This window comes from Chromatiales bacterium, assembly GCA_024234935.1.
Lineage (GTDB): Bacteria > Pseudomonadota > Gammaproteobacteria > Steroidobacterales.
Genome location: JACKNI010000002.1, coordinates 114858 through 172093, shown reverse-complemented (window position 1 = coordinate 172093; position 57236 = coordinate 114858). Strand labels below are relative to the sequence as shown.

The window sequence follows — 57236 nt, the reverse complement described above, 5'->3', positions numbered from 1 at the left end:
AGAGCCGGTATCGCTAGACAATGCCGCCAGCGCCCATACCGAGGCGCATGCAGAAGGTGTTTGGCGCGTGATCAGCAAGATCACCGATATCAGCTACCGGCTGGGCCGACAGATCGTCATCGCGGTCATCGGCGGTACTCTTCTACTCGGTGGCGTCATCATGCTGGTGACGCCCGGCCCGGGCCTCGCGGCCATGCTGGCCGGACTGGCAGTCCTTGCCATTGAGTTTGCCTGGGCACGGATCTGGCTGAAGAAGCTCCGCGAAAGCGTCGGGCCGGTCGGCCAGGCTGCAGAGCGCTCGTGGATGCGCTGGCGGCAGCGCTTTTTCGGCCCGCGCGACAGCGGCAGCGATACAGGAAAAAAATAAAGGGCCCGCGTGGACTCGGCTGATGCCGTAGCCAGGGGCCCTTCAGGGCAGGGCTCCGAGGGGGAGTCGGAGTCCCGTCATACCAAGGCTCCAGTAATCTGCAAGTGGCGCCGCCAGGGGAAGACGGGGGTCGCGACGCCGAGACTAAAGCACTTGATGTATATGTCCTAGCAGGATTCGTGCCAAGTCCGCTGTCAATCAAATCAGGGGCTTGGCCATGCCGTCCTTCGCGATATTCCGTGACTTACGGAATATCGTTCAAAATCATCACGGAATTCCGTTTATACTGACCCGCATGGACGTCACGCAACGCTATCTGGCCCTGTTCAGGCAGGCACCGGTCATGGCCACGATCCTGGACGACGATGGCCAGATCCTCGACGTCAGCGATGTGTGGGCGGCGCGTATGGGTTATTCGCGGGAAGAGCTGCTGGGGCGTCGGCCCCGCGAACTGGCCAGTGCACCCAGTGCGCGCCGGATCCGTGAGCAATACATACCCCGGTTCCGTGAAACCGGTCGCCTGACCGGACTGGCCGTTGAGTTCGTGACTCGCGACGGCTCGACCTTCGAGGTATTCGCTACTACGACAGCGGAGTACGACGACGGCGGCGAGTTCCTGCATACCCTCTGTGTTTTTGCCGAAGTCTCCGATCGGGCGCTCCTGGAGCGGCGCTACCAGGACCACTACCAGTCTACGCCGGCGATGCTGCACACCATCGACCCGGATGGTCATATCACCGAAGTCAGCAACCACTGGCTCGACAAGCTGGGTTATGACCGCGATGAAGTGCTGGGCCGCTCGATCCTCGATTTCATGACTGATGAGTCCCGCCGGCCGCTGGAAGGGCGCATGCGGGAGATCATCAGCGAAGGTGAACGTCAGAACGTTTCCCGCCAGATGGTGACGAAGAGCGGGGAAGTGATCGATGTGCTGATGTCTTCAAAGACCGAGCGCGATGTCCGGGATGAGATCATCCGCACCTTTGTTGCCAGCAAGGACGTCACGGACCGTAATCGTGCCGAGGCGAACCTCAAGGTGGCCTATCAGGAAATCGCACGTCTCAAGGAGGAACTTGAGCGCGAGCGCGACTATCTTCGCGAGGAAGTCAGGGTGTCGATGAATTTCGGCCGCCTGGTAGGTGGCAGTCCGGCTCTGGGCGCGATGCTCGCGCGCATCGAGGCCGTTGCCGATACGCCGGCCAATGTGCTGATCATTGGCGAGACTGGCACGGGCAAGGAACTCGTTGCCCACGCGATCCACGCCCGCAGCGGCCGCGCCGATGCTCCGCTGGTAAAGGTCAACTGTGCATCGATTCCGCACGAGCTGTTCGAGAGCGAGTTCTTTGGCCATGTGCGTGGCGCGTTCACCGGTGCCCACCGTGACCGGGTTGGCCGGTTCCAGCTCGCGGACGGTGGCACGATCTTTCTCGATGAAGTTGGCGAGATCCCGATCGAGCTGCAGGGCAAGCTGCTCCGGGTCATTCAGGAGCGCCAGTTCGAGCGCGTGGGCGACGATACGACGCGCAGCGTCGATGTACGGGTGATTGCGGCGACCAACAAGGATCTGGAAAAAGCGGTTGAAGCCGGTGAGTTTCGCGAAGACCTCTACTATCGTCTCAGCGTATTTCCCGTTCAGGTGCCGCCGCTGCGGCGTCGTGCTGACGACGTCATACAGCTCGCCGTGCATTTTCTGGAGCAGGTCTGTCGCGAGTTTGGCCGGTCTGCGCCCATGCTTACGCAGGGGCAGGTCGAGGCGCTGCGCCGTTACGACTGGCCCGGCAACGTCCGTGAGCTCAAGAACGTGATAGAGCGCGCGGTGATCCTCTCCCGGGGCGGGGCCTTGCGTCTGGATCTGTCGCTGCCCGAAACTGGCGTTGTATCGCCAGCCAGTGTACCGGCGCCTGCAAACAACGCATTGGCAAGCACCGGTGCAGGGCAGGCTTCAGCAACCTTCCTGACGGAGGCAGAGATGAAGGAGCAGCAGCGGGCCAACCTGATCGCCGCCCTGAATGCCGCCAACTGGAAGATTTCCGGCAAAGGTGGTGCGGCAGACCGGCTGGGCATGCGGCCGACCACCCTGACCGACCGGATACGTGCACTGCGCATCAAACGTCCAGCGCCCGGCTGATCTTGCAGTGGCCAGCGACGGCATTGAACAGCAGCGCTGACGCCAGCGTCGCATTCCGGCACAATCCCGGAACCGCGCGGACGGGCCACGCGTGATTCCGGGAGACTACACAGACATGTTCCGTACGGAACCGGTGCGTGTTATTGCGGCTGTACTGTTGCTCTGGTTCGCGTATCCGGTGCACGCGCAGACCACCGAGCTGCCAGAGCCGGTAAGCAAGGCGCTCGTGCGGTACAAGCTCCCGCCTGCTTCATTCAGTGCTTTCGTGCAGAAGGTCGGGGCTGCCACACCGCTGCTGGCCTTCAATGAGAATGTGCCGCGCAATCCGGCTTCCACCATGAAGCTGCTGACTACTTTCGTGGCGCTGGAAGAACTCGGGCCCACCTATCAGTGGCGCACCGAGGTCTATGCCGACGGGCAGATCAAGGATGGCGTTCTCGACGGCGATCTGCTGGTCAAGGGGTACGGTGACCCCCTGCTGCTGACTGAACGCCTCTGGCTGTTGCAGCGGGAGTTGCGCAGCAACGGCGTGCAGCAGATCAATGGCGATCTGGTCATCGACAACAGCTGGTTTGCCCGCGAGGAACTCGATCCCGGTGCATTCGACGGCCAGGAATACCGCGTGTACAACGTCCTTCCTGATGCCCTGCTGGTCAACTTCCAGTCGGTGAATTTCATTTTTCGTCCGGATCCTGCCCGGCGGACGATCGGGATACTGAGCGATCCCGTACTCGCTGAGGTCCGGATTGAGAACAACATGCGGCTGTTCAACGGCGAGTGCAGCTCTGGTCGAAGCAGCATCAACATGGCCGTCAGTGGCGAGCCCGGTCACCCACGGGTGACATTTACCGGGCAGCTGGCCAATAACTGTTCCGAGTATCAGCTGGTTCGTTCACTGCTGGATGGCCCGGGCTACGCCTATGCCGCCTTCCGCGGTCTGTGGGAGGAGCAGGGAGGCAGCATCAAGGGGCAGATGCGGCTCGGTCAGGTGCCGGCGAGCAAGAAGCCCCTGCTGACGTTCGAGTCACCCCCGCTCGCCGAGGTGATCAGGCCGGTCAACAAGTTCAGCAACAACGTCATGACCCGGCAGATCTTCCTTACGCTCGCTGCTGAAAAGCTCGGGGCGCCCGGCACACTCGAGAAAGGGCGGCAGGTGATGGCGGATGCACTGGCCAGGCGAGGGCTCGACTTTCCTGAACTCCGGATCGGTAATGGTGCCGGCCTGTCGCGCGACAATCGTATCTCGGCGCGCAGTCTGGGTCGCCTGCTGCTTGCCGCCCGCAACAGCCCCTTCGGTGCCGAATTCCAGGCCTCGCTGTCGCTGGCGGGGCTGGATGGCACGACTCGTCGGCGGTTCCAGAAGGATTCGCTGGCCGGCCAGATGCACCTGAAGACCGGCACCCTGGACGGGGTAAGTGCCATTGCCGGCTATGTGCGTGACCAGTCCGGTGCGGAGTATGTGGTCGTTGCGATCGCCAATCAGCCCAAGGCGACCTGGGGTGGCGGCCAGGAGGCGCAAAATGCCCTGCTGCGCTGGGTAAACCGGCTATAGGTGGAGTTCAGATGGCCGACGGCCGCTGCAATTCGGGCTAGAATCTGCATACGGCGTTCAAGGCCAACCGATTCAGAAACGAGAGTCACAGCATGAAACTGGTCACCGCGATCATCAAACCCTTCCGTCTCGACGATGTGCGCAATGCGCTCTCCGAGGTCGGCGTCAACGGCATGACAGTTACCGAGGTTAAGGGGTTTGGCCGCCAGCGCGGGCATACCGAACTCTATCGGGGTGCCGAGTACGTGGTGGATTTCCTGCCCAAGTCGAAAATCGAGGTGGCGGTCGCCGATGATCTCGTTGAGCGCGTGGTCGAGGCGATTACGGCTGCGGCCCGCACCGGCAAGGTCGGCGATGGCAAGATCTTCGTCACCGACCTGCAGCACGTGTTGCGTATCCGTACCGGCGAGAGTGGCGACAACGCGCTCTGAGCCAGGGACCGGTCAGTTCCGCGCTCCTGCACCGCGGGCCCACCAGACGCGGGCCATCAGCAGGATCGCCAGCAGCCCGCAATAGATGAGCGGTTCGCGCACATCTTTTTTCACCAGCCAGTAGTAGTGCCAGCAGCCGAGCATGGCAATCGGGTAGATGAGCCTGTGCAGCTGTAACCAGCGCGTGCCCAGCCGTCGTTGCCATCCGGCAGTCGAGGTTGCCGCCAATGGCACCATCAGCAGGAATGCGGCCAGGCCCAGGGTGATATAGGGTCGTTTCAGAATGTCCTCGACGATCACGTCGATATCCAGCGAACGGTCGAGGAAGAAGTAGGTCAGGAAATGCAGGGCCAGATAGGCGAATGCCCACAGGCCAAGCAGGCGCCGGAAGCGCAGCGGCCAGGGCTTGCCGGTGAGCCGTCTCAGGGGCGTCATGGCGAGGGTCAGCAGCAAGAGCCGCAATCCCCATGTGCCGAGCACGTCGCGTATGTAGAGCTGCGGATTCGGGCCGGTCCGCAGGCCGCCAATCTCTGCGAGTGACAGGATCAACACGATCAGCGGCAAGCTGCATGCCAGATGCGCCAGTGGTTTTCCGACCAGCCGGATCTGCCGCGCGCTGACCACCGCTCAGAAATTCTTGACCAGATCGAGGCCTGTGTAGAGCGAAGCTACCTGCTCCGCATAGCCATTGAACATCAGCGTCTCCTGGCGGGCAGCAAACAGGCTGCCGAGACCCGAGGACACGCGCCGCTCGGTCGCCTGGCTCCAGCGCGGATGATCGACCTTCGGGTTCACATTGGCGTAAAAGCCGTATTCAGATGGCCCCGCGAGCGACCAGGTGGTGGGCGGACGCTTCTCGGTAAAGCTGATCCGGACGATGGACTTGATGCCCTTGAAGCCGTATTTCCACGGCACGATGAGGCGCAGCGGCGCACCGTTCTGCGCCGGCAGTTCGACGCCGTAGACGCCCACCACGAGCAGGGTCAGGGGATGCATGGCTTCCGCGATTGTGAGCCCCTCGACGTAGGGCCAGTCGAGCACGCGGCTTCGTTGCCCGGGCATCTCTTCTGGCCGGACGACCGTTTCGAAGGCCACGAATTTTGCTTTTGAGGTCGGTTTGTAGCGCTTCAGAACCGAGGCCAGTGGAATACCGACCCACGGCACGACCATCGACCAGGCTTCCACGCAGCGCATGCGATAGATCCGTTCCTCCAGCGCCTGTGCCTTGACGATGGTGTCGAAGTCGTACGTGCCCGGGGCTTCGGTTTCGCCGTCGATCCGCACTTTCCAGGGCTTTGGCTTGAAGCGGCCCGAGTTTTCTGCAGGATCGCCCTTGTCCGTACCGAATTCGTAGAAATTGTTGTAGCTGGTGATCTCGTCGAAGGTGTTTGGTGTGTCTTTCAGGCTGCCTGGCCAGCGCTGGACGCCGGTCAGCCGCCGGAAGCCTGCCGGGATCTCGCTGGCCGCAGCGGTTCCGGCCAGCAGCGCGCCGGCCCCGATGAAGCCGGCCGAGCGGAGCAGTTCGCGACGATTGAAGTAGTGCTGCGCCGGCGTGATTTCAGATGAATTGATGTCAGGGGGTTTGCGGATCAGCATGCGGGGTCCTCGTCATGGCCCTGTTTGACGTCGCCAGGTGCCATTCAGTTCCCAGTCCCAGGGGATGAAGCGCAGTTCAAAGCCGTCAGTGGCGAGCAGCGCAGCAGTTGCCGGGTCGCTGGCATAAGCCGAGAGGTACTTCTGTACCGAGCCTGCCGCCCTGCTGAAATCTTCTCCGTACCAGTCGAAGATCCTCGAGACAAAAGCGATCTTTCGCTGCACATCGTAGCGATTGCGGGTGCTGTCGTTGATGAATGCACGTGCCGCAACGTCCAGTTGTTCCTCGAGTTTTTCCGGAACATAGGCCCGGCTGGCGAGTCGTGGACAGGAGATCGAGGCGCAGACGATGGCGAAGTGGATGCGCGGGTCGCCTTCCGGAATCAGTTGCCCGGTTTCAAGATCCTGGAGGCTGACCGGCCGACCCATCAAGGCGTATTTCCGGCGTTTGAAGTAGGTGTAACGGGCGAGCCAGGAAGAGGGCGCGTAGCCATCGAGGATGCCGCGAATCGCAAAGGCATTGTAGGCATTGATGAAGAAGGCGCGGCGGGCATGACCGTCTTCCAGATCTTCGGCGCGGGTGTCGTCAAGACTGGTCAGAAAGCGTGCAAAGGCCGGATCGGCATTGATACCCGCGTAGTCGACAAAGCCCTGTTGCACATTGCGCAGCAGTACCCCGTCGAATGCACTGTGGTCAGGCGCTGCAGCCTGACCGGCGGCCCAGATGAGGCTGAGCCCCGTCAGGAGCACGATCATGCACAGGCAGCGTGCAGGAATCTGGCGCCCGCGGAACAGGCCGCCGTCGGATTGAAGGTACAACATCGGATGCATTCTAAGCGCAGTTGCGGGAGTCCGTTCCACAGGCATTGCCGAATACGCGGCCGGGTCAGTTGCGGCTGTCGGAGTCGGGCTGGCTGAGGGGCCTGCCGCTATCGGGTACATCGGGTGGCGGAGCGGCTTCGGGCTCGATCCGGTAGGAGAATTCGTGACGCAGACTGAGCCCCTCGGCAGGTGCCGCTGCCCCGTCCACATAGCGCGGCCGGTAGAGCGAACGGCGCACCGCATTGAGAACGCTTTGGTCGATCAGTCCGGCCGGGTCTGATTCCATTACCTCTGCCGAGCTCACCCGACCCATCGCATCGACCGAGTACCTGACGACCACGTAGCCTGACTCAAGCTTGCTGCCGGGGGGCAGGTTGCGCGCAGACGCGGGGTATATCCGCGGCGGCGGGTTCCAGAACAGCCGCATCGGCCGGGCGAAAAACCCGTCGCGCTGCACGGCATATTTCTCGTCGCCGGACAGCGTCTGCCAGGCCTCGTCATAGGCTTCGCCGGACGAGTTGCGCTTCCCCCAGATCCGGTACAGATCCCCGAACTCGACCAGTACACGGGCCCGTTGCACGGGGTCTGGTTCGGGTTGCTGATCGACGATGTTCAGCGCCTTGCGCAGTACCACGCTGCTCATCGGAAACAGGGTTTCCGGTTCCTGCATCGGGTCTGCCACCGGCGACTGCAGGGCCTGCTGCCGGTAACTGCTGGCGATGGCGATCAGCGGCTCAACCATCGCCGGGTCATTCTCGCCCCCGGTGGCAGCGATCCGCCGCACCATGTCCTGGCGCACCAGCCGTGCCGACAACACCTGGCCCGTCTGCTCGTACCAGTCGCCCAGCCTGGACAAGGCCGGCAGCAGTTCCGGACTCTCCTTGCCCAGCCGGTGCGCCATGATCTGCAGCTGCGATTCCTGGTGGAAATTCGCCTTTTCGAAATCCTTCTGGCCGAGGTAGCTTTCCGTGAGGGCATCATGGACCGGCAGCTGATCGAGATTGTAGAAGCCCTGGTTGACATGATTGACATGCAGTGCTCGCTCAAAGCTCTCCGTGGCCTGAACGAACTGTCCTGCCTGCATGTAGGTCCGGCCGAGCCCCATCAGCGGCGTGACCAGTTGTGGCGAGACGATGCCTTCGTGCTTTTCCACCAGCGTGACAGCTGCGCTGTAATTGTTCCCGGCAGCCAGCAGGTCGCCGGCGCGCAACTGCGCGGTGGCAAGATTGGTCAGCGGAGTCAGCAGTGCTGCATTGTCGTCGCCTTCCAGTTCGCGGGTCAGCTCCACGACTTCGAAGGCTGCCGGTACGGCATCGGCTGGCCGGTCTTCGTCCAGCAGGCGCAGCATTCTCTGGTAAGCAGCAGAGCGCCGTTCCGCAGCTGTTGCCGACACCGGTGCTGACGGGATGGTGCCGGTTTCCCCGGCATATGCCGCATGGCTCCAAAGACCCGCACCCGCGCAGCTCATGGCGACGATGAGGCCGACCATGCTCTGCGTCACGGGAAGCCGACAGGACTGGTACATGGCGGCAAATTACCAATTCCCGCCGGCCGTGCATATCGGGTAGGGTGTGCCGGTATGCAGTCCGACAACAGGCATTTCGTCAACGGCAACCCGCTGCGGCCGCCGTTCCCCGATCACCTCAGGCTGGCGATGTTCGGGATGGGCTGCTTCTGGGGCGCCGAGCGCCGCTTCTGGCAGTTGCCGGGGGTGTGGACCACGGCTGTCGGCTATTCGGCTGGCTCGACACCGGATCCCGACTACAAGCAGGTGTGTTCCGGGCGCACCGGACACAGTGAGGTCGTGCGCGTGGTCTATGACCCGGCGCTGATCACCTACCCGCAACTGCTGACGGTTTTCTGGGAATCACACGATCCGACCCAGGGCATGCGCCAGGGTAACGACGTGGGAACGCAGTACCGCTCCGGAATTTACTGGTATGACGACGAGCAGCGCGAGGCCGCCCGGCACTCGGCCCAGCGATTCGGCGAGCGTCTGGCTGCCGGCGGCTTCGGCCCGGTAACCACCGAAATCGAGGCAGCCGGTGAGTTCTGGTATGCGGAGGACTATCATCAGCAATACCTGGCCAAAAACCCCGGCGGTTACTGCGGACTTGGCGGTACCGGGATCAAATGCACTGACTGACCAGAAACGGGCACCAAAAGTGTGACCGTTTCCATGCGGCGCCGCGGTGCACTGCATACCATGCCGGATATAGATGCCGGCATGTCGCCGGACGCCGGAATCATTTGTGCAGCCCAAGCGACTCAAGATCGACACTGCCAACCTCCAGTGCGGCATGTACGTGGCCCAGCTCGACCGCCCCTGGCTGGAGACGCCGTTCCTTTTCAAGGGCTTCGAGATCCGCGAGGCGAAGGAGCTGCAGCTGCTCCGCCAGTTCTGCAAGCACGTTTATGTAGACGCCAGCCAGGGCTCATTGCCTGAAGAAATAGTGCTCGGCGCGCGGCGCAAGGAAGAACATTACGCCAGTGTGCTGGCGGCTCCGGCGACGCGCCGGGCGCATGCGCCGCCGGCAGGACTGGCGCGGCGACTCGTCGATTCGCTGGCCCGGCTCGACCGGAATGGCGTGCTGACCAGATTGCTGCCCACGCCACACTACAGAAACGCGGTGCCGACACATCTGGAGGCGCCGAGAGCGGCAGAAGCCTACGACAATGCAACGCGTGTACTCAGCGAGATGCTCGAGCAGTTTCCGCAGGTCAAGAAGATCGATGCCGGGCGCCTGCAACAGGCCATCAGGCCGCTGGTCGACAGCATCCTGCGCAATCAGGATGCAATGGCCTGGCTGGTATGTCTGCGCAAACGTGACCTGAACAGCCCGCTCCGGCAAACAGGCAGCGCCGTGTGGGCGGCGATCCTCGGCCGGCATCTGGGTTTTGAGCGCAGTGCGATCGAAACGCTCGCGCTCGGCGGCCTGCTGCTCGATATGGGCAATGCGCGGCTTCCCCAGAGCATCATTCTCAAGCAAGGCCCGCTCGAAGAAACCGAGCAGAAAATCATCCGCAAGCATGTGGCCCTGGGGCTGGAGATGGTGCGTACAACACCTGGCCTGAACGCTGACGTCATCGCAATGCTGCAGCACCATCATGAGCGGAACGACGGTTCCGGCTATCCCGGAGGTCTGTCTGGTGCTGATATACCGGTTTTCGGCCGCATTGCCGGCCTGGTCGACTGTTTCGACGCAATGACGACCAAGCGTCCCTATGCGCCGGCGCGGTCCGCATACGATGCGGTGAGGGAACTCAACAGTCTGTCCGGCACCCTGTTCCAGAAAGAACTCGTCGAGCAGTTCGTGCAGGCTGTCGGCATGTTCCCGACCGGATCGCTGGTCGAGCTGAATACCGGCGAGATTGCAGTCGTGACCGCACAAAACCGGGTGCAGCGACTGCGTCCGATGCTGAGGCTGCTCAGCAATGCCGACAAGACCCCGCTGGCTGCACCGAAGCCGCTCGATCTCCGCAGTTCGCGCCGAACAAGCGGTGAAAGTGATTCGCGCTGGATCGTCCGCGGCCTTGATCCCGGCGCTTTCGGGCTGGATCCCAAAGACTTTTTCCGCTGATCGCTGGTGCCCGCTGCGCTCCCCGTATAATCGGCCGGTCCTGGTGCCGGTATCGAGGAGCGAAAGCCGCGTGAGCAGTCGTCGTCTGCGACAGATCCTGATCGTGTTGTTCCTGCTGGCAGCTGTTGCACTGCTGGTCTGGTATCTCGGTCGCCCGAAGCCGGTACCCGTTACGGTCGCAACGGTTGAAAGCGGTTCCGTGCTCGCCACCGTCTCCAATACCCGCGCCGGCACCGTCGAGGCATGCCAGCGCGCGCGCCTTGCGCCGCCGATGGGCGGGCAGATCGCCCGTCTGCCCTTCAAGGAGGGCGATCGCGTCAAGGCGAATGACGTACTGGTGGAACTCTGGAACCAGGACCTGCGTGCCCAGGTTCTGCAGGCGGAGCGCGACGCGGTGGCAACCCGGAGCCTGGCGCAGGAAGCCTGTGTCACGGCTGAGGTGGCGAGGAAGAATGCGGCCCGTATCAGGCAGCTGCGTCCCCAGGGGCTGGTCTCCGAAGGCGACCTCGAAAAAGCGATCGGTGAAGCAGATGCGCGTGCCGCCGCCTGTAATGCAGCGGTCGACCAGGAAAAAGTCAGCCAGGCGCGCGTCGACGTGTCCCGAGCCAGTCTCGAGCGCACGTTCCTGCGTGCCCCATTTGCCGGTGTGGTTGCAGAGATCAATGGCGAAGTCGGCGAATTCGTGACGCCATCGCCGGTCGGCATTCCTACACCGCCGACCGTGGATCTCGTTGATGGCAGCTGCCTCTATATCTCCGCGCCCATCGATGAGGTCGATGCTCCGGCAGTCCGCGCCGGTCAGCGCGCCCTGATCACGCTGGATGCCTTCCCGAACCAGCGTTTCCCGGGCTTTGTTCGTCGCGTGGCGCCATACGTGCTGGAAGCCGAGAAACAGGCGCGCACCGTCGGCGTGGAAGCCGAGATCGAGGATCCGGAGAAATACAGTTTGCTGCCCGGTTACAGCGCTGATGTCGAGATCATCATCGAGAAGCGCGAGAAGGTGCTGCGGATTCCGACGCAGGCCTTGCTCGAGGGCAAGCGCGTGCTGGTCCTTGATCCCGTCACCGGTATCCTGCATTCCCGCGAGGTAGAGCGCGGCGTATCGAACTGGGAGTACACCGAGATAAAGTCCGGCCTCAAGGCCGGCGATCAGGTGGTGACATCGATTGATCGTGAAGGTGTGGCCGACGGTGTCGCCGCAGTCCAGGAGTAGTCCGACGCCGGACGCGGCCGCGATTCTGCGTCTGGAGCAGCTGACCCGGATCTTTGCTGTCGGCGACCAGTTCGTGCGTGCGCTCGACGGCGTGGATCTCGGCATCGGTGCGGGCGAGTACATCTCTCTGATGGGGCCTTCGGGTTCCGGCAAGTCCACCCTGCTGAATATCCTCGGTCTGCTCGACAGGCCGACCTCGGGTGAATACTGGCTGGCTGGCGAGCAGACCTCGACGATGAACGATGATCGGCTGGCCGATACCCGGCAGCGTGAGATCGGCTTCGTGTTCCAGTTCTTCCATCTGATTCACCGCATGACCGCCGTGGAGAATGTGGAGCTGCCGTTGATGCTGGCCGGCGTGCCGCAGGCCGAACGCCGCGCCCGCGCTATGGAGGTGTTGCGGCGCATGGGGCTCGAGGCGCGCGTCGACCATCGCTCGAACCAGCTTTCCGGTGGCGAGCGACAGCGGGTTGCGATAGCCCGTGCGGTGGTGATGCAGCCAAAAATCCTGCTGGCGGATGAACCCACCGGCAATCTGGACAGCGTCTCCGGCGGCGAAGTCGTGAAGATCGTCGAAGCCCTGCATGACGAGGGCCTGACGCTGGTGGTGGTCACGCACGATCAGGCGATCGGCAGCCGGGCACACCGTCGACTGCTGATGCGTGACGGCAAGGTTGTGCAGGACGTCAGCGGATGAAGCTGGCCGACCGTCACCGCGTGGCCTTTGGTGCGCTGGCGCGCGCTCCGTTGCGTACGGCGATGCTGCTGCTGGCCACGGCTATCGGTGTCGCAGCCGTGCTGGTCCTGACGGCATTGGGTGAGGCTGCACGCCTGTACATTGCCGACGAGTTCCAGTCACTCGGTACGGATCTGCTGGTGGTCATGCCGGGGCGCACCGAAACCAGCGGCGGTGCGGGCATGATGTCGGGCGCCACGCCGCGCGACATCACGCTCGATGATGCGCGCGCCTTGCTGCGCAGCTCTGCGATCGCGACCATCGCGCCGCTGGTGGTCGGCGAAAGTTCGGTCTCGGTCGGCTCGCTCGAGCGGGACGTCACGATCATGGGCACGACGGCCAGTTACGCAACCATTCGTCACTGGACCATGGCCAGCGGCGAGTTTCTGCCGGACGTCGACATGGACCGGGAGTCGCCGGTCTGCGTGGTCGGGAGCACCATCGGGAGTGAACTGTTCCGTGGTGAGCCGCCAGTCGGCCGCTGGCTGCGGGTCGGCGACCGTCGCTGTCGTGTTGCCGGTGTGCTCGCCCGGCAGGGCATCTCGGTGATGGTCGATGTCGATACGGTGGTGATGATTCCGGTGGCGATGGCCCAGAGCCTGTTCAATTCCGCCGGACTGTTCCGGGTGCTGATACAGGCGCGCGGCCGGGATGTCATGCCGGCTGCAAAGCGCTTCGTTCTCGCCACTTTCAAACAGCGACATCACGGTGAGGAAGATGTAACCGTGATCACGCAGGATGCGGTGTTGCAAACCTTTGACGGCATACTCGGCGCGCTGACCCTCGCGCTCGCCGGCATCGCTGCCATCAGCCTGCTCGTTGCGGGCGTGCTGATCATGAATGTCATGCTGGTTGCGGTCAGTCAGCGTACGGAGGAGATCGGCCTGCTCAAGGCACTGGGCGCACGCCGCAGCCAGGTGCTCGCGCTGTTTCTCACCGAGGCGCTGTATCTCGCGCTGCTCGGCGCCCTGGCCGGTGTGCTGGTCGGCTTTGCCGGCGTCTGGCTGCTCGGCAACCTCTATCCCGACTTCACATTCCGGCCACCGGTATGGGCCGTGCTTGGCGCCGTGCTGCTGTCCATGGGCTGCGGCATGCTGTTCGGTATCCTGCCGGCCCGGCGTGCGGCGCGTCTCGATCCGGTTGCGGCGCTCGCCAGGCGCTGAACGGCGTAGCTGATGCGTATCGCTGAACTCATCCGCTTTACTGCCCGGTCAGCGGTATCCCATCGTCTGCGCAGCGTGCTGACTGCGCTCGGCATTGCGATCGGCGTCGCCGCGGTGCTGCTGCTGACCTCGATCGGCGAAGGGCTGCACAAGTACATGCTCACGCAGTTCACGCAGTTTGGTACCAACATCATTGGCGTCAATCCGGGCAAGGCCAAGACCTTTGGAATGCCGACCGGCGTGCTGAACTCCGTCCGGCCGCTGAACCTCGACGATGCGGCAGCACTCAAGCGTGTGCCGTATGTGCGTTCGACCCTGCCTCTCGTGCAGGGTACGGCATCGGTGGAGAGCGGCGGGCGGGAGCGCAAGGTCATCGTCAGCGGCACGGGTTCCGAGATGACCGAGACGCTGTCTTTTCGCGTCGCGCTCGGTAATTTTCTGCCTGCCGACAATCCGGATGCGCCGCGCGCCTATGCGGTACTCGGCAGCAAGGTGCGCACGGAACTGTTCGGTGAGCGCAATCCCCTCGGTGAGCGCGTCCGTATCGGCGGACAGCGCTATACCGTGATTGGCGTCATGGAGTCCAAGGGCACGATGTTCGGTTTCGATCTGGACGATGCAGCCTATATCCCGGTTGCCAAGGGTCTGGAACTGTTCAACCGGGAAGGCCTCTTCGAGATCGATGTCCTGTACGAGGAGGGCGCGCCGGTTGACGAGGTCGTCGAAGGCATTCGCCGGGTACTCATCGCCCGCCATGGCAGCGAAGATTTCACGATCACCACGCAGCAGGAAATGATGGATGTGCTCGGCTCGGTCCTCGATGTGATCACCTTTGCGGTCGGCGCCCTGGGTGGAATTTCGATGCTCGTGGGCGGCGTGGGCATCTTCACGATCATGACCATCGCGGTGCGTGAAAGGACCGCCGAGATCGGCCTGCTGCAGGCCGTAGGCGCACACCGGCGGCAGATCCGCAACATTTTCCTCGGGGAATCGATGGTCCTGGCCGCAATCGGCGGCTTCTCGGGCATTGCGCTCGGCTTTGGCATCCTCGGGCTCTTGACCCTGCTGGTGCCGGCGCTGCCGGTCAGTCCGTCGTGGTCCTACATGGTGGCGGCCGTGCTGGTGGCCGTGCTGATCGGACTCATTGCCGGCGTGCTTCCGGCCTGGCGTGCGGCGCGGCTCGACCCGGTGGAATCGCTGCGGACGGAGTAGCCGCGCGGGGCTTCAGTCCCGCCGGATGAAGTTGACCTCGACACGGCCTTTCGGGCCGAATATCCACGAGCCGATGCCGCTCACCACGCTGACGATCAGGGCCCCCCAGACTGCCGACCAGAAACCGGTGACATGGAAGCCGGGCAGCAGCCATGCTGCCAGTGCCAGCATCGCGCCATTCAGGATCAGCACAAAAAAGCCCAGCGTGACGATCGTCAGGGGCAGGGTGAGGATCATGACCAGCGGCCGCACGAAAGCATTGATGACGCCGAGTACGATGGCAGACGCCAGCAGCCAGGTACCGCTGTCGAAACTGATGCCGTCGAGCCAGGTTTCGGCAAGCCACAGGCCTGCCGCGGCAATCAGGGCGCGAAACAGAAAGTTATCCATGGGCTTCTCCGGGTAGTGGCAAAGCCTTTCGTGACTTGCGGGTGAGGCCTGCATCCGGGACAGCGGCAGGTCCGGTGGAGTCGGTCTTTGGCAGCTCCAGCAGGACGCGCAACCCCGGCGCATTGTCGGCCAGAATCAATTGCCCACCGTGATGTCGTGCAATCGCATTGACCAGTGACAGACCGAGTCCGCTGCCGGGGATGCCGGTGACGGTTGCGGTCCGGTAGAAGCGGTCCAGTACCTTGCCGCGCTCGCTTTCCGGTACGCCGGGGCCCTGGTCGCTGACGGTGATGGTCAGGACGTCGCCCTCGTCGTGCATCTCCAGGCGCACATCAGAACCCGGCGGGCTGTACTTGATCGCATTGTCGAGCAGGTTTGAAACCGCCTGGAAGATGAGGTCCCGGTCGCCGCGCACATGGCCGGCTGCAGGGCCCAGATGCACGGCGATCTCCTTCTCTTCGCCGACGGCATGATAAAGCTCCCATGCGTCATGCAGCAGCGCGCCGAGATCGATGTCAGTCCATGCCTCGTCGTGGGTGCCGGATTCGATCCTGGCAATGCGCAGCAGTGCGCGAAAGGTTGCGAGCAGATGGTCGGCATCGGTGATCGTTGCGTTCAGCTCGTTGCGCACCGTTTCGCTGATGTCGGGATAAAGCGCGAGGTTCTCGAGCCGGCCGCGCAGCCGGGTCAGCGGTGTACGCAGGTCATGGGCGATGTTGTCGGTCACTGCCCGCACGCTGTCGATCAGCGAGTCGATCCGGTCGAGCATCGCATTGAGGTTGTCGGCGAGCTGGTCGAACTCGTCATTGATGCCGCGTACAGGCATGCGGCGCTGCAGACGCCCCGCCATGATTTCCCGGCTGGTGCGGTTGATCGCATCAACGCGGCGCGTCACGCTGGAACTCATCACGATGCCACCGAACAGCGCCAGCAGCAGGCCGATGACCAGCGTCAGGATGTAGACGCGGTTGATCAGCTGCCGGGTGGCAGCCAGGGTGGCCTGCTCCTTCGCGACCAGTAAACGGTGTCCTTCACTGGTTTGCAGTATCTGTCCCTGAAAAGGTACGGCCTGGCCGTTCCGGTCGGGTTGCGTAAAGTGATACCAGCCGTTGGCATCCAGCTCACCGGCAGGCCACGCCGACATGTTGCCGAGAACCGGGCGCTGGTCGGCGGTTACCAGCAGATAGAGGGTCGACCGGTCCGGATCGCGTGCGATGCGGTCGCGAATCACCGCCTCGACGCCGGGGCCTCCGGTCTGGCGGAACTGTTCGGTGAGTCCGCGGATTTCAGCGCTTATCGTGGCGTTGGTCTGCTGCTCGAGATAACCGTTGGTTTCCCAGTAGATGTAGCCGACGAGAATCATCGCCGAGCTGCCGAAAATCCCCATGTACCACCACGCGAGCTGGAAGGTGGATGTACGGATCAGCCTAAGGGGATTCACTCAGCTTGTACCCGGCGCCGCGCACCGTATGTATGAGTGGCGGGTCGAAGTCCTTGTCTACCTTGCGCCTGAGACGGCTGATGTGCACGTCGATCACGTTGGTCTGCGGATCGAAGTGATAGTCCCAGACGTTCTCCAGCAGCATGGTGCGTGTGACAACCTGGTCACGGTTACGCATCAGGTACTCGAGCAGGCGGAATTCACGCGGCTGCAGATCGATCTCCTTGCCGGCGCGGTGTACTGCGCGGCTCAGCAGGTCCACGTGCAGGTCGCCAACCTGTACTTCTGTAACGGTTTCTGCGCCCTCGCGTACCGGGCGCCGGGCGATGGCTTCGAGTCGTGCCATGAGCTCGGCAAAGGCGAAGGGCTTGCCGATATAGTCATCCGCCCCCGCCCGGAGTCCCTTGACCTTGTCGTCGACCTCGCCCAGTGCGCTGAGGATCAGTGTGGGCGTGGTATTGCCGGCAGTCCGCAGCGTCTGCACGATGCTGAGCCCGTCAATGCCGGGCAGCATGCGGTCGATGATCAGCGCATCGTAGTTGCCGCTGCTCGCCAGGAACTGCCCGTCCTTGCCGTCGGCGCAATGGTCGACGGTATGGCCGGACTCACGCAGTCCGCCGATGATGAAGCTGGCTACGCCGGGATCGTCTTCGATTACGAGGACACGCATATTGCCAATGATAGCCGGGACAGCCTGCCTGGTGGAGCCTGGATCGGGAAAACGCTCAGTTCCGGGTCTGCACTTGCGTAGTCAACAGGTGCAGCAGGGCAGTCTGGGAGTGCACGCCGGTCTTGTGGAAGATCCGGGACAGGTGTGTTTTCACGGTATTTGGGCTGATATTGAGGGCATCAGCCGCCTGCTGCGCCGTCTTGCCGGTGAGCAGGGTCTTGCAGAGTCGCACTTCCGCCTTGCTGAGCCCGTAAGTCCCTGCCAGATCGGCAGGCAGGTCAGGCTGGTGGCCGCGCTCATCGTAGATCAGCGCGACACAGGCCGCCCGCCTGGGAAGCTCGGCCATTTCGGAGTGCTTCGTCAATGGCGAGAACACGAGCTGACAGGGCTGGGCTCCCCCATTGCGCGGGATGACGATCGGTGCCGGAGGCCTTGCCAGCTGGCCCTGACTGAGCGCAATGGCGTTCGGCAGCGCCGCATCGAGCATCGCCTGTGCACGCGAGTCTGCGGTGCGCAGCTTCCCGTTCCGCAGCGCAAGCCCTCTGTCACGCGCGAACATTGCCGCTGCGCTTTCGTTGACGAGTATGGGCCGTCCACTGACATCAAATACCACGATGCCACACGGTGCCATATCGATCATCGCAGCCAGCAGCGCATTGTTCTGGCGAATGCTGGCGATGCTCGTGTGTACGCTGATGCTCCTGCACAGGTGTGGCAGCAGCGCCTGGGACAGCAGATCGATATCTGCCGTGGTGAAGGGGTCGTCGTCGATGCAACGGGCCAGCGACAGGACCGAGGTCACGCCATCGTGGCTGCCTAGCGAGGCAAACAGAAAGTATTCGAGCTGCCAGGGAGCAGCCAGCTCACGGTGAATCTCGGTCTGGTGGGCCAGATCGGGTGCGACGATTTCGCTGCTCAGCCGGATCGCACCGGCTGGCTGGTCGAGCATGGCCTGCAGGTAGATGTCATCGCCGCCCTCGCCCCAGCGTGGCGTGAAGGCGTGATTGAAAGATTCGTCGATACCGCCGGCAACATGCATGGACTTCAGCTGATTGGCGAAGTCCATTCGGTGGATCATCGCAAACCGGGTCTGCAGCAACCTGGCAGCAGCAGTGGTGAAATCGCGCCAGCCGGAAGCCAGAAATGGTGCCTCGTAAGCCAGGCTGATGAGCCGTGAGAGTTCAACCGGATCGAGCGTAGCGGGAGAATTGACCATCTGGCATCACCTCTTTCGGCCAGATCAAGTTCATGGACGATTTGCGGCCGTCCATCCTTCCCCACGAAGTTTTCAAGGCAGCGCCTATTGAATCGGGCGCACCGGGTGCTGTCAAGCAGCGGCGTGTCTGGCAGCGATCCGTTCCAGCATCTGTCGCCGTGCTTCGAAGTGATATCCGGTGTTATGTGCAGTGGCCGCGACAGCTGGACGCTTCAGCAAGGCGCTCATCCAGTCACGCAACCGGCCGCAGTCTTCGGGCAAAACGGCGCCGGCCAGCTGTGCATACATTTCAAAGCGTTCAAGAAAGGGTGCGAACTGGATGTCGGTCAGCGAAAATTGCTGCCCGAAGAACCAGGGGCCGGATCCGGTCTTGCGCAGCCCCGCGTGTTCGATATGGCGCAGCACTTCCGAAAGCCTTTCGACGTTGGCAGTCCGCTTCTGTGCGTCGTCGGCTTCCGACATCAGCTTGTGCGCTGCCGGCAGAAATCGCGTTTCACAGTAATCCATCCAGATCCGCGCCTCGGCCCGCAGGGCCGGGGATTCCGGCATCAGCGCCGGTTGCGGAAAAGCCTCGTCGAGGTACTGGTTGATGATCGTTGACTCATGGACGGTCACCCCTGCGTGACGCAGCACGGGGACTTTTCCGTAGGGTGAAATCGCCGCGAACCATTCGGGGCGGTTGAACAGGTCGATCTCGATGAGTTCGAAGTCGAGCTGCTTTTCCAGCAGGGCAATGTGCACGCGTTGTGCGTAGGGGCAGGCTGCAAAACTGTAGAGCTGGATCGCGGACAAGCGGAAGTCCTCCCTCAGGCGGCAAGGTTTGCGGCCGCCAGAACTGCTGCATCGACGATACGCTGGCTGACCCGTACCTGGCCAGGCAGCACCGCGCGTGCAATATCGCCGCGCCGGGCTGGTCTCCAGAGCATGGCATCGGTTTTCAGCGCATCGCCGCTGCCGTCGCAGACGAGGGCAATTTGGGGACGGGCCGGCTCATGAGCAGTCTGGCTCCGGACGATACCAAGCCGGCCGTCCGCGAGCTGCACCCATGAACCGGTTGGATAGACACCGAGCGCCTGAATGAAGGTTTTTACCAGGGCTGAATCAAACTGCGTGTCGCGCATGGAATTCAGGAGTCGTATGGCATCGTGTGCAGGCAGCGCGGGGCCATAACTCTTGTGCTGCATCAGTGCGTCATAGGTATCGACGATTCCGGCGAGCCGCGCGCTGAGCGACAGACGCGTGCCACGGACGCCGCGTGGGTAACCGCTGCCATCGAGCCGTTCATGGTGGCCGAGTATGGCCTCTTCCAGGGTTTCAGAAATGACTTCGGCGGCGCGCACCATGTACAGCCCGCGTCGTACGTGCCGCGTGATGAAGCCGCGTTCAGGGCCGGTCAGGCGTGCAGGTTTGGCCAGAATGGTGATGGGCACGGAGATCTTGCCGATGTCCAGCAGCAGTCCCGCGAGGGCCAGTTCGTCGAGCACTGTCCGCTCAAAGCCGATGCGGTGGCCGGCAATCGTCATGAGTACGGCCGAGCCGAGCGCGCGGCGATACAGGAAACCGACATGCAGTTCCGTCGCCAGCAGCCACGGCAGGGTATCGCTGTCCTCGACCAGGTTGCTGACCAGTGCCTTGAGGGCCAGTCTGGGTGCGTCGAGGGAGATCTGCTCCGAGCGTCGTGCTTCGCGCACAGTCGCATCCAGCGCGTGACCGGTTTCGTGCAGTGCGTGCCGGCTCCGGTCGAGGCCGGACAGTCTATGGTCTGGTTTCAGGGTGCTCACGCGAGCGGTCAGACCCGTGCTGAACAGGTCGCTCTCGCTGTGCTCGGAAAGTACCGGGTCGACATACACATAGCTGCAGACACGACGCAAGGCTTCGATCTGTTCCGCGTGGGCGAGCAGAAAACCATGCGCGTGGAACGGCGTCTGCAGCCAGGGGCGGTCGAGCTCGGCGACATACATGCCGAGCTGCAACCGTCTGCAGTCAACCGGAATCAGCTGCGCTGAAAACACGCCTGCCATTTTTTTCTTGTTCTTGTTACGGCCAGCCCACTCTAACAGCAGACAGCTTCCGGAACTGTGACGGGCTGCACGGCATTTCCCGGAATGTTGTGGTCCCCGGGGCTGTTCGCTGCCTTATGGTGAATGAAGTGGCGCCAGGGATTGCAGGTATACCGCAATCGCGCGGCGATCAGCTGCCGTCAGCTGACTGGTGTTGTCGTCGATCACTTCGCTCATCGAGGAACCGGCGAAGTCACCGTCCGGCAGCATGCCCATTTCAAGAAACAGAAGGATATCGTCGATCGTCCACTGGCCGATCCCGCCTTCACGATCCTGGCGGATGCCGGGAATTTCCTCGTCGTCGGGGCCATCAGGGTTGCCGGCGAGTTCCCGCGAATCATCGCGTGCGCCCAGAAAATTGCGCGGGGTATGGCACTCGCCGCAATGACCCAGGTGGCGGACCAGGTAGGCACCCCGATTCCATTCCGCATCCCGTGCCTGATCAGCCTGAAAAGGTTGCGGATGAAACCAGAGCAGGTTCCAGCCCAGCATGACCTGGCGCCAGCGCAGGTACCAGGGCAGTTCGTGCGGGGGAACCGGATTGTGTACCGGCGGCAGGCTGCGCAGATAAGCGGCGATTGCCGACACATCGCGATCGCTCATTCCCGCATAGGCGGGGTAGGGGAACACGGGATAGTAGAGGCTGCCGTCCGGCGCGCGTCCCTGCCGGAGCGCCGCATCGAAATCACGGTCCGTCCAGCCACCGGTGCCGGTTTCGCGGTCAGGTCTCAGGTTGGGGGAGTAAAAGATCCCGAACGGGGTTTCCAGGCGACGCCCCCCGGCAAGCGGTGTTGCGTCCGGGCGATCGGCCGTATGACAGCTGATGCAGCCGCCGGCATGGACGAGATAGCGGCCGCGTTCAATCTGTCCCGAATCCGCTGCTGCCGCCAGGCAGGATGCAGCGATGAGCGAGAGCAGCAGCGCGGCGAAGAACCGGGACTCCACGCGGAGTCCCGGACGCACCGCCATTACTTCTTTTCTTTCCGGTAACGGTCGTGACAGCCCTTGCAGGCCTCACCGACGGCCTTGAAGGCCTTCATGGTTGCGGCCTTGTCACCTGCCACTACCGCATCACGAAGTTCTGCCGTCGACTTTTCCACGGCGGTAACCATCTGTCCGAATTTGTCCTGTTCCTGCCAGATCAAAGGCAAGGCATCGGTGTTGCCCGTATCGGTTCCGGCCGGAAAGAGGACCTTGACCTCGGTCCCCATCGCTGCGAGTGCCTCGACGTGGGCACGCAGGTGATCCTGGTGCTCGACGCGACCGAAATTGATCAGCGAGAACGCGCCCGTGTGGGCGGCCATGGCCGACATGACGGCCTTGCGATACTTGATCGCATCGGCGGGCGCCGTGGCGCTGAAGCTGGTGCTGGCAAAGGCGAGCGTCGCAATGGTCAGGAGTATGCTCAGACTGCGGTGGTGCATTTGGATACCTCTTATGGGCTGGTGGTTGGACAACGATTGTCCAGGGGAGTGAGCTGGCCGCCGATCACCAGCGCCGTGACGATCAGGCTGCCATCCGTACACCGTGTCATTACGGCGCTGACGTCGACTGCGTAGGGGTTTTCGCCCTTGTGCGGTCTGTTTCCGTCGAAGTCCTTGTAGACCCGCAGGTTCAGCGGCGATTGCGCCGTCGTCCCGGTTTCAGCGGTTCCGGTTTCCGGCGTTGACGGCTGTGCAGTATCGAGATTCCACCGGTTCGCATCCATGGCCGAGGGCGTCTGTGCCGCGGCAGCGCCAGCCAGGAGCAACAGGAAGGGTAGCTGCGGGTGGAGGCGTATCACGGCTGCGCAGATGCCTCCCGCGCAACTGTCGGGGTCGCGAGCCAGGCCTGGATGTCTCTTGCAATTGCGGGGCCTGCTTCCTCCGCGGCCATATGCCCGACGCCCGGGTAGGTGATGATGGTGACCTCGGGTGCATTCTTCAGCATCTGGTGCAGCTCTTCGGCCTGCTCGACCGGCGCCTGGGGGTTCTTTTCTCCCCAGAGAATCAGCGTCGGTACGCGGACCGCAGCAGTGACCTTGACTATATCCGCGCTTGAGTAGCTGCGCAGCCGGGCAAGAATCGCCGCCCGTTGCCCCTCACGCATCCACATGTCGTACCACTGATCGATGAGCCGTTCAGTGACTTTGGATGGATCCCCGAAGCGCGAAGTCAGCATGAACCTGGCGAAAGCCCGCGGCGGTGCAATGTAGGCAAGAATATCCGCCCACTTCGGTACCGTACGTCCGGCGCGCTGCATGGAGCGGCCTTCGAGCGAGCCGGGGCTGAGCAGGATGAGCCGCTCCACGCGTTCCGGATGCGCTGCCGTGTAATGCATGGCAACGGTGCCGCCGAGCGATGTGCCGCCGATCGAGAAGCGTTTCAGCTGGAGCGCATCGACGAAGCGGCCAGTCAATTCCACCGTACGCTCAAGGCTGTAATCGCCGGTTGGATCCGGCCCGGTCAGTCCATGGCCGGTCATGTCGAAACGCAGCACGCGATGCGTTTTCTTCAGCGATTCGACCGCGTCGTCCCAGCTCAGCAAGCTGGCGAAATTTGCATGAATCAGAACCAGGGGCGGGCCGCTGCCTTCGTCGCGGTAATGAATCCGCACGCCGTCCACATTGAGGAACCGGGATGCCGGGTTTGCGTACTTTGCCTCGAGTACTTCGGCGGGGATATCACGATAGATCCAGGCGGCAAGCAGGAAAGCGATGCAGCCGGTGACGAGGATGCCGCCTAGCGCGTAGCCGCAATATCGTAACCATCGCATCAGGTACCTCCTGCTGGCGACTCCGGGTCAGCCAAGCGCCCGGGCGGAATCCGGTGACAGTGTTGCACGTACCATGGACAAAAAAAAACGGGGGCCATATGAGTGGCCCCCGTCTCGTCCAGAATGACGTATCTGGATCAGGGCTTTGCAGCGTCAGCGGCAGCGTCGGCGGCATCGCCGGCAGCGTCGGCAGCAGCGCCGGCAGCGTCAGCAGCGTCGCTGGCTGCATCAGCGGCAGCGCCGGCCGCATCGGCAGCGGCAGCACCTGAAGCGTCCATCGCCGCATCAGCGGCATCGCCAGCAGCGTCAACTGCCTGCGAAGCGCTGTCCATCGCCACATCTGCAGCTTCTGTTGCCTGTTCGGCAGCTTCCTTCGCCTGCTCGGCAGGCTTGCCACCACAGCCGGCAATCATCAGCAGCGCAACTGGCAGACCAAGCCATGCCTTACGGATCGTAGTGCTCATGTAGTCATCCTCCTGTATCCACAACTTCTTTACGGCCAGATTCAGGCGAAGCCTTTTCCGCCTGATATCGGCAAGCTGGTCACGGGACACCCCCCGTAAACGCCTGTTTGCCGAAACCGGTTCCCATCCCTTTGCTGCCATCCGGAATTTCCTGGTGAATGCTCCGGCGCTTCATGCCTGAACCCGCACCTGCCATCCGTCTGACAACCTGAAGCCTGCTGAGAGCCGGCAGGCGCACGTAGCATACACCAATAAGCGAGTACTGAATTCATTGACGAGGCAGCGGTAGAGGTCTGTCCTGGAAGTTGACGGCCGATGCCTGTGCCGGTCATCATAGCGACGCCGTGTCGGTAAAAGTCCATGCCCAGAATCGAAGCCGCAAACATTGAAGAACACGTCCGTCTGCAGAACGGGCGGATCCTCGCCGCTGCAACCCAGTTGTTCAGCGAGCTCGGTTACCGCGGTACCGATATGGAAGACATCGCCCAGGCAGTCGGGCTGGCGCGCAACTCCCTGTATCGCTACTACCCCAACAAGGATCACATCCTGCTGGCCTGTGTGCTGCGCGATATGGTGCCTTTTGTCGAGGAACTGAAGTCCCTGGACAGCCGATATCCGGATCCGCTGCCGCGTATCGGCGCGTGGCTGGATACCCAGATCGAGATCGCCACAAGTCCGGCACATGCCACGATGGAACTCATGGGCGAGATCCGGGAAGCCGCACCGGATCTCCGCAAGCAGATCATCGCGCTGCACAGCCTGCCGAATGCCGTGCTGGAAGGGGCGGTGAGCGAGCTGCTGAAGGGCAAGCGCCGTGACGTGCAGCTGGTGACGGCTCTGGTTGCGGGCATGGTTGAGGCGGCGTCGCGGCAGGCGATAAGACACGGCAACAAGGCGGCCGTAAAGCGGGAACTCCGCCGCATGGTCGAGAGCGTACTGATCAACTGACAGGTCCGGAAATCCGATGAACATCGACGCAAAACAACGTAACAAGATCTTGCTGCTGCTGTTTGTCGGGGTGCTGATGGGCGCCCTCGATATCGCCATCGTCGGACCGGCGTTCCCGGCAATCCAGGCCGAGTTTGCCGTCGACAGCCGGCGGATGGCCTGGATCTTCAATATCTATGTGCTGGTCAGCCTGATCAGTACGCCACTCATGGCGAAGCTCTCTGACCGCTTCGGCCGGCGCAGCATCTACATCCTCGATGTTGCCCTGTTCGTTTCCGGTTCGCTGATCGTTGCCAGCGCACGCAGCTATCCGGTGATGATCCTCGGTCGTGCCGTACAGGCGTTGGGGTCGGGTGGAGTCCTGCCGGTTGCTGCCGCCGTGATCGGCGATACCTTCCCGCCGGACAAGCGTGGTGGTGCGCTGGGGCTGATCGGTGCCGTATTCGGTATTGCATTTCTGATCGGGCCGGTGCTGGCGGGTTTCATACTCAAGTACGGTACCTGGCACTGGCTGTTCCTGATCAATCTGCCGATCGGCCTGATCCTGATGATCAGTGCGGCGCGCATGTTGCCTGCGACACGGCCTGCACAGCGCAAGCCCTTTGATTTCAAGGGCGTGCTGCTGATGAGCCTGATACTCGGCCCGCTTGCGCTGGGCATCACCGGGCTTGACCGGAGCCTGCCGGCGATGGGAATGGGCGAACCGCTGGTCGGCGGGGCCATCATGTTTGCGCTGGTACTCGTACCGCTGTTCTGGGGCGCTGAAAAGCGTGCCGCAGACCCGGTGCTTCAGCCGCGTCTGTTCAGTTCCAAGCAGATGAATATCGCGGGACTGCTGTCGATCGGTACCGGCATGGCAGAAACCAGCGGCGTCTTCTTGCCTTCACTGGCAGTCGCCGGTCTGGGCATGACGGCCCATCAGGCGAGTTTCTGGATGATCCCGACAGTCATCGCGCTGGTCATCGGTTCGCCGCTGGCCGGACGGCTGCTGGACCGGATCGGCTCGAAGATCGTCGTGCAGGCGGGTCTGCTGCTGGCTGCGGTCGGCTTTTTCATGTTCGGCATCGCTGGTACCAACATGGTCTTTTTCGTGCTCGGTCAGGTCTTGTCGGGCTTCGGTCTCTCGGCTCTGCTGGGCGCGCCACTGCGCTATGTGGTGCTCAACGAGGCGGGTGCCGAGCAGCGTGGTGCGGCGCAGGGACTGCTGAGCGTGATGCTCTCGATGGGTCAGCTCAGCGGTGCTGCACTGGTCGGTGCAATTGCGGCGTCCTACGGGGCGGACAATCCGCAGGGCTTCCAGCAGGGCTTTATTGCCATTGGCTCTGTGATGGCCGTGATGACACTGTTGGCGCTCGGTCTCAAGAACCGCGCCGCGGAGCGTGCCAACAGCGCGGCCGTCAGCGCCTGAGGCGAAACCGCGAAGTCAGCCATTTGCCTCCCGCGTAGACCAGCAACAGCAGCATTGCGGCCTGCCCGGTCATGACACAGAAGAGCTTCAGTTTCTTGGCCAGCACCAGCAGGACCGGCAGCCAGGCAGTTTCTGCCGGATAGAGGCTGATGGCGCCCAGTGCGGCGATATTTTCCAGCCAGTCGAATACGGTTCCCAGCATGAACACCGGTAGCAGCTGCCGCGCTGTCAGCATCGCATACCATTTCGGCAGACTGTTGCGCAGCGCAAATGCCGCTGTTGCGGCGATGAACAGGCCGGCGAAGAAGGGGAAGGCATAGTCGATCAGCGTGAAGACATGGTAGAGATTGCGGGCTGTCTCCGTGTAGGTGGCGATTTGCGGGTAGACCTCGGCGGCTGCAAGCCCGTTTTGCAGGTCGAAGGGCTGGTTGCCCGCGGCGTGGGCCGGAAACATCGCGCCGATCCGCAGCAGCGCCAGCAGGGAGCCGGCGAAGCCGATCAACACGCCAAGGTAAAGCCACCAGCTCCGTGACGTCCGGATCACCAGATCCTGCAACCGGTTCAGCATGACGAGCCCCTGTTCCCCTCCTGCGATCATGCCTGTGTCATGCAGGCGCCTCAATCGGTGCGGCTATACTTTTTCGCTACCCATGGTAGCTGTGCGGCAGAGGTGCATTGATGGCTTACTGGCTGATGAAATCCGAACCCTCGGTGTACAGCATCGATGATCTGGAGCGGGACGGCAGCACGGACTGGACCGGTGTACGCAACTACCAGGTGCGCAACATGTTCCGCGACGAATTCCGTACAGGTGATCTGGCCTTCTTCTATCACTCGAGTTGCGCGCAGCCCGGAATCGTCGGCGTGATGACCGTGTCGGGCCTGGCCCATCCCGATGCCGGGCAGTTTGATCCGCGGTCGGACGACTTCGATGTGCGCGCGAAACGCGACAAGCCGGTCTGGCTTTCAGTGGAAATGCGTTTCAAGCAGAAGTTTTCTGCTGCCCTGACGCTCGATGAGCTGCGCCGGCATGCGGCGCTTGCGGACCTGGCATTGCTCCGCCGGGGCAATCGGCTGTCAGTCATGCCGGTCACGCCGGCCGAGTGGCGCTTCATCCTCGGTCTCGCCAGGCGGAAGAAATGAGCCGGTCGGCTGTTGAATGCGGCGCTGTCAGGTCGTGTTCTTGCGCCGGCTCTCGTCGAGTATCTGCTGACGCACTGCGCTGATTTCCGTCGTCCGTGTCGCCGGTGCCGTGGCACTGCAGGCAGGCGTGCGCGGGCAGGCATTGCTGCGCGGACAGATCACGCTGGCCGGTGACTCCAGCGCCTCGCCTACCCAGCCAATATTGAGCACTCGACCCACCGTGCGGATTGCAGCAGCGGTGGTAGCCGGCACTGTCGCCGTTCCGCTGTGCCGCCGGCAGGCCTGATGGATGCTCTGGACAATGGCTTCAGCGTCGAAGCCCTGTGATTCCAGGGCCGGTGCGAGATCGATGCCCACTGACAGCACATGCGGATTGCCGGCCATGTCCCTGGTGCGCAGCGAGTGACAGCAATAGAGGAGTGCGCGTTCACCGTCGATGAGTACGGAAATCTGCGAGGCGGGCTGCGAGGTCTTGCCGCGGCCGAGCATCCGGAACACCGCCCAGTGCGGGCATGGGTCGGAGACCATGGCGAAATTCCCCCAGGGCAGCGGGATACCGTTGCCGCGGTATACGGCGCGCAGATAACCGGGCGGATAGGCATCGAAGAAATGCCAGTGCCGGTACGGCGATACGGCAGTCATTCTCCGCATGATGACCGCGGGCGTCAGCTCCAGCTTGCTGCAGGCCTCGACACGGTAGCTTTCACGGCTGAGAAATCGGCGGAATGGCCGCTTGGGACACAAGAGCGCGCCCGCGAAGAAGCCGCACTCGAAATCGCGCCAGGCGGAAAGGACGTCCTGGGCATTCATGCCGCCGGTATTTTCCACGGTACCGGTCGGGCTGCCACCCATCTCACCGCCCGTGGCGTGCGCTGATTTCAGCCCGTCTCCGCCGTGCAGGATCCTGTGCGCCAGATGGGAGGCAAGGTCGAATTTCAGGCGGGCAGGATCCTTCTGAAGTTCACGGTTGGCGTAGACGGTACCGGGCGCCTCATAGAAGGAACGCATCACGCTCCGCACCTCGCGGTCGTTGTCCCGCGCGAGCAGCGGCTTTCGGTCGAACCAGTGGACCTTTACGCCGTGTCGCCTGCACAGGCTCAGCAGGTCATCGACCGTCAGCGGAAAGCGCCGCTCGCCGACTTCCTCGGCCGAGCGTTCCAGGTCCGGAAAATCGTTCTGCGCCATCTCCTGATAAGAGCGGATCAGCAGATGGGCAAACTGCTGACCGGTTGTCCCTGTCTGCGCCAGCAGTTCGGGAATGGCTGCTTCGAGCAATTCACGGGAAAAGAGGAAACCCGGCTCGAGCGGAATCCTTGCGGCGCCGCCCTTGACCTTTTCCCGTGGCGTCGCCTCGATCTCCGGATTCTCGTCGAGAAACCAGTGCGGGTCTTTCTGGAACACCGAGGCCAGCAGTTCCAGCAGTCCGGGCGACGGAATCCGCTGCCCGGTCTCGATCATGCTCAGGTAGGAAACGGACGGGGCGAGGTCGGCATCGAGCTGGATGCAGCGGGCGGACAGGTCCTGCAGCGTCAGCCCGTTGCGCTTGCGCAGGGTGCGGAACTTGGCGCCGAGAAAGTGGCTTTTTCTGAGCAGTGTGGACATAAGTCAGTTGTGAAATTTACACGGTGAAATTTTCAATGTGAAATTTCTCTCTGCGTTCATCGTAAGCTGCAGCCATGGATACAGCAAGCCGCACCGATCCCATCATCACGCCGCAGGCCATGCGGCTTGTCACTGAACTGCAGCAGCGCTTCAATCCGCGTCGACTGGAGCTGCTGGCCGCGCGCCGGAAGCGCCAGGCTGCCATCGATGCCGGCGCGATGCCGGATTTTCTGCCCGATACGGCGGCCATACGCGGTGCGGACTGGCGGATCGCCCCGGTACCTGCCGATCTGCAGGACCGGCGTGTCGAGATCACTGGTCCCGTCGAGCGCAAGATGATGATCAATGCGCTGAATTCCGCGGCGCTGGCCTTCATGGCCGATTGCGAGGATTCCTGCGCACCGACCTGGGACAACATCGTTCAGGGTCAGCAGAACCTGAAGGACGCCGTCGATCGGACCATCAGCCATGTCGATCCCGTCAGCCAGAAGCACTATCGCCTCAATGACAGGATCGCGACGCTGATCGTGCGGCCGCGCGGCTGGCACCTGGTCGAGAAACACGTATGCATCGACGGTCAGCCGGTATCGGCTTCGCTGTTCGATTTCGGCGTGTACCTCGCCAACAATCATGAGTCGCTGGCACGTCATGGCACCGGACCGTATTTCTACCTGCCCAAGCTGGAAAGTCACCTCGAGGCGCGGCTGTGGAACGATGTCTTCGTCGCCGCGCAGGACCATCTGGGCATGCCGCAGGGCACGATCAAGGCCACCGTGCTGATCGAGACGATCCTCGCGGCCTTCGAGATGGACGAAATCCTTTTTGAACTGCGTGAGCATTCCGCAGGACTGAACTGTGGCCGATGGGATTACATTTTCAGTTTCATCAAGAAATTCCGTAACCGGCCTGATTTCGTGCTGCCTGATCGCAGTGCAGTGACGATGGACCGCCACTTTCTCAAGTCCTATGTCGATCTGCTGATCCGTACCTGCCATCGTCGCGGTGCGCATGCGATGGGTGGCATGGCAGCGCAGATCCCGGTGAAGAACGATCCGGCCGCCAACGAGGCGGCGATGGCCCGCGTACGTGCCGACAAGTTGCGTGAAGCCAGGGCAGGGCACGATGGCACCTGGATCGCCCATCCCGGTCTCGCCGCGGTTGCCCTCGAAGCGTTTGCCACGGTCATGACCGGTCCGAACCAGTTGCAGGTCAGTCGTGAAGATGTCGTGGTGACCGCCGCGGATCTGCTGCGTGTTCCGGACGGGCCGATCACCGATGAGGGACTGCGTCACAACATCCGGGTCGGACTGCAATACCTCGAGGCCTGGCTCGGCGGGCAGGGCTGTGTGCCGCTCTATCACCTGATGGAAGACGCAGCCACGGCCGAGATCTGCCGTGCGCAGATCTGGCAGTGGCTGCGACACGGTGCGCATACCAGCGATGGCCGGCCTGTCACCATTGAGCGATTCGACACGGCCCTGCAGGAAGAGCTGCAGGTCATTGCCGGCGAAATCGGTGCGGACCGCTTCAAGGCGGGGCACTTCGATACCGCCGCGGAGATGTTCACCACGATGATCGGCGCGTCCGACTTCGATGAATTCCTGACCCTGCCAGCCTACGCAAGACTGTCCTGACACCGGTTCAACCCTTTCGAGGATTTCGCCATGACCAAGCGCAACGATGCAGACCAACTCCGGCGCGACTGGGCAGACAGCCCGCGCTGGGCCGGCATCACCCGGCCCTATTCCGCAGAGGAAGTGGTCCGCTTGCGGGGTTCGGTCCAGGTCGAGCACACGCTGGCCCGGCTCGGTGCCGAGAAGTTCTGGCGGCTCCTGCACACTGAAAACGTCGTTTCTGCGCTGGGAGCCATGACCGGCAATCAGGCAGTCGAGGAAATACAGGCCGGGCTCAAGGCCATCTACTGCTCGGGCTGGCAGGTGGCGGGTGACGGCAACAGTGCCGGCGAGATGTATCCCGATCAGAGCCTGTATCCGGTCGATTCGGTGCCGAAGATGGTCGAGCGCATCAACAATGCACTGCTGCGCACCGACCAGATTCATCACATGCAGGACGACGAGCGCATCGACTGGCTCGCGCCGATCATCGCCGACGCCGAGGCCGGTTTTGGTGGCAACCTGAATGCCTTTGAACTGACCAAGTCCCTGATCCGCGCGGGCGCCGCCGCAGTACACTTCGAAGACCAGCTGTCCTCGGCAAAGAAGTGCGGCCATATGGGTGGCAAGGTGCTGGTGCCGACGCAGGATGCGATCAACAAGCTGGTGGCGGCACGGTTTGCGGCCGATGTGATGGGTGTGCCGACGGTGCTGGTGGCCCGAACGGATGCCGACGCGGCGAACCTGTTGCAGGCTGATTTCGACAGCCGCGATGCGCGCTTCCTGACGGGCGGCCGTACCGAAGACGGATTCTTCGAGGCGCGGGCGGGCATCGAGCAGGCCATCGACCGCGGGCTGTCCTATGCGCCCTATGCGGACCTGATCTGGTGCGAGACCTCGAAGCCGGATCTCGCCCAGGCCGAACGCTTCGCCAAGGCGATCCATGCAAGATTTCCGGGCAAGCTGCTGGCCTACAACTGCTCGCCGTCCTTCAACTGGCGGGCCAACCTTCCGGTCGAGCGGCTGCGGGACTTCCGTGAGCAACTCGCGGCGATGGGTTACCGTTTCCAGTTCATCACGCTGGCCGGCTGGCATGCGCTCAACCTGTCGATGTTCGAGCTGGCCAGGGCCTACAGGCAGGATGGCATGTATGCCTACTCGGATATGCAGGAACGCGAGTTTGCCAACGAAGTACACGGATTCCGGGCCGTACGGCACCAGGCCTTCGTCGGTACCGGGTACTTCGATGCGGTGCAGACCGTGATTTCCGGTGGTGGTGCATCGACTACCGCGATGGCTGGCAGTACCGAAACCGAGCAGTTTCGTGCCGCCGGACACTGAGCTCACCGTGCGCAGCGGCCCCCCGGATGAGGGCCATGGACGGCAGTAATCACGACGCTGCCGTTCAAGCGCTGGCCGGCCGCAGCGCCGCAGCGATCTGTACGGCATTCGAGGATTACAACGACAGTTTTCGCAGCATCACGCAGCGCGCACAGCGGCGCTTCGAGATGCGCGAGTGGCAGCTCGGCCAGCGCGATGCCGTCGAGCGCATAGAACTCTACGATCATCGTGTGGAACGGTGTCTGGCCGGGCTCGTCGGCATGCTGGGCCGGCACATCGCAGAAGAAGCCACCTGGAATGCAGCGAGAACGGAATTCTCCCGGCTGACCGCCGACCGGCCGGATCGCCAGTTCTACGCGACTTTTTTCAACTCCCTGACGCGCAAGGTCTTCGCGACGATCGGCGTGAATCCCGCGGTGGAGTTTGTCACCGAGGCCGATGAACCCCCGCAGGGCGCGGCACCAGTCAGGGAAATCGGTCTGCAGCAGGGGCTGGTACGGGGTCTTGAATCCCTGCTGGCTGGCCTGCCATGGGCCGCGCAGCTGCACGATGCACCGCGTTCGGCACGATTCATAGACGGAGAAATCCGGGGCGTGCTGGCGGTACGTGGGCTGTCGTCCGGGCTCGCGCGCCTTGAAGTACTTGAGCCGGTGTTTTACCGGGCCACCCGCGCGTATGTGGTGGGCCGGGTCAGCGGTGAGGGCTGGACTTTTCCGCTGGTCATCGCCTTTGCCCACCCCGAGTCCGGCATCGTGGCCGATACGGTGATGATTTCGGATTATGAGCTGCGCCCCCTGTTCGGCTTCTCGCGCTCCTATTTCCACGTCGACCTGGCCGTGGTCGAAGCAGTCGTGCGCTATCTGTGCTCGATCATGCCGGGCAAGCCTGTCGATGAGCTGTACGCGGTGCTTGGCCGGGCGAAACAGGGCAAGACCGAGCGCTACCGCAGGCTGTTCCGTCACCTCGCTGCATCCACCGACCTGTTCGTGCATGCCGAAGGCGTGCGCGGCATGGTCATGGTGGTCTTTACGCTCAACTCCAGCGACCTGGTGTTCAAGGTCATCCGCGACCGCTTTGACTGGCCCAAGACGACATCACGTGCGGAGGTGATGGAGAAGTACCGCTTTGTATTCCGTCACGACCGCGTCGGACGTCTGGTCGACGCGCAGGAGTTCCGGCGCTTGCGATTTCCGCGCGCGCGCTTTGCACCGGAGCTGCTCGACGAGCTGATGAACTCGGCAGCCGACACCTGTCGCCTGGATGGTGATGATCTGATCATCGACCTCTGCTACGTCGAGCGCCGCCTCAAGCCGCTTGATGTCTATCTGCGTGAAGCGGAGCCGGCGGCAGCGCGCCGGGCGATTCGCGACTACGGCCAGGCGATTCGTGACCTGGCATTGAGCAATGTCTTTCCCGGTGACCTGCTGCTGAAGAACTTCGGCGTATCGCGCCACGGCCGGGTGATCTTCTACGACTATGACGAGCTGTGCCTGGTGACGGAATGCAGGTTTCGCGATCTGCCGGCCGCGCGTGACAACGATGAGGAGATGCGCGCGGAGCCGTGGTTTTATGTGGGTCCTGACGATGTATTCCCCGAGCAGTTCATCGAATTCCTGGGCCTGCGCGGTGAGTTGCGCGATGAATTTCTCAAATATCACGCGGCCCTGCTCGATGCGGATTACTGGCGACAGATCAGGTCGGCACATGCCGCGGAGGCACATCTCGAGGTCGTGCCGTACCAGCGACGGCAGATTTCGCATATCCTAGCCACCCCCTGACCCCGCTTCGTCAGATCAAGAGAATTACAGGAGTTCTTCCGTGGCTGCTTCCCTGCCGCGGGATCGTCTGATCCTGCTGGTCGGCCTCATTACCTATGGAATGGGCCAGTCCCTGCTGTTTGTCATCTTTGCGCCGCTGACACGTCGGCTCGGCATAGAGGAGTGGCAACTCGGTTTCATCATCGCTGCCTCCAACGTCATGCTGGCTTTCTCCGCACCGCGCTGGGGTACGGCCAGCCAGTCGATGGGCCGGCGCACCGTTTACCTGATCGGGCTTGCCGGCTATACGCTGGGTTACGCAGCGCTCGCGCTCGGTGTGCAGGCGGGACTGTGGGGCTGGATATCGGCCGGGCCACTGTTCGTTCTGCTGCTGGCCCTGCGCATGGCCTATGGCATCGTCGTCGGTGGTGTCAGCCCGGCGGCTACCGCGTACATCGCCGATACCACCGACGAGAGTTCGCGTGCCCAGGGCATGGCGCTGGTCGGCATGTCGGGTGGTCTGGGCACGATCCTCGGTCCGGCATTCGGTGGCGCGCTGGTGTTCGTCAGCCCGGTCTTTCCGATGTACGCAGCCGCCATGCTGGCCGCAGCTGCGGGGGTTTGGGCATATGTCGGTCTCCGCGAACCGGTGCGCCATGTGCGGAGCGGACCGACGGCGAAGCTGCGCATCCTTGATCCGCGCATCCTGCCTTACCTGGTGGGCTGGTTCGTGGTCTTCGGTGTTTTTACCGGCATCCAGACCATTACTTCGGGCTTCATCGCCGACCGCTTCGGCCTGACCGAAACAGTCGACATCCAGCACACGATGATGGTGGCGTTGCTCGCGATGGCCTTCGTGACGGTGTTCGTGCAGGCAGTCGTGCTGCAGCGCTGGAAGGCGACGCCGGCAACGATGCTGAAGATCGGTTTTGGTGTCATGGTCGTGGCCCTGCTGATCATCGCCTGGGGTCCGGGCGTCATGGCCTTGTACCTGGGCTACGCGCTGTTTGGCTTCAGTTTCGGCTTTTGCGCCCCGGCGCTGAACGCAGCCGGCAGTCTCAGCGTGACGACGGCTGAGCAGGGTGCGGTGGCCGGTCTGCTTTCCGCCGCCCCGACCGTCGGCATGATCTTCGGTCCGATCCTGTGCGGCCTGGTCTACAGCGTCGTGCCGTCGGCACCGATGCTCGGCGGTGCGCTGCTGACGGCGCTGGTCTGGCTGTGGTTCATGTTCATCAAGGTGCCGGATCCACAGCCGGTCCGCCCGGCCTGACGGCCGGGCCTGTACTGTCTCAGCGCGCCCGGAGCAGCCGCATACCGTTCAGCGTGACGATCAGTGTTGCACCCACGTCGGCCAGCACGGCAAGCCACAGGCTGGCGATGCCGGGAATAGCGAGTCCCAGCACGGCCACCTTCAATACCAGACTCAGTGTGATGTTCTGCTGTACGACCCTGCGGGTCTGCCGGCTGACGCGCAGCACCAGCGGAACGCTGCGCAGATCGTCCTGCATCAGCACGACATCGGCGGTTTCCATGGCCTGCGCCGTACCGCCACCGCCCATCGCGATGCCGATATCGGCCTGCGCGAGTGCTGGCGCATCGTTGATGCCATCACCGATCATCGCCACGGTACCGCCGGCTTGCAGCTGACGGATTACGCCCAGCTTGTCTTCCGGCAGGAGACCGGCCCGGATCTCGTCCAGTCCGCCGATCTGGCTGGCGACGGATTCAGCGACGTTGCGATGATCGCCGGTCAGCATGACCGTCTTCATGCGTGAATCCATCGCATGCAGTTCAGCCAGCGCGCCCCGGCTTTCCGCACGCGGCTGATCCTCCACGCCGATGAAGCCGAGCATGCCGTTGCCGCGCCCGACGAGCATCACGGTCTTGCCGGATGACTGCAGGGCCGCAGCGCTGCCGCAGATGGCTTCGGCACAGTTCTTGCCGTGCGCGAAAAGTTCGTGCGTGCCGACCGAAACACGTTCACCGGCGACATCACCGGAGACACCGCGGCCGACGTGTGCCGTGATGCCTGTCGCCTGAGGGAAGCGACCAGACACGCCCCTGGACTGCGCCGAGGCGACGACCGCCTGGGCAAGCGGATGCTCGGAGGCCTGTTCGACGGCGGCGGCAATCGCAACCACATCCTCGCAGATGTTGCAGTCGTTGGCCGCAATCGCCTCATGCCGGCAGTCGCGACCGAGGATGCTGGTTACCGCGGGCTGGCCGGCGGTCAGCGTACCGGTCTTGTCGAAGGCGATGATGTGGACGCTGGCCATGCGGTCGAGCTGGGCGCCGCCTTTAACCAGCACGCCGAGCTGCGCAAGCCGGGTGAGGGCGCTGACGACCGTGACCGGCGTGCTGATGATGAGCGCGCAGGGGCAGGCGATGATCAGCATGGCGAGTCCGCGATAGAGCCAGCCATGTGTGCCATCCGGCAGATCGAGAAACGGCTGTCCGAAAACGAGCACCGGAATGGCGACGATCAGGGCGGCCAGCGCGCAGACCAGCGGCGTGTACCAGCGCGCGAAGCGGTCGATGAAGCGTTCTGCAGGCGTGCGTTCGGCCAGCGCCTTTTCCACCATGCTGGCGATTCGTGCGACGGTTGAATCTCCCGCCACGCGCAGCACGTTGATGGTCAGCGCGCCTGAACCATTGACCGTGCCGGCCAGGACTTCATCGCCGACAGTACGGTCTACCGGCATGCTTTCGCCGGTGACAGCAGCCTGGTTGACGCTCGAACTGCCGTCGATGATCTGGCCATCCAGCGGAATCCGTTCGCCCGGCTTCACCAGGATGCGCGCGCCCACTGCCACCGACGAGGTGGGATGGCGACGCTGGTGGTAGTGCACGGCGGGCTCGTGCTTCCTTTGGCCATGATCGTCGTGGTTGCAGTCGGCGCCATGCTGGTGTCCGGCCTTGGCCGCGGGCGGACCATGGTCGCCATGGTGCGGTTCCAGGACGGTGGTTTCATCCGGCTGCAGCGACAGCAGGCTGCGCAGTGCATCCCGTGAGCGCTCCGCGCTGTAGGCTTCGAGCGCTTCGCCGAGCGTGAACAGCAGTACCACCGCTGCCGCTTCGCCGGTCTCGCCGATGGCGAAGGCGCCGACCGAGGCGACGCCCATCAGCAGATCGATGGTGACGTGTCTGGCGATCAGCAGTGAGCGCAGGCCTTTCCCCAGGATCGGCGCACCGATGATGGCCACGGTAATCAGCAGGGCGACATCCGCAAGGTCCGTGCCGGTCAACAGGTCGGCCAGCACCACAGCCACGAGCAGGGCAGTGACCACCAGCGCGATCTTCGTCCGCCGTTCGGAGACCAGGAAACGCAGAAAGCCGTTGAGTCCGCGAAGTTCGGGCCGCGGCGCCTGCCTTGGTTCCGTACCTTCGATGATGTGGTAGCCCAGGCTGCGGATCTTCGCCTCGACGGCCTCGCGCGGCGCCGAGCCGCTGGCTTCCAGCGTCTCGGTCGTGAAGTTGACGTTGACAGCCGTGATACCAGGCAAGGTGCGCAGTGCCTGTTCGAGGGTCAGGGCACAACTGCCACAGTCCATCCCGCCGATCTTCAGGCGCAGGCCGGGTCCGTTGGGCGCTGCAGTCGTGTTCATTGCAGAAAAGTCCTCGCCAGCCCGGCAAATCCGGGTTGCAGGCCCAATGATCGACCTTAAAGGCAGCTTGAGGGTCAAGGGGCGGGGTCAGGGCGGCCGGGCTCAGGGAGCCGGCATCAAGGGGCGGAGCGGTGCTCGAGAGCCAGGAAGAACTGCGCAAACAGGAAGGCGTTGTCACCGTGGGCGGAGAAAACATGGCCTTCGGCGGTATGTTCCACCTCGGGTTCCGTATGTGCAGTGCAGCCCGCTTCGGAGGCGGCGATCTGCCGGAGCGCAACGCCGATCCGCGCATCGTCGCCCGGGATCAGGACGCTGTAGCCGTCGGTCTCGCGCCAGACGTGGATGTGCCGGCCACGCAAGACCTCCAGCACGTCGCCGCGATCCCAGCTGGCGAGTGCACAGCCCATGCGTTTCATCAACGAGCGCAGCGAAGCGGCTTCTGTCCGCGGCGTGCTCTTGTGGCCGCAGACCTGGTCTACCAGTCGCCGGTAGAGGTCCCGCGCACCGTCGGCTGCCGGCAGCTGGCCGGACATCTCGCGGAGGAATACCTCGAGTTCATGCCGGAGCACCAGCAGTTCGGTGAGCCGGCGCTCGATTTCAAGAAATCGGTCCTCGGCAATTCTCGTTACATCGCTGTCCCGCGCCCCTTTGCTCTTGCCGGCCGTTCTCTGGCGCGGTTTCTGTTCCGGCTGTTCGGCTGCCAGAAACTGCCGGATATCATCCAGCGAAAAGCCGAGGCGTTTGGCGCGGTTGATGAACAGCAGGGTGCGTTCGGCTTCCGGCCCGTACAGCCGGTAGCCAGCGGCGGTTCGTTGCCCCGGCCTGAGCAGACCCTCCTTCTCGTAGTAGCGAAGCACCGAAGGTGCCACGCGAGCGCGTTTGGCGAGCGCGCCGATGGTCAGGTTTCGCCGCGGCGCTGATGGTGGCGTAGCGGGCTTGCGCGCGGTCATGGCGTCGCCGGCATCACCCGCTGTACGAAGGCATTCATCGCCTCGGCGGTTTCAGCCGGCGCCTCTTCCTGCACATAGTGACCGGAGCCTGCAACGAGGACGGCGGTATTGTTCGGCAGCAGTGCACGCAGCTGCTCGAATTCGCCGGCCGGTTTGCCGCGGTCCTGCGCACCCCAGACGATCAGCGAGGGCACCTCGAGTTGCGGCAGCATCGGTACCTCATCGGCATCGCTGTACTGGCCCATCAGGCTGGTCATGCCGGACATGTAGCCCTCGCTCCGCGAGGTCAGGCTGAGATTCCTCACGACTTCATCGGTGACGATGGAGGGATCGATGAACGATCGGCGCAGGAAATTCGCGCGGAATTCCGGGTCGCCGAACAGCTTTGCCTGGATCCGCTGCATCGGAAAGAAGATGTAGCGGGCAATCGGTGGTACCCCGGTGGAAATGATGCCGGGGTTCATGACGACCAGGCCGATGACATCGGGATTGTCGAGTGCAACCCGGAAAGCGATGGCGCCGCCCAGCGAATGGCCACCGATGACGACGTTCTTAAGTCCAAGTGCGCGGATGAAATTCTTGATCATCTGCGCCTGATGCGGATTGCGATAATCAAAGTCCGCCGGCTTTGCAGAAAGCCCATAGCCCGGCATGTCTACCGCAACGACGTAATAGTGTGTGGTGAGCAGGGGGGCGAGGAGGCGGAAACTCTGCAGGGAATTGCCGAAGCCATGGAGCAGCACGGCGGCCGGTTTGCCTGGCCCCGGTTCACCCCAGGTGTGGTAGCGGAGTTCGAGGCCGTCCACGCTGACAAACTTGTCGTCGGGATCGGCCAGCGAGCGGGCCGGCACCTCGGTGATGCCGGTTGGCCAGTAGGCATAGACCACCAGCGCCAGCCATCCGGCAAACAGCAGGCCGGCCAGGCCAAGAAGAACGCGTTTCAACCAGATCATGTTTGCCTGCCTCGGTTTCCGGATGCCAGTATAGCTACCAGATCGTCACGCGCTTTTCGGGTGCGATGTACATCCGGTCAGTCGCCGTGACGCCGAATGCGGTGTAGAACGCCGGCATATTCTGCAGCGTGCCGGTTACGCGGTATTGGTCCGGTGAATGCGGGTCGCTCAGCAACTGTGCCTGCAGGCTCTCGGGCCGGTCCTTGCCGCGAAAGCTGAGCGCATAGCCGAAGAAGAAGCGCTGTGCGCCGCTGAAGCCGTCGATCACCGGCGCCTCCTTGCCGTGCAGCGAGTTCTGCCAGGCGCGGTATGCCATGACCAGGCCGGCCAGATCAGCCAGGTTTTCGCCCAGCGTGAGCTCGCCGTTGATGCTGAAATTCGGCAGTGGCCGGAAGGCGTTGTACTGCTCCACGAGCAACTGCGCACGCTGCGTGTAGCGGGCCGCATCGGCAGCCGTCCACCAGTCGCGCAAGCGCCCGTCGCCATCGAACTTGCGGCCCTGATCGTCAAAGCCGTGGCTGAACTCATGACCGATGGTGGCGCCGATACTGCCGTAGTTCCAGGCGTCGTCCGCGGCCGGATCAAAAAATGGTGGCTGGAGGATGGCGGCCGGAAACACGATCTCGTTGCCGGTCGCCTGATAGTAGGCGTTGACCGTCTGCGGCGACATGAACCATTCGTCGCGATCCACCGGCCTGTTGAGCTTGTCGGCTTCATGACGCCAGGCAAAGGCGCGCGTGCGGCGGATGTTGCCAATCAGGTCATCGGCCGCGATATGCAGTGCCGAATAATCCCGCCAGTGCTCCGGGTAGCCGATCTTGCTGCGGAACTTCGCGAGTTTTTCCTGTGCGGCAGCACGGGTTCCCGGTGTCATCCAGTCCAGCTGCCCGATGGATTCGTGGAAGGCCGTACGCAGATCGGCGACCATCCGTTCGATACGCTGCCTTGATTCCGGCGGGAAATACCGGTCCTTATAGCTCTTGCCGAGCAACTCGCCCAGTTCGCTGCTGACCAGCCGCACGCCGAGTTTCCAGCGCGCCTTGTTTTGCTGCTGGCCATGCAGAATCCGGCCCTCAAAGTCGAAATCCTCGGCGACGATCGCCGCTGTCAGATACGGCGCATGGCTTTTCAGGACCTTGAAGCGCAGCCAGGTCTGCCAGTCACGCACCGGTGTTTCGCGGATGATCCGGCCGAGGGCCGCAAAGTAGTCCGTCTGTGCGATGACAAAGCGGTTTGGCGGATCGAGCTGCGCCGCCTTGAAAAAGCGTGGCCAGTCGAAGCCGGGCGACTGCCGTGCAGCCTGGGCGAAGTTGACCTGGTTGGCGTAGATCTTTTCGTCGTCACGGTTCTGTACCGCGGTCCAGTGCTTGCGGGCGATGCGTGTCTCGATCGCCATGATGGTGTCCGGCGCGTTCGCATCTTGCCAGCCGGCGAGACCGAACATCCGGCCGATGTGCGCGGCATAGGCTTTGCGCGTGTCGGCCAGTTCGGCCGTATCCGCCAGATAGTAGTCGCGGTCGGGCAGGCCCAGACCGCCCTGCCAGATATAGGCCAGGTTCCGGTCCGGATTGCTGGCGTCAGCATCCACGTAGAACTCGATCGGCACCTGTATGCCGGCAGCCAGCGCGCTGCCCATCCAGGCAATCACATCTTCATGCGTGCGGAGATTCGCGATTGCCGCGAGGTCTGCCGCCAGCGGCTTAAGGCCCAGCGTTTCGAGCCGGCGTTCGTCCATGAAGCTCGTATACAGGTCGCCGATCTTCTGCGCGCCGGTACCAGCCGGTGCGGCAGACTTTGCGTCTGTGCTGATCAGCGCGTGCAGCTGTTTCTCGGTGCGCTCCGCCAGCATCTGGAAGGTTCCATAACCGGACCAGTCGGCCGGAATGTCAGTTCGTGCCAGCCACTTGCCGTTTACGTAGTGCCAGAAATCATCCTGCGGGCGGATGTTCGTATCCAGATCTGCCGGGTCGAAGCCGGGGCCTGCGGGGATATCTGCCTCAGGTGGCGGTGGCGCGTCGGGGACAGGTGGTGTTCGGGGGCCGTCGCAGGCGAGCAGGAGAAGGGCGAGGGCAAGGATGCTGAGTTGACGCATGTCGCGAGGATAGTGCGGAGCGTCGCGAACTGCGAGCCTCTCAGCCCGGCTTGGCCGGGAATCGCTGTGCCTGCGCCGCGCCGAGCAGTCTGGCCTTGAGGCGCTCCGGCATGGCCTGCAGGGCCGAGCGGTCGCGGTGCAGAAACGCGAGTTGTGTCAGGGCAGCGGTCTGCATCAGCGCATCGCGTTCTGCGGCGGGACAGTCGCTGAGCAGCATCGCGAGTTCAGCGCTGCGTTTTGCATCGAGTGCGGCAAGCGCTTCGTCGGCCAGCAGTTCCTGCAGTCGATCGGTGTGCATGCGGCTCATTCGGGCGACTCCCCGGCCGTATCGCCGACCGCGATCTGCAGTTGCTCTCGAATGTGGATGAGCCCTCGGCGCACGCGGGTCTTCACGGTGCCGAGCGGTATGCCCAGCTGCTCGGCGATCTCGCTGTGGCTGTAGCCCTCGTACAGGGACATGCCGAGGATCTTCCGGTGCTCCGGATCCATGTCGGCCAGCACCCTGGCGACAATGGCGACCTCGGTATCGTCCTCGACCGTGGCCGCGACCCCCGGATCGACTGGTGCGCCTTCTTCATCATCCAGGGAGTCCATCGCCGGGGTCCGGCCGGACTGGCGGAGCCGGTCGATGAAGCGGCGGCGCGCAATGGTGGAGATGAAAGTGGTTTCGCTGGCGACGCCTGGATCAAATCGCGCACAGCTGCGCCAGATCTCGATGAACACATCCTGCACAGCATCCTCTGCATCACTTGTGTTGCGCAGATAGCGCCGGGCCAGGGACCAGAGCAGATTGCCGTAACGGTCAACGCATTCGTTGACTGCGCTGCTGTCGCCGGCAGCGATTCGCTCGAGTATGGATGGCTGTGTCGTCAAACTGTTGCGCTTATTCCGGGTGGACGTGGCGGGCTGACCAGATGAGCGCGATCATACAGTGGCCGGGCGGGCCAATAAAAAGGGCCGGATCCATCTGGATCCGGCCCCGGTCATCAAGCCCTGCAAAGCGGACTTACTTGGCAGTGGTCTTCCACTCGCCGCCCTGGAAACCGCAGCCGATCTCCAGGCCGTCCGGATCGCCGTCATAGTAGATACGCAGGCCGTTGTCGCCCATGTCGCAGATGCCGACGCGGCCCGCATCCGGGCAGGCACCGTCGCCGTGGGCAGCGTCGCTGTTGTCGTCGGTCTTGCCGAGCTCGGTGCACTTGTCCGCCGATGCGGGCATATCACACACCTTGAAGGGGCCGGCGAACATGTTCTTCTGCGTGTAGTTGCAGTGGCCCGGGCCGTCGGCCGCAAAGGCAGCAAGAGGGGCAATCGCCAGCAACGCAACAGTTGCGATCAGCTTCGACTTCATAGAGTTCTCCATGTGGTCAGGATGATGGGGTGTCCAGATCATGGCACGCTGGCTGGCCCGGAATCCAGCGCCGGAGCGCCAGCCTGTGGTTGCCGCTTGAGGTATTCATCGGGCAGCGCATAGGCCACGAGGTAGTCATCGATGGTCTCCGGGCTGACCAGCGCGTCGCCACCAGCAGCAACCACGACATACTGCCGACCGTTGACAGCATAGGTCATCGGATTGGCGTGTGCCGGGCTCGGCAGTGCCACCGACCAGAGTTCATGTCCGGTTTCCGTGTCAAAGGCGCGCAGCTTTGCGTCTGCCGTGGAGCCTACCAGCGTGATGCCGCCGGCGGTCACGATCGGGCCGCCTGCCACCGCTCCGCCCCACTTGAATGGCGGCAAGCGGAGCGATGTGCGTGTGCTGATGGTGCCGAGCGGCACGCTCCAGCGGATCTCTCCTGCCGCGAGATCCACGCCCACCAGTGTCGACCAGGGCGGGCTGGTACACGGCAATCCGCTTGGGCCGAGCAAAGCATGCTGCTCGATGGCCCAGGGTGTGCCCTGAATGCTTCCGGGTGGCCCCGTCGGTGTGCCGCGCCGCGGATCGGCATCTTCTGCCGGCGTCACCTCGGTACGCGGCAGCAACTTCAGGTACATGCCGATCTGTGCAAGATTCGTGACCAGCAGATTTTGCTTCGGGTCGAAGGCCCCACCACCCCAGTTCATGCCACCGGCCGGACCGGGAAACATGATCCAGCCCTTGTCGTCCGGCGGCGTGTAGAGGTCGCCATGGCCCGCGCCGGCGATCAGCTCGCGGCACCGGTTCTGGTCCCAGAAAGTCAGTCCCCACGCATCATCCGGGCCGAGCTGCGTTTTCATCAGCGGTGGCGGCTTGAGCGGAAACGGCTGGGTCTTCGACAGCAGTTCGCCCGCGACGCCAGCAGTCGGTACCGGGCGCTCTTCGACCGGAAACAGCGGTACGCCGGTCTCGCGGTTCAGCACAAACACGAGCGACTGCCTGGTGAGGATGACGACGGCCGGGATGCGCCGCCCGTCCTTCCTGATATCCACCAGCATGGGCTGCGCTGGCGTGTCCCGGTTCCAGACATCGTGATGTACGGTCTGGAAATGCCACACGACCTTGCCGGTACTGCCGCGCAGGGCGACCAGCGAGTTTGCATAGCGGTTGTCGCCTGGCCGTGCGCCGCCGAACCAGTCCGGCGATGCGCTCGAGGTCGGCACGAAGACCAGATCGCGCTTCTCGTCGACTGACAGCTGGCCCCAGGCGTTGCCGCCGCCGGTGTTCGCGAGGCTTTCCGCGGTCCAGTTTCTGGCCTGGGGATCTTCAGGGTTGTGCGGTACCGGATCGAAACTCCAGAGAAAGGCACCGCTGCGGGCGTCGAAGGCCCGGATCTCGCCGCTCGGCGCGCCGGCAGCGAGGTTTTTCCTGTTGTCGACATGGCCGATGACGAGTACGTCGTTGACCAGCACGGGTGGCGCCGAAAATTGCACGTCCCAGGGATCGGCCGGCGCCAGCGCGCTGGCAGCGAACAGCGGATTGACGTCTACCTGTCCGTTGCTGCCGAATCCGGAACAGGGCGCGCCCGTGATCGCATCGACCGCCAGCAGGCGCCGGTCACTGGTGCCGGCAAAAACCCGGTAAGTGCAGGCCGCTGCTGGCCGGGCTTTTGGGTCGCGCCAGTAGCTGACGCCGAGGCACCCGAGCCGCGCCGGCGTCTTGCCGAAACCGATCTTCGGGTCAAAGCTCCATCGCTCCTTGCCGCTTGCCGGATCGAGTGCGACCAGCCGGTTGAACGGCGTACAAAGCACCAGCGCACCACCGGCATCAGCCGGCAGCAGGATCGGTGTCGTATTGAAACCGGCAAATTCCCTCTGCTCCGGGACTCGTTCCAGGTCGCCGTGCCGCCAGGTCCACGCCCGCTCCAGACGCCAGACGTTCTTGTGATTGATCTGCTCGAGCGGCGAGTAGCGCGAGCCCCCGGAATCGCCGCCCACATGGAGCCAGTCGCTGCCTGCCGGGACGGCATCGTCGGCGAGCAGCATCGCTGGCGGGAGGCCAATGGCGATCACCACCAGCCAGGCCTGCAGTAGCCGACGGACCATGAATTGCCTGCCGATCATCGCCATTTGGGCTTTTCCACCGGGTTGATGGCTAGCCTAACAGCAAACAATCATCCGGCCAGCCCTTGCTCCGCGTGCGTCAATCTCGGACCATGGCCCCTTGTACGATGGTTCCGGTGAGACTGCAGATGGCAAGCGAACACACAAGAAGTGGCGAGGTCGGCATAGCGGTATACGTGGATTTCGAGAATCTCGCGCTCGGTGTCCAGGACACCAAGGCCGGGCGTTTCGAGATCGAGATCGTGCTGAAGCGAATCCTCGAGAAAGGCCGCATCGTTGCGAAGCGGGCCTACTGCGACTGGAGCCGCTATCGCCAGTTCATGCAGGAATTTCACCGCCAGGGTTTCGAGATGATCGACATCCCGCAAACCAAGGTGAGTGGCAAGAACAGCGCCGACATCCGCATGGTCGTCGACGCGCTGGACATGTGTTATTCGAAGGCGCACATCGACACCTTCGTCCTGCTGACCGGTGACAGCGATTTCTCGCCGCTGGTTTCCAAGCTCAAGGAAAACGACAAGCGGGTGATAGGCTGCGGTGTACGCAACTCGACCTCCGACCTGCTGGCCGCCAACTGCGACGAGTTCATTTTCTATGACGACCTGGTAACCGTTTCCCAGCGTCCGCGGACCCGGGCCAAGCCTTCGAAGAACAAGCAGCAGAGCGAGGCCCTCGACCAGGTGGCGGCAACCGTCGAGTCGCTGTCAGCCGAGTACGATCCGCTGTGGGGTTCGCTGGTGAAGCAGACTGTGCGCCGCGTCTATCCGGGCTTCAATGAAACCATCTATGGTTACCGGAGCTTCTCCGAGCTGCTCGAAGATGCGGCGAAGCAGGGCATGCTGGAGCTTGAGTTCGATCAGCAGCGCGGCAACTACAAGGTCCGCGCCAAGGCGCAGTGACCGCCGGCGGGCTGTAGCGTCGGGGACTCGGTTGCCTCAATCAGGGGACGTCGCTTTGTCGCAAGCACCGCGGGATACGCCGCTCCTCAGCGTGGTCATCCCTGCATACAACCAGGCAGCATTCCTGCGCGAGACCCTCGAAAGCGTTTTGCAGCAGGCTGGCGAAGAGGTGGAGGTCATCGTAGTAAATGACGGGTCCACGGATGCTACGCTGGATGTGATTGCAGGATTTGCCGGCAGGGTGAGATGTGTGACCCAGCCAAATGCCGGACTGGCAGCGGCGCGCAACCGCGGCCACCGGGAGGCGAGGGGCGAGTTTGTCGCCTGGCTCGATTCCGATGACCTGTGCGAGCCGGGGCGGCTGGCGCTGCAAATGGAAGTGCTGCGGCGCCATCCGGAAGTCGGTCTGGTGTCCGGTGGTTTCTCGGCATTCAATGCCGATGGCCTGATCTCCCCGTCATTCGCCGCGCATTACTACGGGCAGATCGGCCGCTTCGGTCTGCATGCTCTTTATGGTGTGGCCGACACCGTTGGTACTGATACGGGTACGCAGAAGCTGTCGGTACCGCTGTACCGCGGGAAGGTCTATCCGGCGATAGCCTATGGCAACTTCGTGCATCCGCCGACCGTCATGATGCGCCGTGAGGTCTGGACCACTACAGGTGAGCTCGACGCGGAGTTTCCGTCGGCTGCCGACTGGGATTTCTTCGTCCGGGCCAGCCGCAAGTTTTCCTTTGCCTATCTCGACTATCCCCTGTTGCGCTATCGCCTGTCGGCGGGGCAGATGTCGAGCATGTCAAATGCCCTGCGACACGTGCCGCGGGAAATGCTCATGTTTGAACGGATGCTGGCCGCCGACCCGGCTCTGCGTGCGGATGCCTCGCGGGTGCGCGAGCTTTACCGCAGCTGGTATTTCACCATGGCCACGGCGGCAGCTGATACAAGTCGCTGGCTGGCCATGAAGTACCTGGTTTACAGCCTTTACCACGGGTGCGCGATATCGTTGTTCCTGCGTACAGCTCTCAAACTGGCCTTGCCGGATTTCCTCGTCAGCTGGTTGCAGGGCGCACGCCGGACCCGTGACGGCCAGGCCCGAGAACAGTCACCGTCCGGACGGTGATCGGGCAACAGGACCGGAACAGATATGGCTTTACGGAAGGTACTGTTGCTGACCTATCATTTCCCGCCGTCAGGCGCGGTGGCCGTCTATCGAATGCTGGGGCTGGTTCGCTACCTGCCGCAGTTTGGCTGGCAGCCGGTTGTCGTTGCGCCCCCGCGGGTGCCCTGGGAACCGACCGACGCTTCCCTTCTCGATCAGGTTCCGGCGCAGACACCGGTTGCGCGGGTGCCGTTCATGGAGGGTATTGCCGGCCGGGTCGTCGGACGCATCGCACCGGAAGCACACTGGATCGTGAAGGCGAGGGCGGCCTGCAACCGGATGATTGCCGAGCACAGGCCCGACGCGGTGATCACTTCGAGCCCACCAGGAATCGTGCACATGCTCGGGCGCTGGGTGCAGAAGCGCCATGGCCTGTACTGGGTGGCCTGTTTCCGCGACCCGTGGGTGACCAATCGCCTGGATACTGCAGGCCTGTCTGCGCGCATTGATCGACGGCTTGAACGCAGCGTGATGTGGCATGCAGACCAGATCGTGGCGAATACGCCCCTGAATCGCGAGGGCTGGTGCAAGGCATATCCTGAACATGCGGCGAAAATGCATGTCATCACCAACGGCTTTGATCCGGAAAAGTTCGCATCGATTGACGTCTCACCGTCAGGCGACCGGTTGATGATATTGCATGCCGGCGAGCTGTATTCGGGTCGTGATCCACGGCCGTTTCTCGATGCATTCGCGCAGTTGCAGGCGGAACAGGTGCCGGTTGACTGCACTTTTCTCGGCCGCAAGACGGACTCCATGTACAACCTGGCGGCCGAGATCAGCCAGCGTGGTCTGGACAGCACAGTGCACCGGCCCGGGCAGGTTCCCTATGCGGAATCACTGCGGAGAATGATGAGTGCCGACATCCTGGTGCTGTTCCAGAACCCGGGCTACCGCTTCGGGATTCAGGCCAAGCTCTTTGAGTACCTCGGTACCGGGCGGCCGATACTTGCGATTTCCGAACTCGACAGCGACATTGCCTGGGTATTGCGGGAAAGCAGGGTGCTGCACAGGGTCGCGGCACCGACCGATGTTGCCGGGATCAGGCAGGCAATTCTGGATCTGGTTGCGGAAGCGCGTGCCGGGCATGAAAACGGGCCTGACAGGAGCGCGGTATTGCAGTTCACGCGGGAACGGATGGCGCAGCGCTTTGCCGAGTGCCTGGACCGGAGTCCGCCGGCCAGGCGGTGAGTCCCGGCGATGCCTGTTGATCAGCTCGCGACGAAGAATCGCTTCATGTGCAGGAACCGCTTCTCCAGCAGATGCCATGAGCAATAGGCCAGCAGGAAACTGCAGGCCATGGCCGCTGCCATATAGGCTGCACTCCACACCACCGATTGTGAGACGTCGATCCGCAAGACCTTGAGCAGCGGTTTGCCGGCCAGATCGTGCAGCGGTTTGTGCAGGACATATATCGCGTAGCTGTACTTGCCCATGGCCCGCAGCGGGCGCCAGCGAAACACCCTGACCCACCCCGAAATACCGCTGGCTTCAGCACCGACGATCGCGATGAGCAGCAGCGTACTGGTGAGTGCCACGATCGTATAGCCGATGCTGATGCCAACCAGCGTTCCGGTCCAGAAACCGCGCGTTACCAGGAGCCCGAACAGGCCGACCATGCCGGCCCAGACCAGGCAGCGATCATGCATGGCGAGAAGTCGCGCCTTCCATGCCGGTATCCGGACTGCCGCTGCGGCAGCTCCACCCAAAGCCAGCGCGTCCATGCGGCAGAATGAATTTTCATAGATGAGGTCGTCGGAAACGCCGGCTCCGGCAAGTACGCAGCGCAGTGCCAGTGCCACTGCTGCGACACCCAGACAGAATCGCAGGCACTGCTCCGCACTGCGAGAACGGACCAGCAGGGGCCAGACGAGGTAAAACTGCTCTTCAACTGCCAGTGACCAGAAATGAGGAAAGGCCTTGCTGCCCTGATCGAAGATGGCTGCCCAGTTCGACAGGTAGGTCCAGAGCCATATCTGGTGAGGCCGGTCGGCGGCAACGGCGGGTGGTACGCTCCCCAACCAGGGCAGAATCACGAAAGCGATCGTCAGCACGCTGAAGTACAACGGGAAGATGCGCAGTGTGCGTCGTCCGTAGAAGGCCGGAAAATAGTTGTTCGATCGCTGTGTATCCAGAAGGATGCCGGTAATCAGAAACCCGCTCAGCACGAAAAACAGTTGCACGCCGGTCCAGCCGATCTGACTGATGCGGCCAAATACCCATGCTGGCATGCCATGCTCGACTTCCAGCACATTCAGCATGTGAACGAGCACGAGCAAGATGGCCACGCCGCGCAGGCCGTCGAGGCCCGGGATATGCGACGCATTCGCTTGCCTGGCAGGCTGCGGATCTTCGATAACCCGATGTTGCGGCATCACGATTCCTGCATGCACTTCTTAAGTGCTAAAGTCCGTTCCGGCCTTCATCGGCCTATCCTACGGCTTCGTGTGTTTGGCTACCAAGGCTCTGCTTCCAAGTGAGAATACCTGCATTTGCGCGCCGGCTAGCCGGCTCCATGGTGCGATGGCATGGCGTCATTGGCATCAATTACCACCGCATCGGTGACGGACGCCGTTCGGTCTATGACCGCGGTCTCTGGAGCGCGACGGTTGAAGACTTGGATTCCCAGCTGCGCTGGCTGAAGGTGCATTTCGATGTTATCGGGCCGGGCGATATCCCTGCGGCGCTGCGCAGAAAGCGCGGGCGGCACGTGCTGGTCACCTTCGATGATGGTTATCGTGACAACTACAGCGATGCACTGCCTGTACTGCTCGCGCATGAACTGAAGGCGACATTTTTCATTGCCACGGGATTCATCGATAGTCCGCGTGTACCGTTCTGGGACGAGATCGCATGGATGGTGCGTACGGGCCGGAATGCCTCATTGGATCTTCCGGCCTTTTTTCCTGCTCCCTTGCTGGTTGACGAACCGGAGCGCGAACAGACGATACGAAAGCTGCTCAACACATGGTGGAAGCTGCCAGACGACCGTACCGGCGAATATCTGCATGCGATTGGCGAGGCAACCGGCAGCGGCCGGCTGGTGGAAGATGCGGAGACGCTGCAACAGAACTGGATGACATGGGACATGGTTCGCGAGCTGCACGCCAGCGGAATGACCATCGGCGGACATACGGTGAATCACCCGATCATGGCGCGCCTGAGCCGCGAACAGCAGATGGCCGAGATCACCGGCTGCGAGCGCCGGCTCAGGGAAGAAGTCGGAATTGCGATGCAGACATTTGCCTATCCGTTTGGTGTCAGGGATGCGTTCAATGCCGATTCCATGGCGTGTCTGCGCGAACGCGGCGTGCTCACGGCGTTCTCCTACTATGGTGGAATACGCAGGATCAGTGAGTGGGAGAATCTCGACATCCCCCGGTTTGCGGTGGAGCAGAGCACGAGTTTCGCCGAGTTCCGCAGCAACGTCATGTTTCCATGGGCCACGTAGCGCGTGCAGACGCTGTCCACACGGCTGATTGACACGGCACAAGGCCTGCAGGATCTGCGACCGGCATGGGAAGATCTGCATGCGCGCAGCGTCGACAACGAACTGAGCCTGCATCCGGTCTGGCTGCTGACATGGTGGGACGTATTCGGTGCAGACGAACAGCGGGCGCTGAGGGTGCTGGCATTTTTCGACCAGGACCGGTTGGTCGGACTGGCTCCGCTGCTTCAGCGTCCGCATGTCTATGCGCCAGGACTGGTTTTTCGTCGCCTCGAGAACCTCGGGTCCGGTGAGCAGGCTGCAGACGAGACCTGCGGTGACTACCTGGGTATTCTCGCCGGGCGTGGGCAGGAAGCAGACGTCGCCGCCGCGTTCGCGCAGGCCCTGGTCAACGGCAGTGCCGGGACCTGGGATGAGCTGCTGCTTGCGTCGATGGATGGAGACAGCCCGCTTCCAGCGCTTCTGCAGTCAGCGTTTGTGGCCTGCGGATGTCCGGCAGTCCTGGAGGAGTGGTCGGCTTCGCCGTATATACCTCTGCCCGGGACCTGGGATGAATATCTCGCTGGCCTGAAGACTTCCAGGCGTGCGCAGATTCGCAAGGCCCTGCGCAACTTCGAGAACTGGGCCGGTGAACCACCGGTGCTCAACCTGGTGCGCAGTGCGGATGATCTGGCCGAGGGGAAGCGGATTCTGATCGAGCTTCATGGCGAGCGGTGGACAGCGGATGGCGTGTTCGCATCGGCCCGCTTCCGGAAGTTTCATGAGTTGTTGATGCCGGCGCTGTTGCGGACCGGCGGACTCGAGCTGGGCTGGATCAGCGCGCACGGTGCGCCGGTCGCGGCGTTTTACAATTTTGTCCGGGACAACAAGGTGTCTTTCTATCAGGGTGGCAGACGGCTTGATACGCCTGCTGATGTACAGGTCGGCATGGCAATGCATGCCTGCCTGATTCGCTCGGCGATCGAGGCGGGCAGGCGGGAATACGATTTTCTGGCCGGCGTCGCCCAGTACAAGACTTCCTTCGCCCTGGCGACCCGCCCGATCCTCAGACTGCGGGTGGCCCGACCATCCATGCGCGAGCTGGCCCGTGCCGGACTGGCAGGGGCACTGAGCCGTGCAAAGGCGATGCGTGACCGGGCTCGCGGGCTTCTTTCCCGATGAATCGCAGCAGGATCTTTGTCGTTTTGCTGCTTCTGACTGCTGCGCTCAGCGGCATCGTGATCGGCCGGCTGTTCTTCACGCCGGGGATTCCGGTTCCACCGCGTGCGATTGAACTGCAGTCGGGTACCGCGCTCCGTCCGGCCCGTCCGCTGCCGGATTTTCAGCTGCTCCGGCAGGACGGCGTGGCGGCCGGCCGCAACGAATTCCTCGGTCGGTGGACCCTGGTGTTCTTCGGCTTTAGCCACTGCCCGGAGGTCTGTCCGACGACGCTCGCGATGCTGTCCGGCGTGCGCAAGGCGCTCGACGCTGTTGTTCCTGCCGGGGAACTGCCCGGCATCGCCCTGTTCAGCGTCGATCCGGAACGGGATACGCCGGCGGTACTCGATGCCTACCTGGCCAGCTTCGGTCCGGGTTTCAGGGGTTATACGGGAACGCCGGAAGCGATGCGGAAATTTGCCACGGCACTCGGTGTGCCCTATCAGAGGACACCGATGATGGATGGCGAATACATGGTCGACCACAGCACGGCGATCATGCTGATCAATCCGCAGGCTGAAGTTGCGGCGCTGTTCCAGGCCCCGCATGAATCGGCGAAGTTACAGGTCGACTACCTGCAGGTCGTCACCGCGGCGCGCTGAGGGCGACCCGCAATACCGGGGCTCGCCGCTCAGCGCAGCGACTTCTTCGTGCCGCTGGCCGGAACCACTGGTACAGCCCTGGTCAGCTGATACATTGGTCGTGGTCCTGCCTTCTGGTAGTAGGGCAGCATCTGCGGCACCAGCGCGGCAAGGGTCGCCTGCCGGTTGCCAGGCGCCGGATGGGTGCTCAGGAACTGCGGCGGGCCGTTGCCGCCCGCCTTGGCCATCTTCTGCCACAGCGTTGCCGCTGCACGCGGGTCATATCCGGCTTTCGCTGCCAGTTCGATACCGATCCGGTCCGCTTCGGTTTCCGAAGCGCGGCTGTTGGGCAGCGTGATCGCAAGTGCGGCTGCAGCCTGTGCGGCGGCCATGTTGCGGGCGGAATCGGTGGCGACGCCTACAGCTACCGCGCCGAGCTGGCTGGCCATGGCCACCGACATGCGTTCCTGGGTGTGGTTGGCGAGCGCGTGGCTGATCTCGTGGCCCAGCACCTGGGCGAGTTCGTCATCGGTCGGATCAACTTTCTGGATGAGTCCGGTGTAGAGCGCCATGCGGCCACCGGCCATGCACCAGGCATTCACGGTTTTCGGCTCATCGATGACCTGTATGCTCCACTCCCAGTTCCGGGTATCCGGCCGCATGATGATGGCCTGCGCGATAAGCCGGCCGGTGATCGTGTCGACACGGTTGAGCAGTTTCGGGTCGGTAACAAGCTTGCCCTCCGAGCCGAGCTTGCTCATGGTCTGCAGGTACTGCTGTTTCGAGGCGCTGATGGCTTCCTGTTCGGAAACCAGCATCAGCTGCCGGCGGCCGGTCATGCTGGTGGTGCAACCGGCAATCAGTGCCGTGCAGAGCACGGTTGCAGTGAGTAAACGTTTCCTGATCATTGTTCGTTCTCCATAAACAGGCTGGCCGTCTGTCTGCCTTCCTGGCGATCCAGAATCCGGCATGCACCCTGGATGCCGTTATCCTTGTCGTGCCACTCGCCATTCCGCTGGTCGATCCAGCCATCCGGCAGATCGATGCGGTGTCCGGCCAGATCGATGGTCGCGGTATGGCTGAGACTCGTGTGCCATCCGGGCTGGCCGGACTCGGCAACCGTCTGCGCATATATGGCCAGTGGACGTGTATAGCTGGTCTTCGGTTCAACGAATTGCAGGAAATACTCCGTTATCGATGTGATGTCGTTGCCCGGTCCTTTGGCCTGCAGTTCGTACAGGCTGAAAGCCGGGTTCCGGACGGCAGGATCGTCAGATGTCTTGTCGCAACGTATGTAGTCGGTACATGTGCTGCACCGTACATTGATCGGGATGAGCAGATCTGTTTCTGGCGGTTTGGCACCGCAGCCGGCCAGCAGCGCCGCCAGTGCGACCAGCAGGGGTCTGTACATCGTTTCTCCCGAGAGCTGTTGCCGGAATTACGCCTCGATCTGCAGCAGCATTCCGTCTGCCGTATCGTACAGCAGGGCGGCGACCGGTATTTTCGGATAGCGGATCCGCAGGCGCGCCGCTTCGGCAGCGGCGAAGCCAGCCGGGTCATCGATGGCGAACAGGTCGCTCCAGTGATCGAAATGCTGTTCTGCCGCAGACCGCTCCCAGCCGGCAGCCCCGACCAGCTGTTCGACGAAAGTCTCGCGTTGATTGCGCAGTGCGACCAGTCCGCAGTCCGTATGGCCGACGATGGCGATGGCCGATACCCGCCCGATGCCAATCGCCCAGGAAACCTTGAAGGGATCGCGCTTGAGGTTTGCTGCCGCGGTATGCAGGCTGATGGCGAAACCGGCGGGAATCCGCAGTGCCAGCTGCTGCTCGGGACAAGTCGCGATCAGGATCTGCGGGTGGGCGTAGCTGCGCGCGCCGGCGCCGAGATTGTGCAGCGCGAGCAGCTCGGCCACCGGGGTGCCGCGCCAGGCCGGCAGGATATCGGTCTCGGTGTGGACGGGCTTCAGGCTTGTGGTCATCGTCATGATCTGCGTTTTCACCGCCGGACATCGGGCCGGATATTAGGGCGGGATTTGCCGCCTGGCGCAAGCGCTTCAAAGGTGTCGCTGGCCAGGCCGACGCCGGCCTCGGCGAAATAGTTATAGGCCACGTCGGCACCGGCTGCGAGTATCGGTGCGCGTTCTTCGGGCCAGACGTAGGTAGCGCTGATCAGCCCCTTGTAGCCGCGCTTGCGCAGCTGTTCACTGGCAAGAATCTTGGCTTCGGTATCAGGCAGGGCCAGGATGATGACCTCCACCGCATCGAGGCGCAGGCGGTGCCAGAGCAGCGGATCCTCGGCATCGGCGTATACCACGCGGCGACCCTCGCGCAGATGTCGCTCCACCTTGCCGAGATCGCTGTCCAGACCGACCACCTTCTTGCCGATCTCGCGGACATGGTTGTAGGCGCCGGTACCGACGCGCCCCATGCCGACGACGGCGACCTCTGCCTTGCCAAGCGAGACCGGCTCGTCATCCGGGTGGCGTGTGCGGCGCTCGAAAAAGCGCAGCCAGCGTTCCAGCGCGCCGTAGATGTCATGGGCGTAGCGGTTCAGTGGCGCAGCAATCGCGAACGACAGGGCCACGGCGATGGCGGTCGCAACTACCCAGTCGTTGTTCACCAGGCCATATTCCGCGGCCGCAGCCATCACGATCAGGCCGAATTCGCTATAGGTGGCGAGGCTGAGCCCGGCCAGGAAAGCGGTGCGTGCCGACAGCCCGAAAACGAGCAGCAGCAGGAAGTACAGCGTGATCTTGACGGGTATAAGCGCGAGCGGTATCAGCGCGAGACCGAGTGTCGACCAGTTGGGCAGGTCGGTGAGGCCGACTGTCAGAAAGAAGCCGACGAGGAAAAACTCTTTCATGCCCCACAGCGAAGCGCTGAGTTCGACAGACCGCGGATGACTTGCCAGCAGCATGCCGGTCAGCAGGGCACCGAGTTCCGAAGACAGGCCGATCGCCTTGAAGCCATAGCCGCCGATACCCAGCGCCAGCACGGCACCGAGCAGCACCAGCAGTTCGCCGTGACCGGTAAGACTCAGCAGCTTCTCGAGCGGCCACTTCAGCAGTGGCAGCAGCAGTACGAGTGCCGCCGGCCAGTCGAGCTGACTGACACCGTAAGTGCCGAGGATTGCAACGGCGATGACGTCCTGGACGATCAGGATGCCGATGGCCACCCGGCCGTGAAAGGCGCGCATCTCGCGTTTTTGTTCCAGGATCTTGGCCGCGAGTACCGTGCTGGAAAACGCGAATACGCTGGCGACCGCCAGCAGCGCGCCGATCGGAATACCGGTCATGGTGCGCAACAACCATTGCGCAAGCAGCAGCACTATGACGAACTGCAGGCTGCCGACACCCCAGACCTCGGCACGCAGCAGGTTCCTGAAGCGCAGCTTGAGCCCGACCGTGAACAACAGCAGCAGCACGCCGAGATGCGCGATGTCATCGAGCAGCGGAGTGCGCTCGACGCTGAAGGCATTGAGCAGAAAGCCGGCAGCCAGAAACCCGACCAGGGGCGGCAGCTTGAGCTGCCGGGCCAGCAAACCCAGGACAAATGCTGCAGCTATCCAGATGGCAAGCATCGTGTGCTGTCAGCTCTCCGTCTGTCGAATCGAGCGCAGCAGGAATTCCTGCATGCCGTTCTTGAGCAGCATGGCGCTCTCCACCGCATGGTCCGGCAGGCAGTGCCGCAGGTCCTCGGGCGTATAGCGCGGCGCTGCGCATTCAGCGCCGGTCGTGCGCTGAATGAGCAATCGGCCATCAGGCAGTGCTGCATACCGGTCGGGTCTGGCCGGCATGCGCGGCGCCGAATACACGATCAGCGCGTGCACCATGGTGCCTGGCCGGGATCGGGCAGCCACGCAAGCCATGAGTGACTTCAGTGCGGGGCGCTGCAGATAGTTCAGCAGATCCCAGCACAACACGATATCGGCAGCTTCCTGGCGGCGCCGTGGCAGGAGCGACTCGGCCTTCTGGCGCAGCAACAGCGGGTCCGCTTCGCCATTCAACTGGTCAAGACCATCGCCCAGATCAGCGAACTCAAGCCGGCAGCGGAACTGGCTGAACAGGGCGACCGTCTCCATCCGCGCCGGGCCAAGATCCAGCACCACGGCGCGCCGCTCCGCGCTTTGCGACTCCAGCAAGCGGCGAAACAGGGGTGCATTCACGCCACCGGCGTCGACGGACACCTGTGACTGTGTCGGGCGCAGTGCTGCGTTCACCCTGCAGGCAGCGGGCGAGGCTCAGCCCGCCTTGGACTGCTGTGCTGTCGTCGATTGCACCGCCGTGACGGGCGATGCGCTGGCTCCGCTGGAACCGCTGGAACCGCTGGAACCGCTGGAACCGCTGGAACCGCTGGAACCGCTGCGTGTGCTGCTGACGCCACTGATGGCAGTCTTTACCGCATCCGGATCCATCTCGATGGAACCCTTGAACGATGCGCCGTCTTCCAGGCTGACACGCGGCGACGTGATGTTGCCCTTCATCCGCGCGGTTTTCCGGATCAGCACCTGCTCGGCGCCATACAGGTCACCCTCCATCGTGCCGTCCACAAATACCGTATGGGCAAATACATTTGCCTTGATCTTCGCCTGGTTGCCGATGGTCAGCGTATGGCTGGCCAGATTGACGGTGCCGTTTACTTCGCCTTCGATGATCAGGTCTTCCTGGCCGCGCAGGTGACCGTCGATCTGTATCGAAGCGCCGATCACTGCGGTTTCGCGGCGCCGGTTTGCCGAAGGTGCAGCGGGGCTGGCTGCCGGAGTAGGCCGGGCCTCGGGTACGGGGCTGGTGGCTGGCTGATGGCTGCTCGCCGGCGGTAGCTCGGTCGGGCCTTTCTTGTTGCGATCAAACATTGCTGTCTCCTTGCGGGGCTGATAAGCCTGATATTTCCACAAGCTGGAAATACCGGTCGCCATGATGGTTCCGGAAATATACGCCTGACAAGCGGCGCAGCGTGCCCATTGTAGCGGCATGGAGCCGGTCAGGGGCTATCCCCGGGCGACAGATTCCTGCAGGGAGCGAGACCCTCCGGCAGCAGGCCCTGATCGAGCAGGCGCAGGTTCACCGCTGCGCGTACATAGCCGGGGTCTGTGGCCAGGGCCTTGCGCCATGCGGCTTCGGCGCGCCCGAGGTCACATTCGGTGGCCAGTGCGATGCCGAGGTTGTTCCAGGCGCGCGCGTTGTGCGGCGACTGGACCACGACGTCGCGCCAGAAGCCAACCTCGTCCCGGTAGACGTCGTTGCGCAGATGGGTGGCGAATCCTTCGAG

Annotated in this window: 57 protein-coding genes (2 of these 57 cut by a window edge); 24 read left to right on the top strand and 33 right to left on the bottom strand. The window is 63.0% G+C overall.

Translation table 11 applies throughout. The features are described from left to right. The 5 genes from H6979_06170 to glnK all read left to right on the top strand — a co-directional run. Positions 1-17: the end of a 2-oxoacid:ferredoxin oxidoreductase subunit beta gene (locus H6979_06170; GenBank protein ID MCP5139423.1), read on the top strand. The gene continues 1039 nt to the left of window position 1, outside the view; the window shows 17 of its 1056 coding nt (coding positions 1040-1056); the start codon falls outside the window, past its left edge; its stop codon occupies positions 15-17. A gap of 50 nt (positions 18-67) precedes the next feature. Continuing rightward, positions 68-367, top strand: a complete 300-nt coding sequence (locus H6979_06165; protein ID MCP5139422.1) for a PGPGW domain-containing protein — start codon at positions 68-70, stop codon at positions 365-367. A gap of 295 nt (positions 368-662) precedes the next feature. Next, complete coding sequence (locus H6979_06160) at positions 663-2495, top strand: sigma 54-interacting transcriptional regulator (protein ID MCP5139421.1); 1833 nt, start codon at positions 663-665, stop codon at positions 2493-2495. 115 nt (positions 2496-2610) lie between these two features. After that, positions 2611-4047, top strand: a complete 1437-nt coding sequence (gene dacB / locus H6979_06155; protein MCP5139420.1) for a D-alanyl-D-alanine carboxypeptidase/D-alanyl-D-alanine-endopeptidase — start codon at positions 2611-2613, stop codon at positions 4045-4047. A 92-nt stretch (positions 4048-4139) separates the two neighbouring features. Continuing rightward, on the top strand, positions 4140-4478 hold the full coding sequence (gene glnK, locus H6979_06150) for a P-II family nitrogen regulator (GenBank protein MCP5139419.1): 339 nt from the start codon (positions 4140-4142) through the stop codon (positions 4476-4478). A gap of 12 nt (positions 4479-4490) precedes the next feature. Here glnK and H6979_06145 read toward each other — a convergent pair whose 3' ends face one another. From H6979_06145 to H6979_06130, 4 genes are all read right to left on the bottom strand, one after another. Further along, complete coding sequence (locus H6979_06145; protein ID MCP5139418.1) at positions 4491-5102, bottom strand: sulfoxide reductase heme-binding subunit YedZ; 612 nt, start codon at positions 5100-5102, stop codon at positions 4491-4493. Positions 5103-5105: 3 nt separating this feature from the next. Further along, positions 5106-6074, bottom strand: a complete 969-nt coding sequence (msrP, locus tag H6979_06140) for a protein-methionine-sulfoxide reductase catalytic subunit MsrP (protein ID MCP5139417.1) — start codon at positions 6072-6074, stop codon at positions 5106-5108. Positions 6075-6086: 12 nt separating this feature from the next. After that, positions 6087-6893, bottom strand: a complete 807-nt coding sequence (locus H6979_06135; protein ID MCP5139416.1) for a DUF547 domain-containing protein — start codon at positions 6891-6893, stop codon at positions 6087-6089. A 64-nt stretch (positions 6894-6957) separates the two neighbouring features. Further along, on the bottom strand, positions 6958-8394 hold the full coding sequence (locus H6979_06130; GenBank protein ID MCP5139415.1) for a TonB family protein: 1437 nt from the start codon (positions 8392-8394) through the stop codon (positions 6958-6960). 78 nt (positions 8395-8472) lie between these two features. On the opposite strand from H6979_06130, the gene msrA reads away from it, so the two are divergent. The 6 genes from msrA (at position 8473) to H6979_06100 (ending at position 14798) form a co-directional block, all read left to right on the top strand. Continuing rightward, positions 8473-9039 (top strand): peptide-methionine (S)-S-oxide reductase MsrA, encoded by a 567-nt coding sequence (gene msrA / locus H6979_06125; protein ID MCP5139414.1) that lies wholly within the window; start codon positions 8473-8475, stop codon positions 9037-9039. Between the two features lie 106 nt (positions 9040-9145). After that, a complete protein-coding gene (locus tag H6979_06120; protein ID MCP5139413.1) occupies positions 9146-10474 on the top strand; it encodes an HD-GYP domain-containing protein in 1329 nt (442 codons plus the stop codon). Positions 10475-10544: 70 nt separating this feature from the next. Beyond that, positions 10545-11687 (top strand): efflux RND transporter periplasmic adaptor subunit, encoded by a 1143-nt coding sequence (locus tag H6979_06115; protein ID MCP5139412.1) that lies wholly within the window; start codon positions 10545-10547, stop codon positions 11685-11687. A 22-nt stretch (positions 11688-11709) separates the two neighbouring features. Next, on the top strand, positions 11710-12384 hold the full coding sequence (locus H6979_06110) for an ABC transporter ATP-binding protein (GenBank protein ID MCP5139411.1): 675 nt from the start codon (positions 11710-11712) through the stop codon (positions 12382-12384). Continuing rightward, the gene (locus tag H6979_06105) at positions 12381-13586 is read left to right on the top strand and encodes an ABC transporter permease (protein ID MCP5139410.1); all 1206 of its coding nucleotides are present in this window, start codon (positions 12381-12383) and stop codon (positions 13584-13586) included. The genes H6979_06110 and H6979_06105 overlap by 4 nt, the downstream gene beginning before the upstream one ends. Positions 13587-13598: 12 nt before the next feature. Continuing rightward, positions 13599-14798 carry an ABC transporter permease gene (locus H6979_06100; GenBank protein ID MCP5139409.1) on the top strand — a complete coding sequence of 400 codons (1200 nt, stop codon included), beginning with the start codon at positions 13599-13601 and terminating at the stop codon, positions 14796-14798. 12 nt (positions 14799-14810) lie between these two features. Here the strand turns inward: H6979_06100 and H6979_06095 are convergent, their stop codons facing one another. The 11 genes from H6979_06095 to H6979_06045 form a co-directional block, all read right to left on the bottom strand. Beyond that, a complete protein-coding gene (locus H6979_06095) occupies positions 14811-15188 on the bottom strand; it encodes a phage holin family protein (GenBank protein ID MCP5139408.1) in 378 nt (125 codons plus the stop codon). Further along, positions 15181-16629, bottom strand: coding sequence for a HAMP domain-containing histidine kinase (locus H6979_06090; protein MCP5139407.1), 1449 nt, complete (start codon positions 16627-16629; stop codon positions 15181-15183). The genes H6979_06095 and H6979_06090 overlap by 8 nt, the downstream gene beginning before the upstream one ends. Then, a complete protein-coding gene (locus H6979_06085; protein MCP5139406.1) occupies positions 16616-17299 on the bottom strand; it encodes a response regulator transcription factor in 684 nt (227 codons plus the stop codon). The genes H6979_06090 and H6979_06085 overlap by 14 nt, the downstream gene beginning before the upstream one ends. Before the next feature lie 55 nt (positions 17300-17354). Beyond that, on the bottom strand, positions 17355-18515 hold the full coding sequence (locus tag H6979_06080; GenBank protein MCP5139405.1) for a helix-turn-helix transcriptional regulator: 1161 nt from the start codon (positions 18513-18515) through the stop codon (positions 17355-17357). A 111-nt stretch (positions 18516-18626) separates the two neighbouring features. Beyond that, positions 18627-19307, bottom strand: coding sequence for a glutathione S-transferase family protein (locus tag H6979_06075; GenBank protein ID MCP5139404.1), 681 nt, complete (start codon positions 19305-19307; stop codon positions 18627-18629). Between the two features lie 14 nt (positions 19308-19321). Then, complete coding sequence (locus tag H6979_06070) at positions 19322-20536, bottom strand: DUF3391 domain-containing protein (protein ID MCP5139403.1); 1215 nt, start codon at positions 20534-20536, stop codon at positions 19322-19324. Positions 20537-20650: 114 nt separating this feature from the next. Next, complete coding sequence (locus tag H6979_06065) at positions 20651-21544, bottom strand: c-type cytochrome (protein MCP5139402.1); 894 nt, start codon at positions 21542-21544, stop codon at positions 20651-20653. Further along, the gene (locus H6979_06060; GenBank protein ID MCP5139401.1) at positions 21544-21999 is read right to left on the bottom strand and encodes a cytochrome c; all 456 of its coding nucleotides are present in this window, start codon (positions 21997-21999) and stop codon (positions 21544-21546) included. The genes H6979_06065 and H6979_06060 overlap by 1 nt, the downstream gene beginning before the upstream one ends. 11 nt (positions 22000-22010) lie before the next feature. Further along, positions 22011-22358, bottom strand: coding sequence for a hypothetical protein (locus tag H6979_06055; GenBank protein MCP5139400.1), 348 nt, complete (start codon positions 22356-22358; stop codon positions 22011-22013). Continuing rightward, positions 22355-23329, bottom strand: a complete 975-nt coding sequence (locus tag H6979_06050; GenBank protein ID MCP5139399.1) for an alpha/beta hydrolase — start codon at positions 23327-23329, stop codon at positions 22355-22357. Before H6979_06050 ends, H6979_06055 begins: the two co-directional genes overlap by 4 nt. Positions 23330-23466: 137 nt before the next feature. Beyond that, entirely contained in the window at positions 23467-23793 is a 327-nt protein-coding gene (locus H6979_06045) for a hypothetical protein (protein ID MCP5139398.1), read from the bottom strand. A gap of 360 nt (positions 23794-24153) precedes the next feature. Here H6979_06045 and H6979_06040 point away from each other — a divergent pair, with 360 nt between their 5' ends. Further along, positions 24154-24741, top strand: coding sequence for a TetR/AcrR family transcriptional regulator (locus H6979_06040; GenBank protein ID MCP5139397.1), 588 nt, complete (start codon positions 24154-24156; stop codon positions 24739-24741). Positions 24742-24757: 16 nt separating this feature from the next. Beyond that, complete coding sequence (locus H6979_06035) at positions 24758-26149, top strand: MFS transporter (protein ID MCP5139396.1); 1392 nt, start codon at positions 24758-24760, stop codon at positions 26147-26149. Here the strand turns inward: H6979_06035 and H6979_06030 are convergent. Beyond that, on the bottom strand, positions 26139-26747 hold the full coding sequence (locus H6979_06030) for a hypothetical protein (protein MCP5139395.1): 609 nt from the start codon (positions 26745-26747) through the stop codon (positions 26139-26141). The genes H6979_06035 and H6979_06030 overlap by 11 nt on opposite strands. Before the next feature lie 80 nt (positions 26748-26827). Between H6979_06030 and H6979_06025 the strand changes: the two genes are divergently transcribed. Next, complete coding sequence (locus H6979_06025; GenBank protein ID MCP5139394.1) at positions 26828-27292, top strand: EVE domain-containing protein; 465 nt, start codon at positions 26828-26830, stop codon at positions 27290-27292. A gap of 27 nt (positions 27293-27319) precedes the next feature. Here H6979_06025 and H6979_06020 read toward each other — a convergent pair whose 3' ends face one another. After that, positions 27320-28894, bottom strand: coding sequence for a DUF3612 domain-containing protein (locus H6979_06020; protein MCP5139393.1), 1575 nt, complete (start codon positions 28892-28894; stop codon positions 27320-27322). A 74-nt stretch (positions 28895-28968) separates the two neighbouring features. Here H6979_06020 and aceB point away from each other — a divergent pair, with 74 nt between their 5' ends. Genes aceB through H6979_06000 form a run of 4 tightly spaced genes read left to right on the top strand, consistent with a single transcriptional unit; the run spans position 28969 to position 34875 of the window. Next, complete coding sequence (gene aceB, locus H6979_06015) at positions 28969-30528, top strand: malate synthase A (protein ID MCP5139392.1); 1560 nt, start codon at positions 28969-28971, stop codon at positions 30526-30528. A 30-nt stretch (positions 30529-30558) separates the two neighbouring features. Further along, positions 30559-31848: an isocitrate lyase gene (aceA, locus tag H6979_06010; GenBank protein ID MCP5139391.1), complete on the top strand. Its 1290-nt coding sequence runs from the start codon at positions 30559-30561 to the stop codon at positions 31846-31848. A 35-nt stretch (positions 31849-31883) separates the two neighbouring features. Continuing rightward, complete coding sequence (gene aceK / locus H6979_06005; protein ID MCP5139390.1) at positions 31884-33626, top strand: bifunctional isocitrate dehydrogenase kinase/phosphatase; 1743 nt, start codon at positions 31884-31886, stop codon at positions 33624-33626. Positions 33627-33666: 40 nt separating this feature from the next. Then, entirely contained in the window at positions 33667-34875 is a 1209-nt protein-coding gene (locus tag H6979_06000) for an MFS transporter (protein MCP5139389.1), read from the top strand. A gap of 19 nt (positions 34876-34894) precedes the next feature. On the opposite strand, the gene cadA is transcribed toward H6979_06000, so the two are convergent. From cadA to H6979_05960, 8 genes are all read right to left on the bottom strand, one after another. Beyond that, positions 34895-37210 (bottom strand): cadmium-translocating P-type ATPase, encoded by a 2316-nt coding sequence (gene cadA / locus H6979_05995; protein MCP5139388.1) that lies wholly within the window; start codon positions 37208-37210, stop codon positions 34895-34897. Between the two features lie 116 nt (positions 37211-37326). Continuing rightward, positions 37327-38160 (bottom strand): MerR family transcriptional regulator, encoded by an 834-nt coding sequence (locus tag H6979_05990; GenBank protein MCP5139387.1) that lies wholly within the window; start codon positions 38158-38160, stop codon positions 37327-37329. Then, positions 38157-39113, bottom strand: coding sequence for an alpha/beta hydrolase (locus H6979_05985; protein MCP5139386.1), 957 nt, complete (start codon positions 39111-39113; stop codon positions 38157-38159). The genes H6979_05990 and H6979_05985 overlap by 4 nt, the downstream gene beginning before the upstream one ends. Positions 39114-39147: 34 nt before the next feature. Then, positions 39148-41205 carry a M13 family metallopeptidase gene (locus H6979_05980; protein ID MCP5139385.1) on the bottom strand — a complete coding sequence of 686 codons (2058 nt, stop codon included), beginning with the start codon at positions 41203-41205 and terminating at the stop codon, positions 39148-39150. Between the two features lie 40 nt (positions 41206-41245). After that, positions 41246-41512 carry a hypothetical protein gene (locus H6979_05975; protein ID MCP5139384.1) on the bottom strand — a complete coding sequence of 89 codons (267 nt, stop codon included), beginning with the start codon at positions 41510-41512 and terminating at the stop codon, positions 41246-41248. After that, positions 41509-42060 (bottom strand): sigma-70 family RNA polymerase sigma factor, encoded by a 552-nt coding sequence (locus H6979_05970; GenBank protein MCP5139383.1) that lies wholly within the window; start codon positions 42058-42060, stop codon positions 41509-41511. The genes H6979_05975 and H6979_05970 overlap by 4 nt, the downstream gene beginning before the upstream one ends. A 151-nt stretch (positions 42061-42211) precedes the next feature. Further along, positions 42212-42556, bottom strand: a complete 345-nt coding sequence (locus tag H6979_05965; protein MCP5139382.1) for a hypothetical protein — start codon at positions 42554-42556, stop codon at positions 42212-42214. 38 nt (positions 42557-42594) lie between these two features. Beyond that, the gene (locus H6979_05960; protein ID MCP5139381.1) at positions 42595-44664 is read right to left on the bottom strand and encodes a pyrroloquinoline quinone-dependent dehydrogenase; all 2070 of its coding nucleotides are present in this window, start codon (positions 44662-44664) and stop codon (positions 42595-42597) included. 146 nt (positions 44665-44810) lie between these two features. On the opposite strand from H6979_05960, the gene H6979_05955 reads away from it, so the two are divergent. From H6979_05955 to H6979_05945, 3 genes are read left to right on the top strand one after another with little or no spacing between them, the layout of a single operon-like run. Continuing rightward, positions 44811-45581: an NYN domain-containing protein gene (locus H6979_05955; GenBank protein ID MCP5139380.1), complete on the top strand. Its 771-nt coding sequence runs from the start codon at positions 44811-44813 to the stop codon at positions 45579-45581. A gap of 55 nt (positions 45582-45636) precedes the next feature. After that, the gene (locus H6979_05950) at positions 45637-46701 is read left to right on the top strand and encodes a glycosyltransferase (protein MCP5139379.1); all 1065 of its coding nucleotides are present in this window, start codon (positions 45637-45639) and stop codon (positions 46699-46701) included. A 24-nt stretch (positions 46702-46725) separates the two neighbouring features. Continuing rightward, positions 46726-47931, top strand: coding sequence for a glycosyltransferase (locus tag H6979_05945; GenBank protein ID MCP5139378.1), 1206 nt, complete (start codon positions 46726-46728; stop codon positions 47929-47931). 20 nt (positions 47932-47951) lie between these two features. Here H6979_05945 and H6979_05940 read toward each other — a convergent pair whose 3' ends face one another. Beyond that, positions 47952-49115: an acyltransferase gene (locus H6979_05940; GenBank protein ID MCP5139377.1), complete on the bottom strand. Its 1164-nt coding sequence runs from the start codon at positions 49113-49115 to the stop codon at positions 47952-47954. Between the two features lie 140 nt (positions 49116-49255). Between H6979_05940 and H6979_05935 the strand changes: the two genes are divergently transcribed. The 3 genes from H6979_05935 to H6979_05925 are packed head-to-tail and all read left to right on the top strand — an operon-like array spanning position 49256 to position 51987. Further along, positions 49256-50191, top strand: coding sequence for a polysaccharide deacetylase family protein (locus H6979_05935; protein ID MCP5139376.1), 936 nt, complete (start codon positions 49256-49258; stop codon positions 50189-50191). Between the two features lie 3 nt (positions 50192-50194). Next, positions 50195-51349 carry a GNAT family N-acetyltransferase gene (locus H6979_05930; GenBank protein MCP5139375.1) on the top strand — a complete coding sequence of 385 codons (1155 nt, stop codon included), beginning with the start codon at positions 50195-50197 and terminating at the stop codon, positions 51347-51349. Then, entirely contained in the window at positions 51346-51987 is a 642-nt protein-coding gene (locus H6979_05925) for an SCO family protein (protein ID MCP5139374.1), read from the top strand. The genes H6979_05930 and H6979_05925 overlap by 4 nt, the downstream gene beginning before the upstream one ends. 29 nt (positions 51988-52016) lie before the next feature. Here the strand turns inward: H6979_05925 and H6979_05920 are convergent, their stop codons facing one another. The 7 genes from H6979_05920 to H6979_05890 all read right to left on the bottom strand — a co-directional run. After that, positions 52017-52874, bottom strand: coding sequence for a M48 family metallopeptidase (locus H6979_05920; GenBank protein ID MCP5139373.1), 858 nt, complete (start codon positions 52872-52874; stop codon positions 52017-52019). Then, a complete protein-coding gene (locus tag H6979_05915; protein MCP5139372.1) occupies positions 52871-53377 on the bottom strand; it encodes a hypothetical protein in 507 nt (168 codons plus the stop codon). The genes H6979_05920 and H6979_05915 overlap by 4 nt, the downstream gene beginning before the upstream one ends. Positions 53378-53404: 27 nt before the next feature. After that, a complete protein-coding gene (locus H6979_05910; GenBank protein ID MCP5139371.1) occupies positions 53405-53953 on the bottom strand; it encodes a carbonic anhydrase in 549 nt (182 codons plus the stop codon). 11 nt (positions 53954-53964) lie between these two features. Beyond that, positions 53965-55548 carry a cation:proton antiporter gene (locus H6979_05905; protein MCP5139370.1) on the bottom strand — a complete coding sequence of 528 codons (1584 nt, stop codon included), beginning with the start codon at positions 55546-55548 and terminating at the stop codon, positions 53965-53967. Positions 55549-55557: 9 nt separating this feature from the next. Continuing rightward, positions 55558-56154 carry a hypothetical protein gene (locus H6979_05900; protein ID MCP5139369.1) on the bottom strand — a complete coding sequence of 199 codons (597 nt, stop codon included), beginning with the start codon at positions 56152-56154 and terminating at the stop codon, positions 55558-55560. Between the two features lie 54 nt (positions 56155-56208). Further along, entirely contained in the window at positions 56209-56820 is a 612-nt protein-coding gene (locus H6979_05895) for a polymer-forming cytoskeletal protein (protein MCP5139368.1), read from the bottom strand. 128 nt (positions 56821-56948) lie between these two features. After that, positions 56949-57236 carry the 3' portion of a tetratricopeptide repeat protein gene (locus tag H6979_05890; protein ID MCP5139367.1) on the bottom strand. The gene runs 1128 nt beyond the window's last position, so the window shows 288 of its 1416 coding nt (coding positions 1129-1416); the start codon falls outside the window, past its right edge — the gene reads right to left on this strand; it ends in the stop codon at positions 56949-56951.

Bases quoted from the DNA above. Each gene is read 5' to 3' on its own strand.
- aceB (MCP5139392.1), top strand. From the start codon at position 28,969: ATGGATACAGCAAGCCGCACCGATCCCATCATCACGCCGCAGGCCATG.
- H6979_05905 (MCP5139370.1), bottom strand. From the start codon at position 55,548: ATGCTTGCCATCTGGATAGCTGCAGCATTTGTCCTGGGTTTGCTGGCC.
- H6979_06025 (MCP5139394.1), top strand. From the start codon at position 26,828: ATGGCTTACTGGCTGATGAAATCCGAACCCTCGGTGTACAGCATCGAT.
- H6979_05960 (MCP5139381.1), bottom strand. From the start codon at position 44,664: ATGGTCCGTCGGCTACTGCAGGCCTGGCTGGTGGTGATCGCCATTGGC.
- H6979_05910 (MCP5139371.1), bottom strand. From the start codon at position 53,953: ATGACGATGACCACAAGCCTGAAGCCCGTCCACACCGAGACCGATATC.
- H6979_05980 (MCP5139385.1), bottom strand. From the start codon at position 41,205: ATGCGTCAACTCAGCATCCTTGCCCTCGCCCTTCTCCTGCTCGCCTGC.
- H6979_06160 (MCP5139421.1), top strand. From the start codon at position 663: ATGGACGTCACGCAACGCTATCTGGCCCTGTTCAGGCAGGCACCGGTC.
- H6979_06065 (MCP5139402.1), bottom strand. From the start codon at position 21,544: ATGGCGGTGCGTCCGGGACTCCGCGTGGAGTCCCGGTTCTTCGCCGCG.
- dacB (MCP5139420.1), top strand. From the start codon at position 2,611: ATGTTCCGTACGGAACCGGTGCGTGTTATTGCGGCTGTACTGTTGCTC.
- H6979_05975 (MCP5139384.1), bottom strand. From the start codon at position 41,512: ATGAGCCGCATGCACACCGATCGACTGCAGGAACTGCTGGCCGACGAA.
- H6979_06035 (MCP5139396.1), top strand. From the start codon at position 24,758: ATGAACATCGACGCAAAACAACGTAACAAGATCTTGCTGCTGCTGTTT.
- H6979_05965 (MCP5139382.1), bottom strand. From the start codon at position 42,556: ATGAAGTCGAAGCTGATCGCAACTGTTGCGTTGCTGGCGATTGCCCCT.
- H6979_06070 (MCP5139403.1), bottom strand. From the start codon at position 20,536: ATGGCAGGCGTGTTTTCAGCGCAGCTGATTCCGGTTGACTGCAGACGG.
- H6979_05895 (MCP5139368.1), bottom strand. From the start codon at position 56,820: ATGTTTGATCGCAACAAGAAAGGCCCGACCGAGCTACCGCCGGCGAGC.
- H6979_06040 (MCP5139397.1), top strand. From the start codon at position 24,154: ATGCCCAGAATCGAAGCCGCAAACATTGAAGAACACGTCCGTCTGCAG.
- msrP (MCP5139417.1), bottom strand. From the start codon at position 6,074: ATGCTGATCCGCAAACCCCCTGACATCAATTCATCTGAAATCACGCCG.
- H6979_05955 (MCP5139380.1), top strand. From the start codon at position 44,811: ATGGCAAGCGAACACACAAGAAGTGGCGAGGTCGGCATAGCGGTATAC.
- H6979_05940 (MCP5139377.1), bottom strand. From the start codon at position 49,115: ATGCCGCAACATCGGGTTATCGAAGATCCGCAGCCTGCCAGGCAAGCG.
- H6979_06085 (MCP5139406.1), bottom strand. From the start codon at position 17,299: ATGCGTGTCCTCGTAATCGAAGACGATCCCGGCGTAGCCAGCTTCATC.
- H6979_05945 (MCP5139378.1), top strand. From the start codon at position 46,726: ATGGCTTTACGGAAGGTACTGTTGCTGACCTATCATTTCCCGCCGTCA.
- H6979_06135 (MCP5139416.1), bottom strand. From the start codon at position 6,893: ATGTTGTACCTTCAATCCGACGGCGGCCTGTTCCGCGGGCGCCAGATT.
- H6979_06060 (MCP5139401.1), bottom strand. From the start codon at position 21,999: ATGCACCACCGCAGTCTGAGCATACTCCTGACCATTGCGACGCTCGCC.
- H6979_06100 (MCP5139409.1), top strand. From the start codon at position 13,599: ATGCGTATCGCTGAACTCATCCGCTTTACTGCCCGGTCAGCGGTATCC.
- H6979_05990 (MCP5139387.1), bottom strand. From the start codon at position 38,160: ATGACCGCGCGCAAGCCCGCTACGCCACCATCAGCGCCGCGGCGAAAC.
- aceA (MCP5139391.1), top strand. From the start codon at position 30,559: ATGACCAAGCGCAACGATGCAGACCAACTCCGGCGCGACTGGGCAGAC.
- H6979_06045 (MCP5139398.1), bottom strand. From the start codon at position 23,793: ATGAGCACTACGATCCGTAAGGCATGGCTTGGTCTGCCAGTTGCGCTG.
- H6979_06095 (MCP5139408.1), bottom strand. From the start codon at position 15,188: ATGGATAACTTTCTGTTTCGCGCCCTGATTGCCGCGGCAGGCCTGTGG.
- cadA (MCP5139388.1), bottom strand. From the start codon at position 37,210: ATGAACACGACTGCAGCGCCCAACGGACCCGGCCTGCGCCTGAAGATC.
- glnK (MCP5139419.1), top strand. From the start codon at position 4,140: ATGAAACTGGTCACCGCGATCATCAAACCCTTCCGTCTCGACGATGTG.
- H6979_06050 (MCP5139399.1), bottom strand. From the start codon at position 23,329: ATGCGATGGTTACGATATTGCGGCTACGCGCTAGGCGGCATCCTCGTC.
- H6979_06105 (MCP5139410.1), top strand. From the start codon at position 12,381: ATGAAGCTGGCCGACCGTCACCGCGTGGCCTTTGGTGCGCTGGCGCGC.
- H6979_05915 (MCP5139372.1), bottom strand. From the start codon at position 53,377: ATGTACAGACCCCTGCTGGTCGCACTGGCGGCGCTGCTGGCCGGCTGC.
- H6979_05920 (MCP5139373.1), bottom strand. From the start codon at position 52,874: ATGATCAGGAAACGTTTACTCACTGCAACCGTGCTCTGCACGGCACTG.
- H6979_05985 (MCP5139386.1), bottom strand. From the start codon at position 39,113: ATGATCTGGTTGAAACGCGTTCTTCTTGGCCTGGCCGGCCTGCTGTTT.
- H6979_06080 (MCP5139405.1), bottom strand. From the start codon at position 18,515: ATGGTCAATTCTCCCGCTACGCTCGATCCGGTTGAACTCTCACGGCTC.
- H6979_06020 (MCP5139393.1), bottom strand. From the start codon at position 28,894: ATGTCCACACTGCTCAGAAAAAGCCACTTTCTCGGCGCCAAGTTCCGC.
- H6979_06030 (MCP5139395.1), bottom strand. From the start codon at position 26,747: ATGATCGCAGGAGGGGAACAGGGGCTCGTCATGCTGAACCGGTTGCAG.
- H6979_05935 (MCP5139376.1), top strand. From the start codon at position 49,256: ATGGTGCGATGGCATGGCGTCATTGGCATCAATTACCACCGCATCGGT.
- msrA (MCP5139414.1), top strand. From the start codon at position 8,473: ATGCAGTCCGACAACAGGCATTTCGTCAACGGCAACCCGCTGCGGCCG.
- H6979_05925 (MCP5139374.1), top strand. From the start codon at position 51,346: ATGAATCGCAGCAGGATCTTTGTCGTTTTGCTGCTTCTGACTGCTGCG.
- aceK (MCP5139390.1), top strand. From the start codon at position 31,884: ATGGACGGCAGTAATCACGACGCTGCCGTTCAAGCGCTGGCCGGCCGC.